The sequence below is a fragment of the Bacillus sp. CECT 9360 genome (assembly GCF_918741275.1).
GTDB lineage: Bacteria > Bacillota > Bacilli > Bacillales > DSM-1321 > Peribacillus.
Genome location: NZ_CAKKNA010000018.1, coordinates 1 through 57,671, shown reverse-complemented (window position 1 = coordinate 57,671; position 57,671 = coordinate 1). Strand labels below are relative to the sequence as shown.

Genomic DNA, 57,671 nt, shown 5'->3' with positions numbered 1-57,671 from the left:
GAAAACCAAATACGATATCGGCGATCGTTGGGAGGAGCTGATCAAAGCGAGATCGGGCGAGCTGGGCGCTGCTGCAAAGGAAATGCAGGGCGATGAATCAAAGCTCGAACAAATGGAAGAGCGCCTTCTAAGGATGGAAGAAAATCTTAATAGGCTAGTTGCCCATCTGCAACAGCCAGACGATAAGAATGGGTTCATTAATAAGGGAACATCCGTCAATCAAGCAGAAATAAGCAAGCTATCTAAAAAAAAGCTCATTTATTAATTTCATTTTATACCTTGATTTCATAAAAAAAGCCATATGGGGCATTTGCCCCCAGGCTTTAACATTTTCTTATATTAGACCTTGGCGAATCGCCATAGCAATAGCGTGGGCCCGGTTTTGTGCATCCAGCTTTTTCATTGTTTCAGAGATATAATCTCTTACTGTATATTTACTTAGAAACAACAGATCAGCTGCTTCATCGATTGTTTTCCCATCGGCCATTAAACGCAGTATCTCTATTTCCCTATCTTTGAGTGCTGTTTTTTTAGGGGATGACCACGTCTTTTCAAGATTGCTGGAATATTTGGACAGAATTTCACCGGCATGCTGGCCGAATTTTGTGATTACAGATAGAACTGAATCGGATACCTCGAATGTATTTCCTTCCCCTTGATCCAAGAATACACCGCCCCATATTTGGTTGTTGGAAGCACTGTAAATTGGGGCAAGGACGAGTGATTTTAATTCAAATTGTTTTACGAATTTCTCTGGCAGAATCACTTCCGCATTTGATACATAAATCGGCTGCACATGTGTCATCTTCTTTTTGATCGTAGGGAGATTGTTTAAGTTTTCATTAATTCTCCTAATATCATTCGTATTAATTTTATGGCCCATCACACCGATGCCGATCTCCTCACCATTTTCCGTTTCCGTGTAGTAAAATAAAGCAGCCCGTTTAAACGGCAAGTAATTTACGAAACCGTTTACAACTTTGTCTACGGCTTCCTCAAAATTCCTCGCAAGCATAATCCATTCATCAAAAAGGATGAGTGAATCCTTCCATTCGTTAGTCATCTGCATATTTTGAAATACATCTTCATTTTGCTGCAAAAGCTGCAGAGACAGTGAAAAAAAGGGCTTTATATGCTCCCCATCGCTTTTATGGATGCAAAATAAATAAGTATCCGTGCCCGCGGTTAACGGAAAGACCTCCAGCTCGTTAACAGGAGTTGAGCAGTTAAGCAGACGGAGTATCGCATCGGATAGAAGCGTGAGTGATGGACCTTGCAGCGTCATGATCATATTTTTCCATGTGTCATCTATGATAAGCTTTTGATGAGAAGTGAAGCTGACAATTCGGAAACCAATCTCATCGCTTACGATTTTAGCAGCCCAAAGGAAATGATTTTCTTTTTGTTGAAACAAATGCGAGACGAAATAATCTACATTTATCATTTCTGTTTTTGTCTTTGAAAGAAAAGATTGAACGGTCAATGAAAACAGATGTTGGATGGATTGATGAACATGAAATTCAAACGTGTTATTTTTACCGATGACCTTGTGAATGGCATTTTCCAGCATGGTAAAAATCAAAATGAGCTTTTGAGAGTTGAATGGATGTTCGTTATGATTGGACCATTCCGCTTGCAACTGTCTGAAAACAGGATCGGCGTCATTTGTACAAAGGCTCGGAAGATGCTTCCAAAATAATTCAGGGATACGTTTGAGCTGTTCCCGGCCATTGGGTTCGGGGTCAATCAGCTGTTGATTTTGGTTGATGCGATAAAAAACATAATCCCATTCCTTTTGAATATCGCCTTGATGGGAGTTTATGATGGAAGCAGCTTGCCGTATCAGTTGATCCATTTGTTTTTTCATGGAAATGACCAAACGACCATCCTCCTTTAATGCATCATTAAAGATATATAAATATATTCAGAATTTTCCATTATTAATAAGCATAGTACCAGAATATTATCCCGTCAAGTAATATGGTGGTTCTTGTTTCAAGAGTGATATTATAGTAAAATTCTTATGATATACGTTTGAAATGAGGGGATACGGGATGCCTACACCGAGTATGGAAGACTACATAGAACAAATATATTTACTAATAGAAGAAAAAGGGTATGCGCGTGTTTCCGATATTGCGGAAAACCTGTCCGTACATCCATCCTCCGTAACGAAAATGGTTCAAAAGCTTGACCAGGAAAAGTACTTGGTCTATGAAAAATACCGCGGTCTCGTATTGACCCCAAACGGAAAAAAGATCGGCAAACGGCTTGTATACCGCCACGATTTACTGGAACAGATGTTACGGTTAATCGGGGTGAAGGAAGAGAATATATACCGGGATGTTGAAGGAATTGAACATCATTTAAGCTGGGATGCCATTGACAGGATAGGCGATCTCGTCCAATTTTTCGAAGAATCCCCGAAAAGAATGGAAGAGTTAAGAACGATCCAAAAACTGAATGAAACCGAAGACGAAGAGTAAGCCGAAAAACCGGCTTATTTTTGTCGCCGGGATTTGGCGCAGCTACACATATGCAGATAGAGAAAGTTTATCCTTTCCTTCTGCAAGTAAAGGAGAGGGGACAATGAATAAAAACGGCTGGCATCAAGAGGCCGAAAGAAAATGGGATTCTTTCGCCGGCAAGTGGGCAAGTAACTCCCGTGAAATGTGGGACAATGGAAGCCGCAAGAAAATCATTCCGTTTTTTTCTAAGTACGTTCCTGAAGGTGGGAAAGTAAGCGATCTCGGATGTGGTGACGGTTATGGTTCTCTGTTGCTTGCCAAAAGGGGTTACGAAGTCATCGGACTGGATATCTCCAGTGAAATGATTGATGCGGCCAATCAAAGAGCCGCTGACAACAGCCGTTTATCCTTCATTCGGGGAGACCTCGCTAAACTGCCATTCCCGAATGAAGAGTTTGATGGGGTGATGGCCATCAATTCAATAGAATGGACAGAGTCCCCGCTTCAAGCCTTAAACGAAATCAAACGAATTGTAAAGCCAGGGGGATACGCCTGCTTCGGGATTCTGGGCCCGACCGCCGCACCAAGAGTAAATAACAGTTACCAAAGATTGTATGGTGAAAAGGTCATCATCAATTCGATGCAGTCTTGGGAGTTTGAACAGCTTGCGATAGAAAATGGCTGGGAGCTGTTTGCCGATACCGGTGTGGAAAAACGAGGCGTCGATGTTGATAAACTTGCCGACCTACCGAAGGAATTGCTGCAGGCTGTATCATTTATGTGGTTGTTTATTTTTAAGAAAAAAGCAGCGAACGAGCAACCGAATCAGAGCTAATACAAAAAAACATCCCTGCCGATTTAATGATTGGCGGGGATGTTTTGCTCGATGATCTGGATTTATGCTCGATGATCCGGATTTGGGCTCGATAGATTTATTGTTAAAATACTTTGGAAGATGTCTAGCTACGACATACAGGACGTGCAAGTGCCGACGAAGACATACGATGTAGCGGTCTTCGTCGTTCTTCCTTACTTGCAGGGCGCTTTCGCTTTTCGATTAGTCCCATTCAAATGGCGTTTCTTGATATACATAATAATTGAGCCAATTCGAGAATAGTAAGCTTGCGTGGCTTTTCCAGCGATAAACTGGTTTTTTATCTGGATCATTATCAGGAAAATAGTTTTCCGGTAATTGAATAGGCACTCCTTTTTGAAGATCGCGATAGTATTCAACGGAAAGTGTATCCACATCATATTCAGGATGCCCGGTAATCATGATTTGTTTGCCATCTTTTGATGATAGTAGAAATATCCCAGCCTGTGGAGATTTAGACACAATCAGCAGATTGTCATGGTTTTCAAGCTTCTCGGTGTCGATGTCGGTATGCCTTGAATGCGGAGCCAGAAAGGTTTCATCAAAGCCCCTTACAAGCTTGGTGTTCGGCAGAAGGACGTCATGCTCGAAAATGCCAAAGCATTTTTGTGGAAGGGCATGTTTGCCTATGCCAAAATGATGGAACAATGCTGCCTGGGCCCCCCAGCATAAATGCAAAGTTGATGTCACATTCCCTTTTGTCCAGTCCATGATCTCTTTAAGTTCATCCCAATAGTCTACTTCTTCGAACTCCAGCTTTTCAACCGGGGCACCGGTGATGACCATGCCATCGAATTTCTTATCCTTCACATCCGCAAATGTATTATAAAATTGATCCAAATGCAGCCTGCTCGTATTCTTCGATTCATGGGAGGATAACCGCATAAAAGAAATATTGACCTGGATCGGTGTGTTTCCCAAAAAGCGGAGGATTTGAGCCTCTGCCTTTTCTTTTTCAGGCATTAAATTTAAGATTATGATATTTAAAGGACGAATATCCTGCTTACTTGCGCGTTCTTCATCCATCACGAAAATATTCTCGTTTTCCAATATTTCTTTCGCAGGCAGCTGACTAGGAATTTTAATCGGCATGTATGTACCCCCTGTTCCGAAAATTCAAAATTGCATTATGTCCATTATATATAAATTAGTGCGCTACCGCACCAATTTAGAAAAAATATTAGTATTTCCTTTTAGAATCAGCGTAAAGTGATAAAATGTTAATAGTTTAGTCGAGAGGCGGAGAAATGGTCAATGAAGTCAAAGGCAGTTTTCAAGAGCGACATTGAAATCGCTCTGAGTTCTGAAATGAAAAACATCCAGAAAATAGCAGCTGAAATCGGGATTGGTGAAGAAGAAATCGAGCTATACGGAAAATATAAAGCAAAGCTTTCTTTTGATATGCTGAAGAAGCTTAAGACGAAAGAAGACGGTAAACTCATACTGGTAACCTCGATAAATCCGACAAAAGCGGGTGAAGGAAAGTCTACCGTGACCGTAGGGCTTGGGGATGCTTTAAATAAAATCGGCAAAAAAGCGATGATTGCCATGCGAGAGCCTTCGCTCGGACCTGTTATGGGATTGAAAGGCGGAGCGACCGGCGGAGGGTATGCCCAAGTTCTCCCAATGGATGAAATCAATTTGCATTTTACCGGCGACATCCACGCAATTACGACGGCCAATAATGCGTTAGCCGCATTGATTGATAACCATGTCCAGCAAGGAAATGATCTGAAAATCGACCCGCGCAGAATCGTTTGGAAACGTGTGCTTGATATGAACGACCGTGCCCTGAGAAACGTGGTGGTCGGTCTTGGAGGCCCCGCGCATGGGACTCCGAGAGAAGATGGATTCGATATTACTGTCGCCTCAGAAATCATGGCCATCTTATGTCTGGCGGATGATCTGGCCGATTTGAAGGTTCGTTTGGCAAAAATGGTGATCGCTTATGATTACGGGCAAAACCCGGTGACTGTCGGAGATTTGCAGATAGAGGGTGCGTTGACACTGCTGCTAAAGGATGCGATAAAGCCAAATCTGGTCCAGACGATCGAACATACACCAGCCCTGATTCACGGGGGCCCCTTCGCAAACATTGCCCATGGCTGCAACAGTGTAATCGCGACAAAGGCGGCTTTAAAGCTTGCTGATTATGTCGTGACTGAGGCTGGTTTTGGAGCGGACCTCGGCGCAGAGAAATTTTTGCATATCAAAGCAAGAAGTGCCGAGATTAAACCCGAAGCGGTCGTAATTGTAGCGACGCTTAGAGCTTTAAAAATGCACGGGGGATTAAACAAAGAAGAGCTGGTCAATGAGGATGTATCCGCACTTCAAAACGGCTTTGAAAATTTAAAGAAGCATGTTGAGACAATCAACGAATTCGGTCTACCTTTTGTCGTAGCCTTAAACCGGTTCAGCACTGATAGCACCAGAGAAATCTCGCTGTTTGAAAAGCTGTGCAAAGAGAGTGGTATCCCTTTTGCGATGACAGAGGTATGGGAAAAAGGCGGAAATGGTGGAGTCGAACTGGCAAACACACTGCTCGGTGTGATTAAGAATAATCAAAAGACTTTTAAACCACTATACAACCTTTCTGACTCTTTAGAACAGAAGATCAGGACCATCGCCCAGAAGGTTTATGGCGCTTCCGATGTGGAGTTCAGTTTGGATGCAAGAAAACAGATGCTTCAATTTGAGAAAGAAGGCTGGTCGGATTTGCCTGTCTGCATGGCGAAAACGCAGTATTCCCTTTCAGATAATCCGCTCAAGCTTGGGCGCCCTAAAGATTTTGTCATAACGGTTCGCTCTTTAAAACCGTCGATTGGCGCTGGTTTCATCGTCGCATTGACCGGAGATATCATGACCATGCCAGGCCTGCCGAAAAAGCCGGCCGCGATGAATATGAATGTCGATGAGTCCGGAAACGCACTGGGGCTATTTTAAGTGCTAAACGGTAATTTTTTCAGAAGGAGGTGAAGCGGACATGTTTGATCCGACCGCATTTGAAAACATGAAAGTCGTATTGGAGGGCGCCATCTACGATAAAGAATTGGACGGCAAAGCTATTGTCACAAATAGAAAGGATCTCGTAAATCTTTCTACCCTCTCCAGACAATATGAAATTGAAATCAGTCTTCCGGATCATCATGCCTGTAGGTCTTGCATTCTGCTGGAGGCTACTATAGAAAACCTGGCATCCGAGCTTCTGGAAAAGGAATCGGATTCGCAATCAGGAAGTGTGGTGACCGTCCGTTTCACATTGCCCTGTGGAATGGACGAAAAGGAAGCGGTACAATTGATCGGTTCTCTCGAAACCATCTGGGGTAAAGACAGAATCATAGACGTAAGCAGTACTGTGCAATTTTCGAAAGCCGGCGGAAGCCATACCTCCTATTCCGTTGCTTCCGTTTCCTTCGGCAGATTGGTAAAAGAAGAACAAATGGACGACCTGCTGACGATGGCTGATTATATGGTAGATTCATTGGTGATGCTGGAAAGTCACTATGGAGAGTTTTAAAATTGCTTTCAATGCATGTAAAGGGTAATATAACGATACAAAATAACGGGGAGTGAGATGAACGATGTCAGTTTATGAATTTGAGGCTAAAAAAATAGATGGTGAAGAAATTCCATTGAGCCAATATAAAGACGAAGTACTTCTGATTGTAAACACAGCGAGCAAATGCGGTTTTACTCCTCAATATGAAGAGCTCCAAACCTTATATGAAAATTATAAGGACAAAGGGTTTTCCGTGCTTGGATTTCCGTGTAATCAGTTTCTCGCCCAGGAACCTGGTGACGAGCTAGAAATTGACTCGTTTTGTAAGCTGAATTATGGTGTAAAGTTCCCAATGTTTGCAAAGGTCGATGTGAATGGAAAGGATGCCCATCCACTATTTAACTATCTGACGGAAAACGCCCCCGGGGTGATGGGTTCAAAAGCAGTAAAATGGAACTTTACGAAATTCCTGATTGACCGCAATGGAAACGTCGTAGAAAGATATGCACCGCAAACCAAGCCGCTTGAAATCGAAAGCGATATAAAGAAGCAGCTTTAAAATGGTGGACCCCCATTCCTGACTAAACGGAAGGGGGGCCCCTTTTCTCTTTTTTGGCAGAATCGATACTTTTCTATGAAAATTGAAAATCCGTTCCAAAATTCGAAAACCTGCTACGATTACACCAACCCTTGATGTGAAATTCAAACCCTTATTTGGTTCATTTTTTTCAAGTAAAGGAATACAAATGCCTTACATCGAAATATAATGAATCAGGATTGGGGAGGGATGCGCATGCAACAAAAAACAGCATGGATCACCGACAGCACTGGTTTTCTTGATGAGGAGCTCAAGAAAAACCCCGATGTTTACGTCGTTCCGATGGTAGTGATTATAAACGGAAAAGAATATGAAGACGGCAAAAATATAATGCCTGAAGAGCTATTTAAGCTGATGAAGGAAGAAAAGATAGTCCCGACTACATCACAGCCATCTGTCGGCACCTTTCTGGAGCTGTATCAGAAACTGGCGCGTGATTATGACCGTATTATTTCGGTTCATGTTTCAAGCAAGCTGAGCGGAACGGTAGCATCAAGCATACAGGCAGCTGATATGGTGTCAATTCCTGTCCATGTACTGGACTCTTTGCTCATATCCTTCCCGATGACCATTCTACTAAAAAAGATCATGAGTGATATTGAAAATGGTAGCTCCGTGTCGGAAGCTTTGAATAGAGCGGAAAGTTATCGAGACAGAAACGAGACCTATGTAATGATTGGCAGCCTTGAGCAGTTGCATCGGAGCGGCAGGCTGTCGGGCACCCATTATTTATTGGGGAGCGTTCTGAATGTAAAACCGGTCGTAACCATTGAAAATGGAGCCTTGGAAATAAAAACGAAAGTCAGGAGTGAAAAGAGGGCAGAACAATTACTCATCGATCATTTCTCAGTGTCTTGCACTAAAGGAACGGTAAAGGAATGCTGCATTTTGTACGGCTCCTCGCCTCAGCAGGCAGACAGCCTGAAAAAAACACTCCTTGAAACAAATCCAGATCTGACCCTCCACATTTATCCATTGGGCACTGCAATCGGTGTCCATGCAGGAGACCGCACGATTGGCCTAAGCTGGTTTCAAGATTGATTAACAGCAAAAAGAGATTTTTACACCCGTTAAGCCATCCTCTTTGTTAGCAGAAGGGAAAGCATAAACTTTCCTTTCTGACTACGTCTAATCTCCGCCTTTAGGCTCGTCAATCGACGAGTTTTCTTTATTTCTGATTATCAACCCAATTTCCTTTTCATTGGCGATACTCATGATAAAATAGTACCGATAACCCAAAAGGAGAATGATATGAATCAATCTTATATACAGAAAGCTGAGGAGTTCGTAAAAAACCAGCTTGGCAGTGATGCGAGTGGCCATGACTGGTTTCATATTGATCGGGTACGAAAGCTTTCTTTGCATATAGCAAGCTCGGAGGCTACTGGGGATTTATTCGTCGTCGAAATGGCGGCGCTTTTGCATGATATTCCCGATGGTAAGTTACATGAAAATGAAGAGGCTGGTTGGGATATTCTCCTGAACTGGTTCAAAGAGATAAATTTGTCTGAAGATCGGGAAAAAGCGATCATCAAGATTATTTCCACGATTTCCTTTAGCGCAGGGATTTCCGATCTTCCATCGATTGAAGCAAAGATTGTCCAGGATGCGGACCGGCTTGACGCGATAGGAGCGATCGGAATCGCCAGGACCTTTGCTTACGGCGGAAAAAAGGGACAGCCAATGTATGATCCTTCTATTCAAGTCAGGGAGAATATGACGAAACAGGAATACCGTTCAGGCAATAGTACTTCCGTTCATCATTTTTACGAGAAGCTGCTATTATTAAAAGAAATGCTGCATACGAGCACGGCAAAAAAGATTGCAGCCGAACGCCATGATGTTATGCATCTTTTTTTACAGCAATTTTATAAAGAATGGGATGTTAGATTATGAAAGTGTTCAGTATGGAGAATCTTGAAAAAATGCAAGGGGAGAAACAAATTTTCAAGGATATCTCCTTTTCCATAACGGAAGGCGACAAAATTGGGATTATCGGCGTGAATGGCACGGGGAAGTCCACGTTATTGAATATTATTTCCGGATTGGACGAAAGCGACGGAGGAACAAAGGATCATCCAAAGGACTACACGATCTCCTATTTATCACAAGCCCCGGTCTTTGACGAAGAACTGACAGTGTTTGAATATTTATTTGCCGCTGATACTCCGGTCTTCTCCTTGATAAAGAATTATGAAAAAACATTGCTGCTTTTACAAAGCAATCCTGAAAATACGAACACACAGGAACGGCTATTAAAGCTGCAACAGTCCATGGACGAAACCAATGCATGGGACACGAGTGCCGACGCCAAATCAATCCTGACTAAACTCGGTCTATATGATTTCTCCAAAAAGCTTTCTGAAATGTCAGGCGGGCAAAAGAAAAGGGCAGCGCTTGCCAGGACATTGATTGAAAACCCGGATTTACTTATTCTCGATGAGCCTACTAACCACTTAGATTTTGATAGCATTACCTGGCTGGAAGACTATCTGGGCAATTACCAACAATCTGTTTTATTCGTGACCCACGACCGCTACTTCCTTAATCGGGTTTCCAGCAAAATTTGGGAGATTTCTCAAGGGGATTTATATGAATATAAAGGTAGCTATGCCGACTTCCTTGAGAGCAAAGTGATCCGCGAAGAAAATGAGTCCCTAAAGCGGTCTAAGAAGGAAAGCTTGTTCAAAAAAGAACTGGCCTGGATTCGAACCGGTGCAAAAGCCAGGTCAACGAAACAAAAGGCAAGAATTCAACGGTTTGAAACATTAGATGATGACTTAAAGAATAAAAAATCGAAGGAAAACCTCGAAATTGAATTGAGTGGTTCAAGACTTGGGAAAAAGGTGCTGGAACTGAAAGAAATATCAAAATCGTTCGGAAGCATGCCGATTTTGAATCGATTTTCTTTTTTGTTCAAGCCGGGTGACCGGATTGGGATTGTCGGCAGTAACGGTACCGGAAAGTCGACCCTGTTAAATATTCTATCAGGAACACAGACGATCGATAATGGGGAAATCGAGATCGGGCAAACCGTTAAGCTCGGCTATTATTCTCAGGAAAATGAAGGCTTGGATGAAAACCAGCGGATGATTGAATATATCCGAAAAACGGCAGAATCGATTTCGCTTAAAGACGGAAGCTACATTTCTGCGGCGACGATGCTCGAGCGATTCCTTTTCCCAATGAATACCCATGGAACGCTGATCCGAAAGCTTTCCGGCGGCGAAAAGAGGCGGCTTTATTTATTGAAAATCCTGATGTCAGCTCCAAATGTACTGCTGCTGGACGAGCCGACAAATGACCTCGATACCCAAACCCTCACAGTGTTAGAGGATTATTTAGAATCGTTTGCAGGCGTAGTCATCACGGTTTCGCATGATCGCTATTTTCTTGATAAGACGTGCAGCCAGCTGTTTGTTTTTAAGGGCGAGGGGGTTGTCGATTTATATTATGGACAATTTTCCGAGTTTCTTGAGGAATCGAAAGCAGCCACGGCCGCTGTCAGTGTAAAGCTAACTTCTGTAACAACTGCGCCGGTGAATGAGAATACAAAGAAGAAGAAGCTCACTTTTAAAGAAGCGAAGGAATGGGAAGAAATCGAGGACAATATGCAAGAGATTGAAGAAAGGTTAAACGCAATTTCCAAAGAAATGGCCTCCGCTGGCAGTGATTATGGGAAAGTAAAGGATCTTTCGGACGAAGAGAATGAACTGAACGAAAAGCTTGAAAATATGATGGAGCGCTGGGAGTATCTTGCGGAAAAAGTGGAAGAATGAAAGGCATAGGCTATTAGGCAGCCTATGCCTATGTATTAATCCGAGGATCCGCAGAACTGATATTAACCGGGTACTATGATAAAATTTGTGTTAAAGTCCTTGATTCATTAAAAAAGGAGAGAGCATTCTTGCAAATAAAATCAATTGAACCAACACCAAGCCCTAATACAATGAAAATAAATTTAACCGAAGAGCTTGTTTCCGGAAAAAGCAATAACTACAAGAAAGAACAGGCGGATTCCGCGCCTGCAGTCATAAAAGAAATTCTCCAAATAGACGGGGTGAAAGGGGTCTATCATGTTGCAGACTTTCTTGCCGTGGAACGAAATCCTAAATTCGACTGGAAGGAAATCCTGATTAAAGTCCGTCAATGCTTTGGAGAGGATACTGGCAAAGAAAAAGGCGAGAATACGATGCTTGACCACTATGGTGAGGTATATGTGCTCATTCAGCAATTCAAAGGGATTCCGATGCAAATAAAAATGAATGACGGCACGACAGAAAAAAGATTCGCACTTCCCGACTATTTCGTAAAAGCGGTAGGAGACGCCCAGCTTCCTGATGACAATGTCGTGATCCTTCGAAAATGGAAGGACTACGGTGTCCGCTACGGTGAGATGGACGCAATCGGCACGGAGGTGACAGAAGAACTCATCGCCGCTTATCCGAAGGAAAGATTGCAAACGCTCGTGAAGGCCGCCCAAAGTAGCGATGAGAAAAAAGATACAGTCGTTAAAAGGAATAAAATCAAACTCACGGAAGAAATGCTTGCCGAAGATGATTGGGAAAAGCGCTATCAGGCACTTGATCAAATGGATGATCCAACGGTAGAGGATATTCCGCTGCTTGAAAAGGCATTGGATGACAGCAAGGTATCTATCAGAAGGCTGGCTGTTGTCTACTTAGGGATGATAGAAGATAAAACAGTCCTGCCGGCACTTTATAAAGGGTTGCATGATAAAAGTTCGCCCGTCCGCCGAACAGCGGGAGACTGCCTGTCAGATCTCGGCTTTGAAGAGGCAATGGATGAAATGGCGAAGGCGCTTTCAGATAAAAATAAACTCGTCAGATGGAGAGCCGCGATGTTTTTATATGAATCCGGTAATACCACAGTACTGGCGGCACTGAAGAACGCGGAAAATGATCCGGAGTTCGAAGTGGCGATGCAAGCGAAGATGGCAATCGAACGGATCGAAACTGGAGAAGAAGCAAAAGGTTCGGTTTGGAAGCAGATGACCGAATCCAGACAGCAATAAGTAGCAGAATATATGGCTTTGAGAATGAAAAAGTAAAATCATTCCCAAAGCCATTTTTTTCGCAAAAAGTCCAACAATAAATCTTCAAAAGATAATATTTTTAAAATTATGAGAAAATTGTTGAAATTATCTTCAAAGTTTTCTATATTGATAAGAAAACAAATGGAGGTTTTATGATGGCAAAAGATCTAAGAATCCGCAGCAAAGTCATCAGCGAGGGAGAGACTCGGGTTCCTAACCGTGCGATGCTCCGGGCTGTTGGCTTTACCGATGAAGATTTTAAAAAACCGATGATTGGCATTGCAAGTACGTGGAGCGAAGTAACTCCATGCAATATACATATCGATGAACTGGCAAGAAAAGCAAAATCCGGTGCTAAAGAAGCCGGTGGAGCACCGATGATTTTTAATACGATTACTGTATCAGACGGTATTTCCATGGGTACGGAAGGCATGCGTTATTCTTTGCCGAGCCGTGACTTGATCGCAGATTCCATTGAAACGGTTGTTGGCGGGGAAAGCCTGGATGGCTTTGTCGCAATCGGGGGCTGTGATAAAAATATGCCGGGCTGTATGATGGCGATTGCCCGGATGAATCTGCCGGCCGTTTTTGTGTATGGCGGTACAATCAAACCAGGAAAATTAAAAGGAAATGATGTGGATATCGTATCGGCATTTGAAGGGGTAGGTCAGTATAATGCAGGAACGATCGACAGGGATGACCTGCACCAAATAGAATGCCATGTTTGCCCTGGCGCCGGATCATGCGGCGGCATGTACACCGCAAATACAATGGCAAGCGCGATCGAAGCACTTGGGATGAGCCTTCCAGGAAGCTCCTCCCATCCGGCAGAAACAGATGAAAAACATGATGACAGCTTCAAGGCAGGACAAGCCGTCTATAATCTGCTTGAAAAAGATATCTATCCTCGCGATATTTTAACGAAAAAGGCATTTGAAAATGCAATCACCGTTGTAATGGCATTGGGCGGTTCAACCAATGCAATCCTTCACTTAATGGCGATTGCTCACTCAGCTGAAGTCGATTTATCGCTGGATGATTTTAACCGCCTGCAAAAGAAAGTTCCTCATATTGCCGATCTTAAACCAAGCGGCAAATATGTTATGCAGGATTTGTTTAATGTCGGCGGTGTGCCTGCCGTTATGAAGCTTTTATTAAAAGGCGGCTTGCTTCACGGGGATTGTTTAACTGTGACAGGAAAAACACTTGCCGAAAATTTAGAAGCGTTTCCTGATCTTCTTGAAGGGCAAGAAGTCATTTACCCGCTTGACGCACCACTACGGGAAGATGGCCCGCTTGTGATCCTTAAAGGCAATCTGGCACCAGAGGGAGCCGTTGCCAAAGTTTCAGGTTTAAAAGTGAAAACTATGAGCGGTCCCGTAAAAGTATTCGACGATGAACCGAGTGCTACGGCAGCGGTCTTAAATGATCAAGTACAGGCGGGCGATGTTCTCGTCATTCGCTATGAAGGGCCAAAAGGAGGTCCGGGAATGCCTGAAATGCTTTCCATTTCCGGGATACTGGTCGGAAAAGGCCTCGGTGAATCTGTTGCCTTGCTGACCGATGGACGTTTTTCAGGAGGAACACATGGCCTTGTCATCGGACATATCGCCCCTGAGGCACAGGCAGGTGGTCCGATCGGGCTGATTCAAACAGGTGACATCGTAACGATTGATACAGAAAAGCAAGAGCTTGCTGTCCAGCTAACCGAAGAAGAGCTCAAAGAGCGTAAACTGCAATGGCAGGCTCCGCCTTTGGTCGTAAGAGGAACTCTAGCTAAATACGCAAGACTGGTCTCTTCAGCCTCCAAAGGTGCTGTGACGGATTTGTTTGAAGAAGAAACAGCAAAAGAACGTTCTGAAGTGAAGAGTTATTAATTGAGAACCAGGCCGGAAGCTTTTGCTTTCGGCCTGGTTTTTTAATCTGCAAAAAAATATGGTGAATATACGTTTCGTTTAAATGGGCTATGTTTTCGTTTGAATCATTAAGTTTCTCGTTTGAATGATAAAAGTCTCCAGTTTAATCGCCATATTTTGTAAAAAAATACCCCCTTACAGATAAAATACATGATGATTGGCCTGTTTCTGCCATTATCAAACTTTTATTTAAATAATAAGGAGCTCTTTACAATTTTTACTAAACAATGAGTTATCAAGACGCCTCCTTTGCACAATAATAAAAGGATGTAGTATGCTAAAACTACCACACGAAAATGTGATAACAGGAGGTTATATTATGTCAATGGCATATGAAGAATATATGAGACAAATGGTTGTACCAATGCGCCAGGAGCTTGTACAGGCAGGTTTTAACGAACTGAAAACAGAAGAAGAGGTCGAGAAGTATATGGATAATGCCGAGGGAACGACACTCGTCGTTGTAAACTCCGTTTGCGGTTGTGCAGCAGGGCTAGCCCGTCCGGCAGCTACACAAGCGGTTCTCGGTTCTGATAAAAAGCCAGATCATTTGGTGACGGTGTTTGCTGGACAAGATAAAGAGGCAACTGCGAAAATGAGGGAGTTTTTCAAAGGAATTGAACCTTCTTCTCCTTCAATGGCACTTTTGAAAGGAAAAGAAGTCGTCCACTTCATTCCGCGGCACGATATTGAAGACCATCCAATGGAAGCGGTTATGGAAAACCTCATGTCTGCTTTTGAAAAATTATCATAAGAAAAATGGAGAGAGTGTCAAAAGGCATTCTCTTTTCTATTGACAGGGAGATTTATTATGTTTGTTACTACCGGTGGACGCACCGATGATAAAACGATAGAAAAAGCGAAGCAAGCGGCGGAGTACTTGGATCTGCGATACGTTCCGCGGCTGAAACGTTCGGTGGCCTCGCTCCAAAGAATTCACGGTGGCGATTGTTTAGTTATTGGAAGACAAAGGCTTGAACTATATAAAGTGAATCAGGCAGAACCTTTTTTCTTTCATCCGAATGTCGCCATGCTAAGAATCAAAAGGCTGCTAAAAGGGAAACCAGATCCGTTTGTATATGCAGCCGGAATCCAAAATGGTTCAAGTGTCCTCGATTGTACGCTTGGATTAGGTGCGGACGCTATCGTTGCGAGCTTCGTAGCGGGGAAAAACGGGAACGTACAAGGGATTGAGGAAAACCCGCTGCTTTCGTTTGTGGTCGAAGAGGGACTTGAAGAATGGTCGTCGGGAAATGAAGCAATTGATCACGCTTTAAGGAGAGTGATCGTTAAGACATCCAACCATCTGGACGTATTACGGTCATGTTCAACCGGCAGCTTTGATGTCGTTTATTTTGATCCGATGTTTGAAGAAAACATTGCAGAGTCAGACGGGATTCGTTCGCTAACTTATTTTGCGGCCAGAGATGAACTGCTAGCGGAAACAATCGAAGAAGCCAAGCGGGTCGCAAAACAGAAAGTCGTGCTGAAAGACTATTTTCGTAGCGAAAGATTTGCCCGGTTTGGTTTTCAAGTCATTGTACGAAAAACCTCAAAGTTCCATTTTGGCTATATAGACGTGCAAGCAAATAAGTGAGCAGTTGATTTAAGCGGAAAAAATGAGGATTTAAGCGAAATAAGAGCCCATTTAAGTGAAAAATATGGCGATTTACGCGAAAATAGTGCTGATTCAAGCGAAAGTTCGCTCCATTTACGCGAAAGTACTGTTCGCCTTATAAGGAAAGAAAAATGGCAGACCGCACAACCCGCCTGCCATTTCTTATGCTAATTAAGATAATCCTCCTCAGTCAGCCCGGCAGCTTTTCCTTCCCGGCTGGAATCAGCTGCTCCAAATAAAGTCCCGTCATGAGGATCTATTTGGATGCCTTGGACATTGCCGATACTGTGGGAAACCTCATTGAAGGCAAAGCCCATGGACTCGAGGCGGCCTTTGCTGACCATGTCCATACCTTGCTCCCATTCGATATGCGGTCCCATTGGCGTGAAGATGCGCGGTTCCTCAATGGCGTCCTTTAAGTTCATATTAAAGTCTATGACATTGATAAGCGTTTGGGAAACAGAACTGAGAATGGTCGGGCCTCCCGGTGAGCCAAGTGTTAAGACAGGTTTGCCATCCTTAAAAATGATCGTGGGGCTTTTAAAGCTGACTGGCCGTTTTCCCGGCTCCACTTGATTCATGCCGCCCGGTATCGAATCGAAATCGGTAAGCTCATTATTCAGCATAAAACCATATTCAGGAACCATGATCCCGGAACCGAATGGGTGTTCAACTGTCGACGTGCAAGCGACGATATTTCCCCATCTGTCATGTACGGTAAAATGGGTTGTCTCACTCAAATCTGCATCATCAGGCTGCTGGACAATATCCCGTTGTTTTACCGTGTCGTACTGCCATGGGTTCCCAAAGTCGATTTCCGAATTCCTGCTTTCCCAATTAATCAGCTTTCTCCTTTGAGTCAGATAATCCTCATGAAGAAGCCCCTTCAATGGCAAGTCTGCAAATTCAGGATCTGCAAAGAATGCTTTTTTATCAGTAAACGTGAGGCGCATTGCTTCGGCGATTAAATAATACTTTTCCCAGGACCTTGCACCGTACTGTTCAAGTTGAAATCCTTCCAGAATCTTCAGCATTTGGATTAATGCGAATCCGCCTGCACTCGGTGCATACGAGGACGCGATTTTGTAGTCTTTATAGGTACCCCAGACAGGCTCGTCCACTGTGATTTTGTAATCGGCAAGATCGCTGAGCTCCATAAACCCACCAAGATTTCTTATAGCTTTGATGATTCCCTTTCCGATCTCTCCTTCATAAAAAGCCGAAATTCCTTCCTTCTGCAGAATCCGGTAGGTTTTTGCAAGATTTTCTTTTTTATAAATGTCACCTTCTTGTATCTTTTTCCCATTTGGTGAAAAGATGGTCTGGGCTTCATCTCCTAAACGGTAATGGAAATTCTCCAGGGCATCAGATAATACCCAGTTAACAGGCACCCCTTGTTCGGCATGCTCTATCGATGGTTCAATAAGCTCGGAAAGAGGTTTCGTCCCGTGTGCTTTACGTGCTTCCTCCATCGCTTTCAATATACCGGGAATGCCAACAGCGGTCGCACAAGTTGACCTTTTTTTAAATGGGATGACCTCTTTATTGTCATCGAGAAACATTTCAGGATGAGCGGCTTTTGGTGCCCTGACATGACCGTCATATATTTTTATTTCATTGACCTTTTTGTTATAAACCATCATAAATCCGCTGCCGCCGATACCAGTCATCATCGGTTCAACGACGTTTAACGCAAATTGGATCGCGATCGCCGCATCGACCGCGTTTCCGCCGTCTTTTAAAATTTTTTCGCCCACATCCGTTGCGACCGGATGGGCCGTGACGACCATCCCGGCTTTACCGGTTGCCGTTTCTCTTTCATGATAAGCCATGCTAATAAGCCCCCTTAAAATGTAAAAGATTAGTTATGAATTTAAAATAACGTAAAGTTCGTTATTGATTTTTCAGCTTGAAGGGTAAAAGAAAACCTTGTCAATTAAATGACAAGGACTTAAATAGTAGTATGTCTAATATTAATCAGTAAATGACAAGTAAACGAAATAAGTTAACATTAATAAGCTCAGAATAACGATTGCAATTGACCACTCCATGACGGGCCTCCCTTAGTTTATACATTAGTATGGCCTTCAGCTACTTATTATTATCCTTTTTTCGTCCTATTAAAACATTTTTGAATAAAGGTTAGAAATAAAGCGAAAAGGCATGTATACTAGAATCATATAAAAACGCATCCACAAAAACAAGAAGAAGTTCGAAAGGAGGGGTTGCCATGAAAGCGGCCAATTGGTTGAAAAAAAGTCTTGTTGTTTTAGTTTCTATTTTAACATTCGGGCTGGTTACCCCTTCCGACTTTCAGTGGTTAGCGCAAGCGGAGGATGGTAAGAGTCCGAAAAAGGATTCCGTACAAGAAGCTGATACACAATTCCTGCATAACGCGACTTCTTATAAAAGGGAATCCGTTAAGAGGGAACTGTTTGTCGAAGAAATGCTTAAGAAGGCGGAGAGAAATTCTTATATGAAATTTGGCGAAAAAATCAATGTGAAAATTGGAGATGAATTTAAAGAAGTTATTCTGCCGAAAATGGAGGAAACAATTGACCAAATTGCCCTGCAGTTTCCGGAGGAAGAACTTATCCAGCTGGCTATTTCGGAAAAACCGGCCACTGGAAGGGGAGAGAAGATTTTTCATATTTATAATGAAACGACAAATGAGGATATAATCCGTTTTCATGTGAGACAGGAAAATCCGCCCCAAAAAGGATATTGGTTTAATTTTCATTACCATACCTATCACGACCAGTTCATTACCCATTACGAGCTTGGTAAGCTTTATTGGGATAAAAATACCCCGCCTAAATGGGCGGATAACGCCTATCTATCTTAAAATTAGTCAGCATAAAAGAAGGACAGTCAGGAATTTGACTGTCCTTCTTTGTACGTGCTTCTGCACATGAATCGGAATAAAAGCGAAAAAAACGTGAAGAAGACAAAAGGTACGATAAAAACGGGCAAAAGTGAATTCATGTTCGGATAAAGGAAAAGGCCGAGAAATACAGAAAACAACAGTAAATCCAGGTATACGAATAACTCTAGGCTGAAAACGTCCAAAACATCTTCAGCAAGTTCAGGGTGCTGTTTTACTATTTCGTGTTTATGATAGTGTCTCATCCCAATCACCTTGTAAGTCTGAATACTATCTATATATGAGCGGGCCGCGCATAGCGTGACACATAATAAGCTGCTTTTTCCAATTATTAAACATTTGTCGCCGTACTATTTTTTTATTTTCATATGTTATAATTTTAATATATGTCAGAGCATCTTCATGATAATGATGCTGTCTGAACCAATTTGAGATTACATCAACAAAAAGAAGTTCTGCTACTTGAGCAGACTTTTTTCTTTAGAGAGGGATTATTATGAATATAAAGAAGCTGGCTTTTATCTTTGCTTTTCCGGCTGTTCTTTTAGGCGCTCTCTTTTCATTTGATTCTCTTCCTTCTGCATCTGAAGAAGGGATCACATGGGCCGAGTTACCGGAAAGTAACCCGTTGAAGCACAAAAAGCTAATCAAGGATAATCAAAACCTTCAACGCCTGTTTCTCTTTTCCAATTCAGTGTTTAATAATGAAGAGGCGTATTCTATTATAAAGACCATCAACAGTCTTCCGCCGTTCATGCTTGATCGATTAGTCGAGAACAATGTGCGGATTAAGTTGTTCACAGGCAGTTTGACCGATAACCGGTCAGCAAGGCATTTAAGAGGAGAAAAGCCGAGAGGCTACACAAATTCTGAACACACATGGGATGATGTGCCGGGAATGGGCGGAACTAGAAATGTTCTCATCAAGATAGGCGCGAGCGGAAAGGGAAGCGGTCATGGCTCAGTCAGCCTCGAGCTTCATGAGCTGGCGCATACATTGGATACGATCGTCTACGGGAATATCCGCGAAGATGAAGGGTTTCTCCGCATCTGGAAAGAGGAAGCGCCTGAGCTTTTTCCGGGACGGCCTTATTTTCTCACCCACCCTGAAGAATACTTCGCTGAATCCTTTGCGATGTATTATTATAAAAACGCTCGCGATAAAACGGAGTTACAAACGAAAGCACCGAAGACTTATTTTTTCATCAAACAACTGGACTGATATTCTGATAGAATAGAGAAGAAGATTTTTAAAAGGTGGGTTACGATGAAGCAATATTTGGACTTATGCAGACATGTCCTTGAAAACGGGACCGAGAAACAGGACCGGACAGGCACGGGGACGATTAGTACTTTCGGTTATCAGATGAGGTTTGACCTGGGAGAAGGTTTTCCGCTGCTGACAACCAAAAAACTGGCTCTTAAGGCCATTATCCATGAGCTGCTTTGGTTTTTGAAAGGTGATACGAATGCAAAGTATCTTCAGGAAAACGGCGTCCGCATTTGGAATGAATGGGCTGATGAAGACGGTGAACTAGGACCGGTATACGGCCATCAATGGCGTTCATGGGGAACAGCGGATGGAAGGCAGATCGACCAAATCTCGCAGGTAATCGAGCAAATTAAAAACAACCCGGATTCAAGGCGGCTGATCGTAAGTGCCTGGAATGTTGGTCAGTTGGAAGACATGGCGCTTCCACCGTGCCATGCGTTTTTCCAATTTTACGTTTCGGACGGAAAGCTTTCCTGCCAGCTATACCAGCGTTCTGCCGATGTTTTTCTCGGTGTGCCATTTAATATCGCTTCCTATGCATTATTAACAATGATGGTCGCCCAGGTTACCGGACTGAAGCCAGGCGAGTTTGTGCATACCTTCGGTGATGTACATATTTATTCGAACCATATGGAACAAGTCAACCTGCAGCTTACAAGGGAGCCGAAGAAGCTACCTGTCATGAAAATTAATCCGGAAGTGACGGACATTTTTGACTTTTCTTTTGAAGATTTTGTGCTCGAAGATTATGATGCACATCCGCATATTAAGGGAGTTGTCAGCGTATGATCTCGCTTATGCTCGCAATGGATGAGAACCGCTTGATCGGCAGGGACAACCAGCTGCCGTGGCACCTGCCTGCGGATTTGCAGTATTTTAAAAACGTGACAATGGGGCATCCAATTGTGATGGGACGCAAAACCTTTGAGTCAATCGGCCGTGTGCTGCCAGGAAGGGAAAACATTGTCGTGACCCGCAATGCTGAATTTGACGCCGAAGGAGTGACGATTCTGCACTCCATCGACGATGTCAAACAGCTGGCTGATTCTTCGGCCCAGGAGCTATTCGTGATCGGCGGGGCGGAAATCTTCAAAGAAATCCTTCCTGTCACAGACCGGCTTTATATTACTGAAATCCATCATGCCTTTGAGGGAGATACTTATTTTCCTGAAATCCAAGAAACAGAATGGGTGCAGCGATCATTAACACCAGGCACGGTTGATGAAAAAAACCGTTATCCGCACGACTTTATTATTTTGGAAAGAAAAAAATAATATCTAAGTCCGCCTCAGTCATTTGAGGCGGCTTTTTTGGTCCAAACTAAGGCATTTATTAACCGAACTCGGCATTACTATCCAAACTAGCGATTTATTATCCGACCTGAGGCATTTATTATCCAAACTCAAAATTGCGTTTGCCAAAGACTTCGTCGCAGGATGTGGTGTTTTTATTAGAGCCGGCATCGACGTAAGCATGAAGCTGCTAATTTTCTTATAAGAATTTTTAGAAAAATCTGTTGTTTTACCAAGCTAAAGTGTTATAATTTACAAATTAAATAACAGTGAAGAGAAAGAGGGATACAATGAATCAGACAACTTCTGAAACCAAGTTGCTTCACATTGAGGATATTCTAATCGCATATAAAGAGTTGAAAGATATCATTTACCATACTCCCTTGCAAAAGAACAACCGTTTGTCTGAAAAATACAATTGTAATGTTTATATAAAACGTGAAGACCTGCAGCATGTCAGATCATTTAAGCTACGCGGGGCTTACTATAAAATGAAAAGCTTGACTGAGATCGAGATAAAAAACGGAATTGTTTGCTCAAGCGCCGGCAACCACGCTCAAGGGGTCGCTTATGCATGCAGTGCCTTAGGAATTCATGGGAAGATTTTCATGCCGGCTACGACACCAAGACAAAAGGTGAACCAGGTAGAACTATTCGGAAAAGAAAGCATTGAAATCATCTTAACGGGCGACACATACGATGATGCTTACGAGCAGGCGTTACTTTGTGCCGAAAAGGAGAGCCGAGCCTTTATTCACCCGTTTGACGATGAACTGGTTATGGCAGGGCAAGGGACTGTGGCAGTAGAGATATTGAATGATTGTGATGAGAAAATTGATTTTGTTTTTGGAGGAATTGGTGGCGGAGGGTTAATGGCGGGTCTGTCTACTTATTTCAAGAGTATCTCACCTAAAACAAAGTGCATTGGCGTAGAGCCTGAGGGCGCAGCGTCCATGAGACATGCCATCAATCTAGGCAAGGTGGAAGGCCTCAAGACGATCGATACATTTGTTGATGGAGCGGCTGTCAAATGTGTGGGAACAAAGACATATCAGATTTGCAGTGAGCTTGTCGATGATATTGTCGTCGTTCCGGAAGGCAAGGTCTGCACAACGATTGTTGATTTATATAATGAACACGCGATTGTTGCGGAACCAGCAGGATCGCTTTCTATTGCGGCTCTTGATTTTTATCGCGAGCAGATTAAAGGGAAGACGATTGTTTGTGTGATTAGTGGCGGCAATAATGATATCGGGAGAATGCAGGAAATTAAAGAGAAGTCGATGCTCTATGAGGGATTGCTTTATTATTTTATCGTCAATTTCCCGCAGCGGGCCGGTGCCTTGCGTGAATTCCTTGATGAAGTGCTCGGACCTGACGATGATATTTCAAGATTTGAATATACGAAAAAAAATAATAAAGAAAACGGGCCGGCCCTGGTCGGAATCGAGTTAAAAAAACAAGGCGATTACCAAGGGCTGATTTCGCGGATGGAGCAGAAGGGCTTTCCTTTTGTGGAAGTTAATAAAAACAGTAATTTATTTCATTTATTAATCTAAAGCTGGAATATCCTTCAACCTTCAGGTAGAATAGTAGAGTATTTCCACGACACATCAACATGATTAAATTGTGAACGAACTATGAAGAATTTGCCATATGCTTTCAAATAGTAATAATAAATACTATACTAACAGTAGATTGTATTAAATACCTAAAGGGGATGTTTCCATGTTTTCAAATATTGGTGTTCCGGGCTTAATCTTAATTCTTGTACTCGCTTTGATCATCTTTGGTCCTAAGAAGCTGCCGGAAATCGGGAAAGCCTTTGGACAGACTCTGCGCGAATTCAAGAAATCGACTCGCGAACTGACGAGCGACACAATGGATGAAGATGAGAAGAAGAATGCGTCAAAATCATAGAAGGGCAATTGGTGTGAGATGAAGCTGTCTTACACCTTTTTATTCGGGAACAATGCAGATTCTTGCGTTCCAAGAGTTCCTTACCATAAAAGAAGGATGGATCAATTTTGGCAGACAAAGAATTAAACCTCGTCGACCATTTAGGTGAATTAAGAAAACGGCTGATCATCGTCGCGGTTTCCTTTTTGGTCTTTTTTATACTGGGATTCATATTCGTCGAAGATATCTATAAATGGCTGGTTGAGGATCTGGAAATGAAATTGTCCGTCTTAGGACCAAGTGACATTATCTGGGTGTATTTCATGATCTCATCCGTTATTGCAATCACAATTACGATTCCCGTATTCGCTTTCCAGCTTTGGCTATTTGTTAAACCTGCGTTGATGCCAAATGAAGTAAAAATCACTTTATCGTATATTCCGGCCTTATTCATTCTGTTTATCGGGGGGCTTGCGTTCGGATATTTTGTCATCTTCCCGACCGTATTAGACTTCCTGCTTGATTTAAGCGGCGATCTGTTTGTGACGAATTTTACCGCCGATAAATATTTTCGTTTCATTTTGACTATGACTTTGCCTTTTGCGATTTTATTCGAGCTGCCAGCGGTAACGATGTTCCTTACTTCCATTGGCGTCATTAATCCATACGTTCTGCAAAAGCTTAGAAAATACGCGTATTTTGTACTCGTATTGATTGCGATCACGATCACTCCCCCGGACTTCATGTCAGATTTCTTAGTGACGGTTCCTTTGCTGCTTTTGTATGAAATCAGCATTTCACTTTCTAAGATCGTCTTTAAAAGAAAGCAAAAAAAGGAAGCATTGCTTGAATCGGAATATGAAACAGAAGAATAAGTGCAATGATGTCTAATCATCCCTGCCTTAAAAGAATCGCTAAATGGCGTGTTTTCTTTACAATTTTGGAGATTTAGTGAAAATTCCTTCATTTTGCGTATAAATAGTTTGAATGGTAGGTGTGAATAGGTATAATACAAAGAGAATTGTAAATGTAGGGAAGTGAATTGATGGGTAAAGTGAAAATTGTAACGGATTCCACGGTGGATATGACTGTGGAAGAACTTAAGAAATACGAGATTGAAATGATACCGCTATCTATTTCGATTGATGGCGAGGTTTATTTAGATAAAATTGAAATTGAACAGAACGATTTCCTGGAGAAAATGAGAAATGCGAGAGAACTGCCGAAAAGCTCACAGCCGTCCACGGGTGCTTTTATTGATGTGTACAACAAGCTTGGAGCTGACGGAAGTGAAGTCATTTCCATTCATATGACCGGAGGCATGAGCGGTACGTTCCGTTCCGCTGAAAGCGCAGCCGGAATGACAGAAACAAAGGTGACGGTTATCGATTCTCAATTCATTTCAAAAGCACTGTCCTTTCAAGTAATTGAAGCTGCCAAAATGGCACAGGAAGGCAAGACTGCCGTTGAAATAACAGAACGATTGACTAAAATAAGAAATCAGACAAGCCTGATCATTGTCATTGACACCCTTGAAAATCTGGCAAAGGGAGGAAGAATCGGAAAGGTTTCTGCCTTCTTCGGTTCTTTATTAAACATTAAGCCTATCGCTATTCTTGAGGACGGTGTTTTACATCCCGTTTCAAAGGCACGCAGCCAGTCGCAGATCATCAAAAATCTGCTTAATCGGTTTGTAGATGATACAAAAGGCAAAGTTTTAAAGGGTGTTTCAATTGCCCATGCCAATGGCCTGGAACTATCCGAAAAAGTAAGAAAAGCTGTTCAAGAAGTATCAGGATTTGAAAACATCACCATTGAGGTAACGACACCTGTTATTAGCACGCATGCAGGTGAGGGAGCAATGGCCCTTATGTATTACTGGGACCCTGAGTAAGTTGATAAGAACATAAATGCAAAGGGGACCCCGATCCAGTTCCGGATCGGAGGTCCCTTTTAAAATCATTGGGGCTCATTAGGCTTCAGGCACCGGAGTCGGTGTTGGCTCGGGGAATCCTTTTTTATACTTATCATCAATATACTGCCGAATTTCCTTCATGCTTTTGCCCTCATTAAATTGATTAATAGACTCCGCTGCCGTTACAACACAAACGTCACATCTAGTGCCATGGTCATCCCAGACGATGGCGCCGTTTTTTTTGTTTTCATGAATGAAGCAATCATAATTATCACGGTGGCCGGCTGATTCACTGCAGCCGCAGTAGCATGGAATATGCTCCAGAAGGTCTTGGTATTTAGCGGCTTCTGCATAGATCGCGGTCAAATCTTCAGGTTTTCCATCTAAAAATTGAGGCATATCGTCGGCTGACTTTGTTTCTTCATGAATATCACCCTTATGTTGCTGATCTACAGAATGAGCATTCTCCTTACTTTCCGAATGTTCGGTAGGTTCGTTTCCGCACCCAGCTACGATTAGAAAAACTGAAAAAAACACTGAAGTGAAAATAGTATATTTCTTTTTCAAAACGATCACCTGCTTTTATATTTAATCGGGTACATCTTATCATATAATCATATGGGAAATACGATTATTCCTATTCGTTGCGAATTTAGCCACAATTCCTAAGCAGCATTTTCCTAAACACTAATTGGGATAAAATGTATATATAAAGAGTATATCGATTCAAGGCGGTGACTGTATTGGGAGAAAAAGTTTTATTTTTCGGTGATTTTGGAATAGACGATATTTTCGCTTTAATTTATTCTTATTATTCCAAACAGATTGATGTTGTCGGGATTGTCGCGGATTACGGGAATGTATCAAAAGAGAAAGCGGTTGCAAACGCAAGATTCCTTCAGCAGCTGTTTGATATTACAGACATCCCGATTGTCGGTGGTGCTTCGAAATCGCTAACGGGAAGTGAGCCTGAGTATTATCCGACGATACATGGTGAGGGAGGACTCGGACCGTTTGAAATCCCGGAAGAAATGGGATCAAATTTCGAGAATTTCCATGAAATCGTTCCACTCATTAACAAATACGGGGACGAATTAACGATTGTTTCGGTGGGGAGACTGACATCTCTTGCTACCGCGTTTATTTTTTTCTCAAACGTGATGAAAAAAATCAATAAGATTTATATTATGGGAGGCGCTTTCCACTATCCCGGCAACGTAACTCCTGTCGCAGAAGCGAACATATACGGAGATCCTTACGCGGCCAACATTGTTTTTACAAATTCTCCGGTCAAAATAAATGTCTTTCCTTTAAACGTGACACACCAAGCCATTGTTACTCCTCCTATTATCGAATACGTCCATTCCGTTATAAAACAAGTCGATCACCAGATGGCTGAAATCACGATGCAAATCTATACGTATTACTATCAGGCCTACAAAGAAATGATGCCTACGATTGCAGGGACTCCGCTTCATGATCTTTTGGTGATATGGGCGTTAGAAAAACCGGGTGATGTAAGGTTCAAGGAGGTTCCTGTAAAAATCATTACGAATAAAGGCGAAAGCTTTGGCCAAACAATCGGTGACTTTCGTGAAAGAAGGATCAAAGCAGACTATCCCAGCCATAAAGTTGCGGTTGACTTTAACTATGCCCGATATATTAATTCCTTTGTGGAAACATTTATTTCTAAGGCTAACCATAAACAATCGTTTTTATAAACCTGAACCATAACAATATTATTCTTCCATACCATTAGTTCGTCTGCTAGAATGAATAGATGACGAACCGATTACATAAAGGATGGTTAAGGAATGAAGAAGCTTCAATTGTTATTAGCAGTTGTTCTGGTGGCAGGTCTGGTTCTTTCCGGCTGCGGTTCAAACGGAGTACCTGACGCTAAAAACTGGGATGTGGAAAGCTTTACATTTACGGATCAAGAAGAGAAACCCTTTTCGAAGAGTGATCTGGACGGGCGCGTTTGGGTTGCTGATTTTATTTTTACAAGCTGTGAGGATGTTTGTCTTCCCATGACATCCAATATGGCACAGCTTCAACAACAATTAAACGATGAGGGGATTAAAGATGTTGAATTTGTTTCTTTTTCCGTTGATCCCGAAGTGGACTCACCACAGGTTTTAAAGGAATTTGGGGCAAGCTTCAATGCGGATTTTTCAAATTGGCATTTTCTGACGGGATACACCCAAAACGAAATTGAAGAGTTCGCAATGGACAATTTTAAGACGATTGTCCAAAAGCCTGAAGCCGAAGACCAGGTGATCCATGGAACCGATTTTTATTTAATCGATAAGGAAGGGAAGATCATCCGGTATTATACCGGTCTCAACAAGGACCCTTTTGAGGAAATCATTAAACACATTAAAATATTGCAAAATCAGTAAAACAGGTCGCATCCGGCCTGTTTTTTATGTTTGCCAAGTCGATGTTCTTTACTTGCAAGGCGCTTCCGCTTTTCTTTTGACCCGCACAGAATCATGTCTAGGCTAATACAATAAAATAAGATAGATGTCATTGCGGTATGACAGATAGTAAAATGAGATTGGTGATATAATATAGATAATTATGAAGGAAGGTGAGAGCAATGAAGACAAAAATCACCTATCTTTTCTTGTGTGCTATATTACTATCAGCTTGTTCCCACATGAGGCCAACTTATCTGGAAAGTATGGCGGGCCAATATAAAAGCACAAGTCTCGTTAAGAAAGAGGCAGTTCCGTTAGCGTTCTTTCCTGATCCGATCGAGATTGTTTCGATTGGAGATTCACTTACTCAAGGGGTAGGAGATAGCACGAAAGCTGGCGGATATTTGCCGTATTTAAGGAACCGGTTAGAGAAGGAACCACAGATAACTGCTGCCCATTTGATCAATCACGGCAAGCGGGGCAACAGGTCAGACCAACTGTTGAAAAGGCTTGACAGCAACCTGCTCCGGGAGGACATCGAAAAAGCGGATTCAGTGGTCATTACTATTGGCGGCAATGATATTATGAAGGTTGTGCGTGAAAACTTCTCGAATCTAACGATAGCTCAGTTTGAACAAGCAAAAATAGGGTATGAAGAAAGATTAACAAAGATAATTAACAAAGTCCGTTCATATAATGGCAATGCGCAAATATATCTTGTCGGCTTATATAATCCATTTTCCAAGTGGCTGACTTCATTTAAGGAATTGGATTTTATCATGAATGATTGGAATGAAAGCGGTAAAGAAATCATCACAGACTACGATGACGCCTATTTTATAGAGATAGGAGATATTTTTAGTAAGTCAAAAGAGGATTTGCTTTTTTCAGAAGATTATTTTCATCCTAATGACCGCGGATATGAATTGATTGCTGCACGGATTTATAAAAATATGGAAGTTAACAAATTCGGTGAGGATACACTGGAGGCTAGTGCGAAAGGGATTGGGGAATAACAATGAAAACACGAAAGTGGAAGTATTTATTTTTTGGCTTGCTTGTTTTAAATCTTTTGGCTTTCTTAACAATTTTCATCCTGGCTGTCTTACCTGCAGATGATCGGGAAATTAAACCGGGGATTTCAAGAGAAGATGACATTGAATTTCAAGTGAATACGAATAAAAGTGATCTGAACAGGCTGATAAACCGATATTTGGCTAAAGAAGGTATGACCGGGCCGATTCATTATGAAGTATATCTAAAGGATGATGTCGAGCTGTTCGGAACGCTTCCTGTATTTGGGGAAGATATGGAGCTTAAATTATCGTTTGAACCGGAAGCACTAGAAAATGGCGATCTCATTTTACGGCAAAAATCGATATCACTTGGGCAAATGAACCTGCCGGTGTCATATGTGTTGAATTTTGTCAATAATCGCTATAAAACACCTGAATGGGTTAGTATTCAACCGGATGATGAATTGATATATATATCCTTGCAGAATATGGAGTTGGATAGCGATGCCAGAATTAAAGCCAAGAAATTTGATTTAAAAAATGATGACATTTCGTTTTTGCTGACGGTTCCATCTAAAGAATAAGGTATAGCGACAAGGAGTGGTATCCAAAATGCCAGGCCTTAGCTATACCTTCTTAATTTTTACTCGCTAATCCTAATTTGTGACCGAGTAACTCAATTTGTGAATGCTAATTTGAATTTTCTGCTCGAATATCCACATTTGTGCTCGATAATTCGGGTTTCTGCTCGATTATTAGAATTTGTGCTCGATGATCGGAATTTGTGCTCGATGATCGGAATTTGTGCTCGATGATCCGGATTTGTGCTCGATGATCAGGATTTGTGCTCGATAATCGAAATTTGTGCTCGATGATCAGGATTTGTGCTCGATAATCGGAATTTGTGCTCGATGATCCGGATTTGTGCTCGATGATCGGAATTTGTGCTCGATAATCGGAATTTGTGCTCGATGATCAGGGTTTGTGCTCGATAATCGGAATTTGTGCTCGATGATCCGGATTTGTGCTCGATGATCGGAATTTGTGCTCGATGATCCGGATTTGTGCTCGATAATCGAAATTTGTGCTCGATGATCCGGATTTGTGCTCGATAATCGGAATTTGTGCTCGATGATCGGAATTTGTGCTCGATAATCAGAATTTGTGCTCGATGATCAGGATTTGTGCTCGATAATCGAAATTTGTGCTCGATGATCAGGATTTGTGCTCGATAATCAGAATTTGTGCTCGATGATCAGGATTTGTGCTCGATAATCGAAATTTGTGCTCGATGATCTGAATTTGTGCAATATACAAGAAGACTTATGGAGTAGCTCTGACTGCCTCTAATTCCGGTGATTTGCCTGCAAATCCTACCAGAAAAATAGTATAGGCAGTATCCGGGTCAAACTGTTGTCCTTGAAGCTCAAGAACCGTCTCGCTCGTGCCTGCTGCACGGACCTCAAAGTCGACAACCATTGGAGTCAATCCAAGATAACTCGTGCCTCTTCTAAAAGGTAAACCCCGAAATACGACATCACCATTTTTGGCAGCGATATCTACGGCTTGAGCATCGGATGATAAGTGGACAAACCTCACTTTGGATTCTCTTTCCGGTACAAAAGGATTGTCCTCAATGGTGGCCAGCCTTAAGTTATCCGCCGCACCCGCTGCAGCCAGTGTATAGAACGTTTCGCTTTTTATCTTTAATTTGTAACTTAATAAGGCAGAAATCATTTCTCCTGTCGGATAAATATCAATTTGGTAATTTCCTGCAGGAACTGATAAATAGTTGCTGAGTGTTTTGTAAGGGATATCCTTGAACGCACGCAGTTCATTTATAAAAATATCCACGTTCGGCCCGTCTGGGGATCCGTGTAGAAAACGAACCTTAGCAGCATTCTGATCAGGCTGGTATTGCCGTGTCTTTGGACTCATAGCTTTCTCCATGCTTTGCAAATGTTTTTGGTAATAGTGGACATGCAAATCGGGACGTGTGTATTTATAATAGTTGGCGAGCAAGTCATACTTCGCCGCTTTATGGAAATAATGATCGCTATTTTTGTTTGGCATCCGTTTCCCTCCTATTCATTTCTCATTTCCTAACAAAGTATGCACGTGGACGTGGGCAGGTGTCAGAAAAAACATATAGTCAAATTGGATATTGCAAATCATTTTACATCGTTAGTAAAAAACGATAAAATTCATTAGATAGATAAGGGTTTTAGCTGAAATGGAGGATGGTAGCAATGACAGTTGAAAAAGCAACTTTTGCCGGCGGCTGTTTCTGGTGCATGGTAAAACCGTTCCACGAACAGCCCGGAATTGAATCCGTCATATCCGGATATACCGGTGGCACAAAAGCAAACCCAACCTATGAAGAGGTCTGCTCTGACACAACCGGTCATTTTGAAGCAGTTCAAATAACGTTTGATCCTGAAGTGTATCCATACGAAAAACTTGTTGAATTGTTTTGGCAGCAAATTGACCCTACTGATGAAGGCGGCCAATTTGGTGATCGGGGAAGTTCGTATCAGACTGCGATTTTCTATCATAGCCAAGAGCAAAAACAAATCGCCGAGCAATCGAAGGCTAACTTGCAAGAGAGCGGTCGTTTTTCCCGCCCAATTGTAACACCGATCTTACCGGTGAAAGAGTTTTATCCAGCTGAGGAATATCATCAGGACTACTACAAAAAACGGTCGGCACATTATAACGCTTACCGCGTTGGTTCGGGCCGGGCTGGGTTTATTGACAAACATTGGGGTGAATCGAATGAGTAAATTTGATAAAGAAGAATTAAAGCAAAAACTGAATCCATTACAATATGAAGTAACGCAAAATAACGGGACGGAGCCACCTTTTCGTAATGAATTTTGGAATCATAAAGAAGAGGGATTGTATGTCGACATCGTTTCCGGAAATCCTTTGTTTACCTCAAAGGATAAATTTGATTCCGATTGTGGATGGCCGAGCTTTACAAAACCGATAGAAGAGGAAGAAGTGACCGAAAAAACGGATTTAACCTTTGGAATGAGACGCACGGAGGTACGCAGCAAAACAGCTGACTCCCATTTAGGGCATGTTTTTAATGACGGGCCGGGACCGACGGGGTTACGCTATTGCATCAATTCCGCAGCATTAAAGTTTATCCCTGTAGAAGACCTCGAAAAAGAAGGGTACGGGGAATACACAAAGTTATTTAATTAACAATAATTGCAACAGAATAATATCGGCAATCTATCATTAAAGGTTGGTGTAAGGTTTGTTTAAAAAATTGTTCGGCAAGAAGGCGGAAGAGGAAATCGTGACTGCCCCTTTAACGGGGAAGCTTGTACAGCTTGAAGACGTACCGGATCCTGTTTTTGCAGAGAAAATGATGGGTGATGGGCTGGCGATTGAACCAACAGAAGGCGTCGTGGTAGCACCGCTCGACGCAAAGGTGGTGCAGGTTTTTCCAACCAAGCATGCGGTCGGCCTAGTGACGGCAGGTGGCATCGAAATATTGATCCATATCGGTTTAGAAACAGTCTCCTTAAACGGTGAAGGCTTCGAGAGCTTCGTCAAAGAAGGCGACAAAGTTAAAAAAGGCGATAAACTGATTACATTCGATCTTGGAAACATCAAGGAAAAAGCAAGCAGTACGCTAACACCGATCATCATTACGAATGGAGATGCCGTTGAAAGTATCGAAAAGACAACGGAGACTCAATTGCAAAGAGGAGAAACACCACTTCTGACAATCAAGGCGAAATAACAATGAAAAAACTCCGGCCCTTTACAGGGGATTGGAGTTTTTTGTTGTTCTTAATTTACGATTATCGATGCAACCTGGATGATAGAGTTCTCGGATACATTGTTTCGAGATTTTCCACCTGACACTTCAAGGCGGACAGTATGCGGGCCATCTGATAAACCGCTTGCGATATATAGATAACGTTCACGCTCGAATGGCCACCAAGTGCTGATCGCTGTTACGAATTTCCTGTCAATATATACGTTTATTTCTCCGCCGTCAGGACTTCTTAAAAGCTTCACCCCTAGGACCTCGCCATGGAATTCAGATTCAAGAGAACTTCCCTTTTGGCTGCTCGTTAAATAGCCATTTTTCATCGTAAAACCTTGGTTCTCTTTAAAGGAAGAAATCGTCCTAAATTTCTCAAATGTTTGGTCGTTTAGCGATTCGAATATAGCAGTGATTTCTTTGTTCTGTTCTGCATCGTGTGTCAACTGACGATAGATTGCGTCTGCGTATAATTGGTATCCGCGTCCATTTGGATGGACGAGATCCTTAGTTAATTCTTTAGCAGGAATGCCAGTTTCCTGAAAGACTGACCGCATATCAAGGTGAGAGGCATGGTAATGAGCGGAGAGCTTTTCAATTTCTGCGGCAAAGCTGTCATATGTCAAAGAACTTTCCGTAATGGTCATGATTTCAGCATTAGGAAACACAGCCTTAGCCTTTCGAATCAATGATTCATAAAGTACACTGAAATCGTTGGCCTCCATATACTTTCGGTCATTCTCGCCGAAGACGATGAAAACAAGATCTGACTTACCTGCATTTTTAAACTGAGAAAGCTTGTATAATCCCTCGAAAGCAGTTGCTCCACTTTGGACGCTATATTCACCGGACATTCTTATACCCTGTTCGGCATACATCTTGCTCTCCAATACTTTGAACCATCTTTGTTCGGGTGCTTCTGCACCGGAACCACGGCCAATACTGTCACCAATCACCGTATATCTTATAGGCTTCTTCTCCGAAATTTTTTCATAAACGGTTAAGGTCTCATCAAACCCATAAGTGGCTTGGTGTTTTTGAAACGCAAAAAAACAAATCAATAGGACCAATAATGATGCAGCAGCATAAGGTGCAATTAAGCGGCCTTTCTTTTTCAATACATTTCCCCCGGCAAATCAATTTAATTTATAGAATTATTTCTATCTTTTTTCAAATTATACTTCAATATGTAATAGTCTGAAATAGAAAAAATAAAAAAAATTAATATTTGTAAAATAGGGCTAGAGCACAGACAAGGGCGGGCTGTTAGACATATTGTAAGGATGTAATGAGAATGCAAAAATCCAAAGGAGTGAATTCTGTGTACGGATGTGGATGCGACCATGGATATGGCCATGGGTATGACGGGCATGACGGGTATGACAAAGGATTTGGCGGCGGCTTTGCGCTAATAGTAGTATTGTTTATTTTGTTGATAATTATTGGTGCTTCTTTCGGGCATTAATATTAATGAAAAGCCGACCTCTTGGTCGGTTTTTTTTCGTCAAAAAAGGGACAAGTTTAGAGGGAAGGTAAAAATCCATTAGGGAAAAAGCAATATTTACGAATATTAAATAAAATTATTTTAGAAATGTTCGTATTTCAATTGACCTGTTTTGCATGCTTTGTTATAGTTGCATAGGAAAGATTATTAATTGTTTTTAACCGGGAGGAATTATGATGAAATCCCAATATGATGTAATTGTTGTCGGCGCGGGTCCGGCTGGAATTTTTACCTGTTACGAGCTAACGTTGAAGATGCCGGAAGCTAGCATCTTATTGATCGATAAAGGCCACGATATATACCGAAGAAATTGTCCAATCCTGGAACGGAAGATTGAGAAATGTCCTCCGGCAATAGGCAGGAAGGAATTTGCGGGTTGCCTGCCAGCCTGCTCGATTACCAATGGCTTCGGCGGGGCGGGTGCTTATTCAGATGGAAAGTTTAATATCACCAGTGAATTTGGCGGCTGGATGACCGATTATCTGCCGGATTCCCAGGTGATTGATTTAATTAAATATGTCGATGAAATCAATTTGAGTCACGGTGCAACCGATACAATCACAGACCCAATGACGGATAAAGTCAGGGAGATTGAACACAGGGGTTATGCAGCGGGATTGAAGCTGCTTCGTGCGCAGGTTCGTCATTTAGGTACAGAGCAAAACTTAATGATCATGCAAAGCATTTATGAATACTTAACAGAGAAAATAGATATGGCTTTCAAGCAGGAAGTGGAAGACCTTGTTACCGAAAAGGGTGCGGACGGCCATCAGGCCCGGGGAATTTTGTTGAAAAACGGTGAAACGATATTGGCAGACAAGGTCGTCATCTCACCGGGACGGGATGGATCTAAATGGTTGAGCGCCCTTCTGAAGAAAAGGCGGCTTAAGATGTTGAATAATCAAGTCGATATCGGCGTGAGGGTCGAGACTTCCAATATTGTCATGGAAGAAATCAATGAGCATTTATATGAAGGAAAATTCATTTTTAATACTTCGGTCGGTACAAAAGTTAGGACATTTTGCAGCAATCCTTCAGGTCATGTCGTGGTCGAGAATCATTCGGGAATCATGCTTGCAAACGGACATGCATACAAAGATCCGAAACTCGGAAGCAATAACACCAATTTCGCGTTGCTTGTATCCCATACATTTGCCGAGCCGTTTGATAAGCCGAATGAATATGCACACGAAGTATCAAAACTGGCAAATGCGCTGTCCAACGGCGGGCTGATTGTCCAGAAATATGGTGATATTTTAAAAGGGCGCCGTTCAACAGATAAAAGAATCAAAGAGGGTTTCCTTGAACCGACATTGAAGGAAGCGGTTCCGGGAGACTTAGGTCTTGCCTTGCCGTATAATACGCTGAAAAGCCTGATTGAAATGACAGAAGCGTTAGATAAGGTTTCTCCAGGGATAGCCTCGGAGCACACATTATTTTACGGGGTTGAAGCGAAATTCTATTCAGCGCGTCCCAAGCTGAACGACCGCTTTGAAACGGAAATCTCCGGTCTCTATGTCGGAGGCGACGGAGCGGGAATCACGCGCGGGCTAGCCCAGGCAAGTGCCTGCGGTGTCTGGATTGCACGCGATATTGTGGAAAAATCGACAGGGAAACCTGCCCGGCATAAAGAAGCTTTACCCGTATAAGGCGTTTGACTCCTTGGCATCCAGTGCCAGGGAGTTTTTTAATTAAAGTAGAACTTTTTTATTAAATGTCCAGCTAACGCGGGGGGTCATTATAATTATGTGCCATAAAGGCGGCTGGTTATAGTCAAAGTCCTTTATTTACAAGGGGTTGCTTTTCTTATGCAACTTAAAACCACTTTTGATAAAATGGTTTAAATGGAGAGGAGTGGGAAAATGGTGCCTTCTACATTAAAGGCGGGGGATGAGATCCGGATTATCGCCCCATCAAGAAGCATGGCGATCATAAAGGGAGAACAAAGAGAGATAGCGGAAGACCGATTGAAACAGCTTGGATTTAACGTTACATATGGAAAAAATATTAATGATCACGACGAGTTTTTCTCGAACTCGATTGAAGCCCGTGTCGAGGATTTGCACGAGGCATTCGCGGACAGAAACGTGAAAGGGATTCTTACGGTAATCGGCGGGTATAATGCCAACCAGCTGCTGCGGTCAATCGATTATGAATTGATCAGGAGAAATCCTAAGGTGTTTTGTGGGTACAGCGATATCACCGGGCTGAACCTCGCGATTCTCCAAAAGGCAGGGCTTGTTTCCTATTCCGGCCCCCATTTTTCTACCTTTGGCGTGAAAGCGGGATTTGAGTATACGCAGGATTATTTCCTAAAGGCGGTAACAGAAGCAAAAGAATACACGATCGAAGCGAGTGAAACGTGGAGTGATGATGCCTGGTTTCTTGACCAGCATAACCGGACGTTTCATAAGAACGAAGGCTACCGGATTCTCCAGGAGGGTGCAGCCGAAGGGACGATTATCGGCGGAAACCTTTGACCGTGACCTTCAATCAGTCCTTCATCTGCCTGAAGGAGTCAGGGATGACGGATTATGCGCTGGAGCAAATCATCGCTTCCAAAAAAGAATTAAACGGGATCCCGGTCATTGCAAATGCGAACTTTGGCCATGTTCATCCGTTTGCGGCTGTACCGATTGGCGGCAGGGCCAGGATTGCCGCCAAAGGCAGCAAGGCCGAAATCAAAATCTTAAACAACAATTGATAGTTACCCCCCTCGAAGCTGAAACCAGGGGGGTAGCTTTTTTTGGCAGAAAGGAAAGTTTAAACTTTCCTTTGCATAAGTCACCTACGTCTCTGTCTTTGCCTTAAGAGGCTCGTCAACCGACAAGTTTTCTTTACATGCAACAGGGTTCAAAATGAAATAGGATGAAAGATTAAACCTGATCCATCATACACTTTACTATATTGTCATTTTGCTTGCGGCAAAAGGAGAGTGCGGCAGATTATGAAGCAATCATCATTGATTAAACCCGTCCTGGATGGAGATTATCCAATCATCAGCTTTGGTGAAGGTGTTTATTTATATGATACGGAAGGAAAGGAATACCTTGATGCCTCATCCGGGGCTGTTACTGCCAATATTGGACATGGTGTAAAAGAAATCGCAGAAGCGATGTCTGAACAGGCAAAAAGAGTTTCGTTTGTATACCGGTCTCAATTCACAAGCGAAGCGGCTGAATCACTCGCGTCCAAAATCGCATGTCTGACCAATGATCGATTTACCTGGAGTTTTTTTGTGAATAGCGGCTCGGAGGCAACCGAAACAGCCCTAAAGATTGCGATCCAGCATTGGCAGGAAAAAGGGCAGCCGAAAAAAAATCAAATCATCTCCAGATGGATGAGCTATCATGGAATCACTCTTGGCGCTTTGTCGATGTCAGGGCACCCGCAGCGCAGGGAACGGTTTGCGGCCATGCTCGAATCGTACCCGGCCATTTCCGCACCATACTGTTATCGCTGTCCATATAGCCTTGAGCCTGACAGCTGCGGCATGGCCTGTGCTTCGGAACTGGAGTCGGCCATTCGCCGGATCGGTCCTGGAAACGTTGCCGCCTTTATCGCCGAGCCGGTCATCGGAGCCGCCGGAGCCGCCATCTCCCCGCCGGACGGATATTTCCAGAAGCTTAAGCGAATCTGTGAAAAATATGACGTTCTTTTTATTGCGGATGAAGTAATGACCGGCTTTGGACGGACCGGCAAAATGATTGCTTCCGATCACTGGGATGTGGAGCCTGACATCATTGCGTTCGGCAAAGGAATGAGCGGCGGTTACACGCCGATTGCCGCTGCCGTTATGACCGATAAAGTCATGGAACCGATCTTGAACGGTTCAAAATCAATCATGGCCGGGCATACCTTCAGCGCCAATCCCCAATCTTGTGCAATCTCCCTGGCAGTCCTTGAATATTTAGAGAAGAATAATCTTGTTGTTAAAACTGTGGAAGCAGGTGTGTATTTGCGAAATTTGCTCGAAAAGCTTGCGTGCAGGTATTCATTCATTGGCGACATCCGCGGTAAAGGCCTCCTGCTCGGGGTGGAGTTTGCTCAGGACAAAGAAACGAAGGAACCGTTTCCGGTAAAGCTCGACATTACTAATAAATTTGTTTCCTTAGCGGCAAAAAACGGTCTGCTTGTATATCCGGCTTCCGCCGGTCCAGATGGAGTGACAGGTGCAGCCATCATCATTGCGCCGCCTTTAACGATAACGAAAAGGGAAATCGAAGAACTGATCCGGAGATTTAAAAAAACCTTGAATCAATTTGCAGAAATGTTGCCTCATCATTCATAACCAGGATAGAGGGAAGTGAAAACCTTGATAGAAGACACTTTTCATAAAATTTGTGGATTTGCTGATATTAGGCATTTATTCAGGGATGGAATGAGCATCATGTTTGGCGGCTTTGGCGGCATTGGCACACCACCGGGCCTGGTGAATCTCATTTTGGATTCAGGGATAAAGGATTTGACATTGATTGGAAATGATACAGGGTTCCCTGATATTGGGATAGGCAAAGTCGTGAGTGATAAACGCGCAAAAAAAATCATAGTCTCACATATCGGCTCCAACCCGAATGCCGGAAAGTATATGACCGAGGGCGAGCTGGACGTGGAATTTTCCCCGCAGGGAACGCTTGTTGAAAGGATGAGAGCCGGCGGAATGGGTCTTGGCGGCATCCTTACAGACATAGGATTGGAAGAAGAGATTGTAAAGGGAGATAAACAAACGATTACCATAGAGGGAAAAGCCTTTTTAGTTGAAACCGCTCTAACCGCTGACATATCCATTGTGTATGCCAAAAAAGCAGATCCATATGGGAACCTTGTTTTTGACAAAAGTGCCCGTAATACAAATCCCCTCGCTGCCATGGCCGGGACGGTCACGATTGTGGAAACGGCGGAAATCGTGCCGCTCGGTGCCCTTCACCCGGAAGAGATTATTACTCCCGGCGCTTTTGTCAACCATATCGTTAAATCGGAAGGAGTGGATTGGCAATGGGTTTGGGAAGACAAAAAATCGCAAGGCGTGCAGCTGAAGAGCTAAAGGATGGGATGCTTGTGAACCTGGGGATCGGTATCCCTTCACTCGTTCCCGATTTTTTGCCGGCAGACCACACGATCATCTTCCATGCGGAAAACGGAATCGTTGGAATGGAAAAATCACCGGAAGAAGGCATGGAGGACGCTCATTTATGCAATGCAGGCGGATACCCGGTCACTATACGGAATGGTGCTTCGTACTGTGACAGTACGGTTGCGTTCGGAATGATTAGAAAGGGGCTTGTCGATGTAACGATCCTTGGGGCGCTTCAGGTAAGCGAACGGGGCGACCTTGCCAACTGGATCGTGCCGGGTAAAAGGGTACCAGGGATGGGAGGGGCCATGGAGCTTGCTGCCAAGGCTAAAAAGGTGATTGTGCTTATGAATCATCGAGACAAAAAAGGTATGTCGAAACTGGTAAAAAGCTGCACCTTGCCGCTGACCGCAAAAAAGTGTGTACATATGGTCATAACGGAAATGGGTGTATTTTCTGTTTTGGCTGACGTGTTACTTTTAACGGATTTATTTGTGCCGTTTACAATCGATGAAATTAAAACATATACAAAGGCGCCATTTCAGGTTTCAGATAGACTTACGGTTTATGGGGAGTAGACAGGAGGGGTATTGATGGCTCGCGAAAAGGAAATCCATAATTGGTTGAAGCAACATGGAATAAGTGGAGTGAAACTTTTACAGAGGCTTGTTCAGGAACCTAGCAGGAGGGAACAGGAAGGTAAGGCCCAGGCGATTATTGTAGAGAAATGCAGGGAGCTCGGATTGGAAATAGACTTATGGGAAATTGGAGACGATGCCTTGCGTAAGCACCGGCATTTTTATTGTGACCGGAGGGATTTTAGTGGTAATCCCAACCTTGTCGCTGTTAGGAAAGGAAAAGGCAATGGTAAGTCACTGATCTTAAATGGTCACATTGATGTGGTCCCGGAGGGCAATCCTGGCGATTGGGAAGAAGAACCATATAGCGGAATGGTGAAGGATGGGAAGGTGTATGGACGCGGAACGACCGATATGAAGGGTGGGACGGTCTCTCTGCTTTTGGCTCTCGAAGCCATCATTTCTTTGGGAATTGAATTAAAAGGCGATGTGATTTTTCAAAGTGTCATCGAAGAAGAGAGCGGCGGCGCCGGGACATTGGCTGCCGTGTTAAGAGGTTATCGTGCTGACGGGGCCATCATCCCGGAGCCTACCAATCTGAAGCTGTTTCCACTTCAACAGGGATCGATGTGGTTCAGACTGACGATAAAAGGCAAATCTGCTCATGGAGGCACAAGATATGAAGGGGTAAACGCCATTGAGCTTGCTATGGAGGTAATCAACGAAATTAAGAAACTAGAAAAAGAACGGAATGAGGCTTTGAATCATCCACTTTATCAAGACATCCCAATCCCGATCCCGATTAATATAGGAAAAATCTCAAGCGGGGAGTGGCCTTCATCGGTACCGGATACGGCTATTATGGAAGGCAGGTTCGGCATTGCGCCTACTGAAAAAATGGAAGAGGCCCAAAAAGCGCTTGAGAACTGCATAGCCGGTTTAAATGCGACAAATGAATGGTTCTGCGCAAAACCGATCGAATTGGAATGGTTCGGTGCCAGATGGCTTCCATCGAATTTAGAGTTAAACCATCCGTTATTGCAAACCATTTCCGACAGCTTTGTTGAAGTCAAGGGTGAACAGCCTTCGATCGAAGCGTCGCCCTGGGGTACGGATGGCGGATATCTTTCAAATGTAGGGAAAATACCGGTCGTTGTTTTTGGACCGGGAAAGACCGAATTGGCCCATGATGCCAATGAATATATAGAAACAGATAGAATGATGGAAGTGGCGGAAATTATTGCGCTTACCATCATTAACTGGTGCGGCATTGAAGAAACGGCCGTCGATCAAGGGGAAACAAAAAGTGAAACAGTTTGAAACGTTCGTGCTTGACTAAGAAGTCGCAGCGTCCAGTTAAGGGCGAGGGAGGAAAAAGGTGGATAATCCATTACAGCAAAAGCTGATAAAAAAACAGGGATATACGTTAAACATTACAATTGACCGTTTTAACCGCAGGGTAAGAGTCGATGACTACCTCGGGAATTTCAATGGATGCATGACGGAAGCTATTCATCTCGCAGCCGATAGCGATGCGGAAAAACTGATCGTTAAGGCAAGGCATGAAAATTTCCAGGAACTAATCAGCCGGGGGTTTCTCTATGAGGGATCTGTAGACAAATATTTTTTAGGAAGCGACTGTTTTTTCTTTGCGAAATATTTTCAGTCAAACAGGAGAAACAGTGATAAATGGACAGAAGCGGATAACATCCTTGATGGCGTACTTTCACTGCCAAAGAAAGCCTCAATCGCCCCGCCTCAAGGCTATCAAGTACGGAAAGCAAGCGAAGAAGATGCCTCAGGGCTGGCTGACCTATACGGTCATGTCTTCAAAATTTATCCGGTACCGATGAATCAGCCGGAATATGTAAAAAAATGCATGCAGTCTGGAACTGTTTTTTACATATATGAATATGAAGGTCATATCGTCAGCGCCGCTTCTGCGGAAGTGAATGAAACATATCATAATGCCGAAATTACTGACTGTGCGACCCTGCCGGAGCATCGGCAGTTTGGCTTAATGAAGCTGTTGATTGCCAAATTGGAAGAATACTTGGCTGATCACGAAATATATTGTGTGTATTCGATTGCACGAGCGCTCTCCTACGGGATGAACGCGGTGTTTTTTCAGCTTGGATATGGATACAGGGGGCGGCTCGCTAACAATTGCTACATTTTCGATAAAATAGAAGATATGAATCTTTGGGTGAAGAATTGACGAATTTTCAGCACAAAACGGCAAGTATTTGGCACTTCCTCATATATATGGTAGTAAGCAAACCTCCACGTCAGGGGAAATGCAAGCTATAAGGAGTGAGAAGGTGTCAGCTGAACTTTATAACACCCGAGAACTATTAGAAGCGATATTAACAAGTATTGATGAAGGAATCCATGTCATTGATACGAAGGGGATTACGATTTTTTATAATGCAGTGGCAGCGGTACATGACGGATTGGAAATTACAGAGGTGTTGGGAAGGCCTTTGTTGGAGGCATTCCCCTCTTTGACCAGGCACTCTTCCACACTGCTGAAAGTCATCGAGACAGGAAAGCCGATTACATACAAAGGTCAATCCTACGTGAATCTTCATGGAAAGATGATCGAAACGATGAACACAACATTGCCTATATTCGTGGAAGGAAGTCTGATTGGAGCGGTGGAGATAGCGAAGGATGTCTCCAGGCTAAGGGTGCTGTCTGAACGATTATTGGACCTCGAAAGCACGATAACCAAGCAGAAAAAAAAGCCGACGAACCATAATGGCGCCAAGTATTCATTTTCGGATATTTTAACAGACAGTCCTCTGTTTCGGCAGATTATCGAACAAGGAAAAAAAGCGGCATATTCATCTTCGTCCGTGTTGGTTTATGGGGAAAGCGGCGTTGGCAAGGAACTATTCGTCCAAAGTATTCATAATGCTTCCAAGAGGTGGAATGGCCCGTTCATCGCCCAAAATTGTGCAGCGCTCCCCGATACGCTGCTCGAAAGTCTGTTGTTCGGAACGACCAAGGGCAGCTATACAGGAGCGATGGACAGACAGGGGCTGTTTGAACTGGCTCATGAAGGAACGCTTTTTCTTGATGAGCTGCAGTCGATGCCGATAGAACTGCAGGCAAAGCTGTTAAGGGTGTTGGAGGACGGACTCGTAAGAAGGATAGGCGGCACGAAAAGCACCTCCGTTGATGTAAGAGTGATTGCCGCAATGAATATCCATCCTGAAGAAGCACTTAAGATAAATAACCTTCGCGCCGACTTGTTTTACCGGCTGAATGTCATGAGCTACAGACTTCCTCCTTTAGTAGAAAGAAAAGAGGATATCGTATTGCTATCCAATCATTTCATGTCGTTGTTCAACCAAAACCTTGGCAAAACAGTAAAAGGATTGAATCAAAAGGTGAAAAGTGCCTTTTTACATTATCATTGGCCGGGAAATGTCCGGGAATTAAAGCATACGATCGAATATATGATGAACGTTACAGAAGAAGATGTTTTAACGGAAAATGAGCTCCCGATATTATTCAACGGTTTCTCAGGAATCAATACACATTTGCTGCCGCTAAGGGAAGCAATCAAAAAAACGGAAGAAGAACTGATACGGATGGCCCTAGTTCAGACGAATGGCAATGTCTATCAGGCTTCTAAAATTCTCGAAGTCCCGCGACAAACGCTGCAATATAAAATCAAAAAGCACGAGATTCTGAACGAGTGAATGAACAAAAATGAAATGTTACTGCAAAAATAAATGGATGTTGCATACTTTTAAGAGGCCCATGCTAACAGATGGGCTCTTTTTTTTTGAAGTGAATCTGTTTTTTATACATTTTGGCATGCTTCTTGCATCAATTATTAGTAACCACAAACAAGGAGGCAATGCCATGATTCATAATTTATACAAACCAAAACGCCATTGGCAGGACATTGAGCTATGGAAAGACGTGCCAGAGGAAAAATGGAATGATTGGATTTGGCAGTTAACGAACACAATCAGAACGCTGGAGGATTTAAAAAAGGTCATTAATCTAACTCCTGATGAAGAAGAAGGCGTCAGGATTTCTACGAAAACAATTCCTTTAAATATTACACCTTACTACGCTTCCCTGATGGATCCCGATGACACAAGATGTCCGGTCAGAATGCAGTCAGTCCCGATCTCACAAGAAATGCACAAAACGAAATATGATATGGAAGACCCGCTTGCGGAGGACGAGGATTCACCGGTTCCGGGATTAACACACAGATATCCTGACCGAGTACTGTTTTTGGTGACAAACCAATGCTCCATGTACTGCCGTTATTGTACGCGCCGCAGATTTTCAGGACAAATTGGGATGGGTGTGCCGAAAAAACAGCTGGACGGGGCCATCAGCTATATCCGGGAAACGCCGGCAGTCCGGGACGTCCTCATTTCAGGCGGGGACGGTCTGCTAATTAATGACACCATTTTAGAATATATTTTAAAAAACCTGCGCGAGATCCCGCACCTTGAAATCATCCGAATTGGTACGCGGGCACCGGTTGTATTCCCGCAGCGAATCACCGAAAACCTGTGTGAAATATTAAAGAAATATCATCCGGTTTGGCTGAATACCCATTTCAATACATCGATTGAAATAACCGAAGAGTCAAAAAAAGCGTGTGAAATGCTTGTTAATGCGGGTGTCCCGGTCGGTAACCAGGCTGTTATTCTGGCCGGTATTAATGACAGCGTGGCGATCATGAAAAAACTGGTCCATGACCTTGTCAAAATCAGAGTGCGTCCATATTATATGTACCAATGTGATCTATCCGAAGGAATCGGTCATTTCCGCGCACCGATTTCAAAAGGACTCGAAATCATCGAGGGACTTCGTGGCCACACCTCGGGCTATGCGGTGCCGACCTTTGTCGTCGACGCACCTGGAGGAGGCGGAAAAGTTACCCTTCAGCCTAACTATATTCTTTCGCAATCACCGGCCAAAACCATTCTTCGCAATTTTGAAGGGGTCATCTCCAGTTACCCGGAGCCGGAGAACTACACGCCCGGCAGAGCAGATGATTATTTCAAGCATATCTATCCTGATATGGAAGAGAAGGGCTCAGATACCGGCATTGCCGGTTTAATGAACGATAAACAGTTCAATCTTGTACCGGAAGGATTGAAGCGAATGGACAGACGAAAGGATTATGAATTGAATCCAAGTCATGCATCGCTAAAAGACCAGCGTGAAAAAAGAGACACCTTAAAAGAAAAAAAATTTAAAGCGCAACTGGCGAAGGACAGTGAACAAGAAAAGGAAAAAGGATGATCAAAGTGGAGATATGCGAGTGGTGCAACGAAGGCAGCCTTTCTGATGTTACGGCCCCGGTCTATTGGGAGTTGCCGGATGGCACAAAAGCGATTGAAATTACAGCAACCCCTTCCAAACGATGTGATGCCTGCGGTGCCTGTTATCAGGTGGACAGCATCGTTAAGCAAATTGAAGATCAGCTCTTTTTGATAAACACAGCCCAGCTGGATAAATCAATTCCATTCGAAGCGTTAATGAAGGTGCCAAGGCTTTTGAAAAGGAATTATTTTGATTTTTCCTGATGGCGGGAGCCGGTCAAACTGCTTCAAAATGGATTATTTGGTTTTAATTAAGGTTAACCGCAGCAAACAGTAGACGAGAAAGAAGAGCAGCATAAATAGTATACACGGAGGAACTCACCGGAGTGGTGAGTTTTCTTTATTGTTTAACAATTCTTAAGAATATTTTTTGCATATAAATCCATGGTTATTTTTAGCTTACAAAGGATTCATAATAAGAGGAGAAACGTACATAGCCGAATGAACGTTAAACTAGACCGCGGTGATTTCATCCGCTATAGTAATATCGAAATAAAGTCTATTATTAACTAATTAAAAAGGGGATTGTAATGAAATCTTTTTATCATTTTCTTATGAAGTACAGACAGCCGAAAAACATTGATGAGATTACGGCATTTGCTAATCAAGCATATGAAGATCATGGTTTTCCAAAGCAATCATCCGATTATCATGAAATCAGCACCTATCTTGAAATGAACGGTCACTATCTGGATAGTATGACCGTTTTTGATCAAGCATGGGAGTTGTATATTCAGACTGAAGGCTGAACACTTTTCCATTAACCCGAATATTTCCCCCTGCATATACTATTTTAATTAAACTTGAGGGCGATGCTTGAGGGGATGTCACTAATGGGGAAAAGGAAAGAGCCGAAGTTCAAGAAGGGTGATACGGTGGTCATTACGATGTACGGGACAGTCGGGAACGTCACGGATTTTAACTTTCTATTATTATTGGTCATGTGTTATGATTTTATTTTGACACATTAGGGGGATAAGAAATGGCATTGGCTGCGATTTATTTACGATTATCAAGGAATGAGGAACAATTAGATATTGAGGAAATTTTAACACATCATCGAAATGCTCTTGTCAAACTTGCAAAGCAACATAACTTGACTTATGACGTTTATCAAGAAATTTCTAGTGGTATCAATACTCAAAGAGCTCAATTAACTCAATTGCTAAATAAATTAGATGAATACGATTATCTTTTGGTTATGGATATTGATCGGATTTCCCGTGACAATGCCTATGCAGAACAAATTAAAACCATGCTAATAGCAAATGACATAAAAATTTTGACACCCCAAGGGGCAATTGATCTTACTCAGGAAAGTAATGAGATGTTATATTCGTTCCAGGCAATGTTGGCAAATTTTGAGTATAAGCAAATCAAAAAACGTCTAAGTCGAGGTCGATTAGCTGCTGCAGAACAAGGTAGATGGACAAACAGTAATAAGGCACCCTTGGGATATGAAAAGGACAAAAATCAAAGATTGGTCATTGTTGAAGAAGAAGCAAAAATAATTAGGTACATATTCCAAAAGACATTAGAAAGAGTTAGTGCGAATGAAATAGCCAAACAATTAGATACGCTAGGTTGGAGAAGTAGAATTGGAAAAGTCTTAACTTCCTCCCATATATCATCATTAAGAAGAAATGTTGTTTACTATGGTGTAGTTCAAGCATGTAGAAGGGTAAACGGTAGAGTTGTTGATGAGGTTTTCGTTGAAAATGCACACGAACCGATCATTGAAAAGCAACAATGGTTAGAGGTGCAAAAAATACTTGAAGAAAACACAGCAGGAAAATTTTTCAACAAAAAGAAAGCAACACGAAAACTACAAAACCTAATTTATTGTAATTGCTGTGAAAGAAAAAGATATATCCAAATAGATGGAAACGAAACGGATTATATCAAATCTTGTAGTTATAAAATAAGCAATAATACTTGCAGAGATAGGGGGCATAAATATCTTCCGGTGGAAGATTATGTGATTAATAAGGTCAAAGAAAAGAAGGTAGACTTTGAAAAGGCAATTCAGAAATTAAAATCTCTTGATACTTCGGATGAAGAAAATAAATTAAAAAATCAAGTCGATTCCTTAGGAAAGCAATTAGAAAAATTTGAAAAGAGACAAAAAAATTTAACAATAATGAGAGCAGACGGCGAAATTAGTAAGAGTGATTTTCTTGTAATGAGTGAGGAGAATGAGAGACAAATTAAACAGGTAAAGCAACAGCTGGAATTAGTGGATATTCAAATAAAAAACTTAAAAAACACTGAAAAAGAACAAAGAAGGTTAGAAAAAATTATTGATGTAATAGATAGGATAGAGATGCTTGACCCAGAGGAGTGTAATGCTTTCCTAAAAACGTTCATTAAAAAAATTTGGTTTTCAACAAATGCGATTGCAAATCATAATACTAAAACAGAGGTTCCTGAAGTAACAATTGAAATTGAGTGGCTATAAACAGCATGTTATGTACTTTTAAGTCTAGGTTAAATATTTACCTAGGCTTTTTCATTAGAAAAAAATGCTACTCATAGGAACGTATGTTTGTTATGGTGTTAATGAGGTGATTTCATGCCATATCACATTATGTTGACAAAAAAGGTTTTTGATATAAAAGGTCAATCACAAATACAAGTCCAGGTGATGGATACAGCCGCTCCACAAATAATCTACTTTACACTGGATGAGCTAACAGAAGAACTAAAGGAATACATAAGGGTATTCTGCCTCAAATTAAGGCAGGTAGGTGGAGTTATGGATGGTAAGAATGAGAGTAATAAAAGGATTCAGACATTTACTGAATCCTTTTTTCATTGTTATTTTCTTTTAAGTGAAGAAACTACCATTAGATCAGTAATTGGTTTATCCGTTACAATAAATGATCTTTGGTATAGAGGATATTTTTCTACTATTTCTTGATAAGTTCCTGTATCTTTTATAAATTCACGTTTGTATATAAAACATTTTACATGCAGTATCTGCGTAAACATGGTGTCAGTGTAGACTTTATCATTTCTCTTAAAAGGTTTCCTACATGCCATACATGAGGTTGAACTTTTTCCCTTCCCATAAAACACCCCCTTCCTGTCTTAAACATACACATTGTAAGGTAAGAATACTTGGAAAATCGGAAAAATTCATTTATCTTCACATGTCGATCCAAAAATTGTGAAGGATTGCACTTAAACAAACGGAGCCGGTTAGTGAAACAAGAGGGAGAAAAATCTACATGTCTTTTTACGTCGTATTTGAACCAAAATTCGAAATAAAGAGGAGCATTATAACCTCTTCTTCACCTAGCGACAAGATTTATAGATCTTCTGACCAGATGAAAAAAATAAAAACGTCCACCCCTAAAGGATGGACAGCACATCAAATATTTACCAAGCGACACTAGGAACGTGGCATGGATTTATTCTGTACATTAATTACAAAATAATACAATGGTTTACGTAAGATGATATGGAACCCATATTATGTATTGAACCAACAGGCGACCAAAAAAACTTTTATTTAAAGGGAAAAGTCGAGAGCATCAATCCCTCAACCACTAATAAGTATAGTGCTTCAAAGTAACGAATGTAATGGTAAAAACATCCAATAAATATTTATGTAAACGGGCACAATATTCCAGATACTCTTTTCCATTTTAATCCGGGAGGAAATCTGAAATATTGTGCTATTTTTTTCACTATATTTCGGAATTTGCAAAATCTTTTTCAATTAATTTCAGCTTAATTTCAGGAAAAGAAAACCCCTAAAAAGGGGCATGAACTGTTATATAATCCTGTCTTTTTATCCGAATTTTATACACCTCGTGAGTGTGGAGCACGAACCTTACTTCACTTTCAAGAGTTATGAACCAATCAAAGTCCTTCTGCAAGTTTGCCTTTAAATACCTGGTTTGGATTCGCAGTTCAAATGAATGGCCTTGCTCTACCCAAAAAGACTGTTGTCCTAACCATGCTCTCCATTCTTGCTGATAATGGTCAAATACTAATATCCCTCGCTTCATGACAAGCCATTATCCTCTATAGCTAATCTAACAATTTCCTCATCAATCTGATCTTTATTTAGCTGGGATCCAAATAATAAACTATTAATCGTTAATGTATTAATAACCCGAGGCCAGCCCTGAGATCGTAATGCAATGGCTTCTATGGCGGTTTCTGTAAAAATGGGCATTTTCGATCCTGCTAGTTTCATATGATGATGAATATAATTGGAAACTTCCTCTCTCGATAATGGCTGAATCTCATATTTCATAATCATTCTCTGTGATAGTGGACGATGATGATTTAATGCTAATCGAGTCTTTAAATGCGGTAAGCCAGCTAAAACCAGGATAAAAGGATTGGTTGAGTCCATATGAAAGTTAAATAACAGCGCTATATCCTGCAAAAAAGCATCTTTTGCCATATGCATTTCATCTAAAATGAAAACAGGTGTGATTTTACGTTCCCCAGCCATTCGCTCGATACCATGTTGAATTTGCCTAAAAAGATCAACTTTACGGAACTTCGGTTCCTCCCCTAAGCCGTATACTAACCCACGGTAAAAATCCATGACGCCACCAGTTGAAAGGGGAAAATAAATTACATGATATAAAGAAGGGTTTAATGACTCCTTGAAGGACCGTAAGGTAAACGTTTTTCCTGCGCCTGGATCCCCAATAAGGAGACCCATTCCCTTTGATTTTTGTAAATAATTTAATGCATTTAAAGCCTCTTGATAGTCAATGGAAGGAAATGCCTCCGAAGGGCGTATATCTTTCGAAAATGGTGCTTGAGCTAAAGAGTAAAAAGATTTATACATGATCTTGTTTCCCTTTCACTTCAGCTGTTTGAGACAATGAAAATGGTGAGCGAGCCCGTTTTACATGCGCATTATCCTTCATGGATACAGGAATTGCTTCAGCCACTTTCTTATCATCCTCAAAGATATAGACCCCATTTTCGTCTAGTCTAACATCAATAGAATGACCGATAAAACGGGAAGGCACTTCGTAGAGCTCTTTATTTAACGTAATCGTCCCATCAGCCTTTACTTTACGTTGTTCTCGTTTTAAGAAGATCGTCTCAAGAATAGACAAATCCTCCAAAAATGTTATATCCTTTAGTTGAGATTGAAACACTTCATGAGGCGTTTTATCATCTAAAGAGGCATGAACTCTTCGGTGATAATCTTTCTCTAACCAGCTCCAAAATCGTTCATTTAACTCTTCTAGTGAATGAACTGGTTCCACTTGTAATAGCGGATAAAACCTTGTTTGAATCGTTTTAAATAGCCTTTCTATTTTCCCCTTAGCACGGGGATCATACGGCTGCGTGTGGGCTAATGTAATTCCAAGCTGTGCACAGGCATACTGAAGCGTTTCAGATCGATAGATCTTACCGTTATCCGCATAAATGATTGTGGGTTTCCCTCTACGAGTTAAAGCCTCTTTCGTGACTACTCTTAATCCATCAAACTTCTCTGACGAGTAGAACTGCGCATACGGCACAAGACGAGAACAGTCATCAATGTAGGCAATTAAAAATGTCTTTGTCTTTTTTCCGTTAACGGGTACATAAGGTCCATGGGATAAATCAGCCTGCCACAACACATTCACCTTTTCATGAGCGAACCGTTTTCTTTCTGGTGTCGCCACAATTTGTTTCCCTACAAGGTTGTGTTTTTTTAATAATGGAATTATAGTAGAGTAAGATATTTGATTTTTTTGTATCTCTCCACGCTCGATTAGTTGTTCATAGAAAACACTAACCGGCATATGGGGAGATTTTTTTCGTATTTCAAGGACAAGATCTTGGTCATCAGGGGATAGCCTTCGAGAATTCCCTCGATCCATGCGCTTCTTGGGCTTTAAAGCTTCAAATCCATTTCTTCGATAATGCAGAAGCCACTCTTTCATTGTTTTCTCTGCAATTTTTCTTTCTCCATAATGGGGGATAGAATGAACCTTTCCCTCCAATCCCTTTAAATATTCTTTCGGATCAACTTGCCCATTCAAGAGAGGGGCTATTAGGCCATACCGAAATAAGGCCACTTGTTCACGCTCTTTTTCATTCATGGAATCTTCCTCCTTTTTCATAGAAGGACGACCGGTCATCCATGGTTATTATTCTACTTTTTTCGATATTTTCTGACTATGAAAAAGGTATGTGGGACAAACAATATTTTTAAATTCACCTAAATATGATAGAATTAATTTGCCATAAAGTATTTTGATAAATGACCCCAGGACCTTCGTAAGAAGGGTGATTCGCCAAAATCAAGGATCATTTTCATATATTTTGTGGCCTCTTTTTTTATATCCTCTGACATGCCACTAATCTTTCCTAAGTTGATAAAGAAGCTATGAATCCAATTTATACATTTTAAGTAACGATTTAGATAAAACCTCAATAACTGACGGCTGCCTTTTGCTTTTTTCCTTTGAAGAATTTTCTTCACTCGTTCTAAAACTGTATGGATAGTATGTTGAAAATAAGGGATAAGAAAGTCTGGAAGGATTGAGATATTTACTTCACATTGTAAACATCTTAGGCGACAAATAGGGATACGTAGGGTTGTCTCATCAGTTATTCCATAACGCCAGTAATAGCCGTTACGATGAAGATTCCCATGGGAATGACATTTGCAGTTAGGACATTCATCAAACAAAGGAAATTCATTCTTTTTTCCTCTTTCTCCATACTCCACTAAGCTAATACCAAAATCATGAAATTTGATCATAAAAGAACTCCCCCTTCTAATATGCAAAAAACTTAGCACATTATTCCAGAGAAGTATATTAACTATTCCGGAGGAATTTGAAAATTCCAACGGTATTTGAGAGGATATAAAGTGACTGATTACAATATTTATATTAATGTTGGACAGTTTTTAGTTTCTATACTTTGAACGAGTAATAAATAATTGGAATCCGTAGATAACAAGAGCAAAACTAATGGCTGTATAAAAAATGTGTTTCGACTTGAAATTAACTAATTTGTATACTCTTAATTTCTGCATTAACCAATTAATTGGGTATGCCAAAAATAAATCCATAAGTGCATTAACCATGATGTACAGCCAAAATTTCCCGAAAGTAAATCGGAAAATCCAAATGGTCCCAATAAAGAACGGTCCTAAAATCAAACTCAAGTCATTAAAAACCTTATTCAAATTTCCGCCTTTGACGGTCCACCATTTAAAAGGAACAGATAACATACTTTCAATTACAACAAGTAATGCTGCGAAGCTTGCAACAGGAGTATATTTTTTAAACTCATTTTTTGGAATAAAGAAAGTAGTTAACCAAGGAATTAAAAAAAGACCAGTTCTAATTGACGCTACTAACATTTTCATACTCAGATGTTTTTCTTTATCATGCTTATTATAGGAAGAAAAATACACTTTTAAAAAAAATGTCGCAATTCGAGGAAAGTATAACATGACAAAAATTGCACAAAAGGAACACCCAAAAGAAGGGGAGTCAGTTTGGGTGTTCTTACGACAAAATTGACTCTAGAATTCGGAGGAAATTCCGAGGCAGCGTCAATCCTATTATGAACAATTTTTAACCACGTAATCCGTAAGGTAGTCAATATTTAGTAAACTTTATCTCTGCCACAATCTTACTAAATTAAGTGGAACAATTTCTTTACCATTTATTTGTTTATGGATTATTGGATATTTGAAAGGATCATGAATTAGATCGTCTTCATTAAGATTAAGATAACGAGCTCGCACATCAACACCAAGAATACTTTTAATTTTATTACTATAAGTCAATTTTAATCATCTCCTAAATATTAACTTTAAATTATTATTTTTCTTGGGATTAAAAAAAATGCACTAAATATTTATTCATAATCAAGTACGTAGTTCGAGGATATTGTGAAGCAATGTACTTAAGCTAAAGAAGCAGCGCGACAAGTTTTGTCATAAGCGCTAATGTGTGAAACGACAAGGGGTTTCTTCGGAAATCCTAACTTTATAACTGAGGATAGGAATGATAAAACCACGTATTTTGAAACTATCCCATTGATACTCCTGCATGCGTCATAATAGACAGATTATGGGGTCTGGAGCTCAGGTGAAGTCGGCAGAACAAAGGCTGAAGCCATTCCTACCGGAAAAGGTATGCCAATGGATATGCCGGATGGCTGAAAAACTAAATATGGTGAGAATTTTCTTGTGGAAAGAACAGACGAACTTCCGAAGGTACGGGTCTAGAGTTACGAGCAATAGGAAACTATTGTCCCATCTTACGATGGGGTGAGTGATGTGGAGTAAAAATTGCTTCTCTGAAACACATTATACCGAACAATGGCGGTATCCAGCTCACAGGCTTACAGGAAGCACCTAAGTTTAGAATAGATAGCTAGGTTAATAAGGTACTTGGAAAGTAAGGAACGTTGATTGAAGGGCTGTCACCCGAAACGGTTGCTATAAGTTGTATAGCGAAATGCATTTATCCTTATGAGGGTAGGGGTACGACTAATGAAGCCTCTGTAATGGAGGTGGAGGAACAGCCCCAAGTCTAGCGATAGTTAATGATTATTTTTCAAACGTGAATTGCACCGGTCGGGTAAGAACGTGGGAACATCACTTCATAGAGGAATGATGCCACAGTGCAAGCTCTACGGTATTGGGATTATTACAACATGACCGACACCTTTACAGACTTACATCAACGAGCCAAAGATAAAGAAAAATTCCATTATCTTTACGACATCATCACGTCTAGGAATAATATTTTATTAGCGTATCGTACAATCAAGTCAAATAAAGGGTCGAAGACCCCAGGTACAGATGGGAAAACCATCTTGGATATTGAGAAGAGAACCGAGAACGAATTAATAGAAGAAATACAAAAACAGCTCAAGAATTATCGCCCGAAGAAAGTAAGACGGAAACTGATAGAAAAAGATAATGGCAAAATGCGACCACTAGGCATTCCATGTATACTCGACAGAATTATTCAACAGTGTTTTAAACAAGTGCTAGAGCCAATTGCGGAAGCTCACTTTTACAATCATAGTTACGGTTTTAGACCTCTACGGTCTACCCATCATGCAATGGCAAGAGTTCAATTTCTCGTTAACCATTCGAAACTTCATTACATTGTAGATATTGATATTAAAGGTTTTTTTGACAATATCAATCATACGTTGCTGATTAAACAACTATGGAATCTAGGCATTAGAGACAGACAAGTAATTGCTTGTATATCAAAAATGTTGAAAGCCGAGGTAGATGGAGAAGGCATTCCGACAAAAGGGTCGCCGCAAGGTGGCTTACTTTCACCGTTACTTTCGAACATTACGCTAAATGAATTGGACCAATGGGTGGCGAATCAATGGGAACTATTCCCCCTTCATAAACCATTCAAGACTAGGGAAGGTGAACTTCTCGCAAAAAAACGTACTCAACTAAAAGAAGGTTATTTAGTACGCTACGCAGATGACTTTAAAATACTTTGTCGAGATTGGAAAACAGCCGAGAAATGGTATCACGCAGTAAAGCTATTTCTAAAAGAACGTCTAAAACTTGATATTTCACAAGAAAAATCGAAGATTATTAATCTACGTAAACATGAATCTGCCTTTCTTGGCTTCACCATATGCGCAAATCGTAAAGGTAAAAAACGAGTGGCTCATACTTTCGTTCGTGCCGAGAAAATTCAGAAAATAAAAGCTGAAGCGAAAAAACGGATCGAAATACTCCGTTCCTCACCAACAGCCCAAAATGCCTTACGTTTCAATAGTTTTGTCTTAGGGTTACATAATTACTTTAACAGAGCGACACATGTCAACTTAGCGTTCTCACGTATTGCCTATGAAACAGGTGCAATGATGTACAATCGTCTTAAGCCTATCGGGAAGTATGCTCATCCAACAAATCCACCCCCAACCTATAAGAAATTTTATAGTCTGGGATTCAGGACATTTAAAATTGCTGGTATTCACCTTTTTCCCCTTGCGAATGTTCAGACAAAGAACGTTATTAGCTTCACACAAAGTCTAACACCATTCACTGTGAAAGGTAGAGCGCAGATTCATAAGAATTTGCACAAGAATATCAAGCGAGAATTAGCCCTATTGATGGAATCGAACATCCCGACACGCAGTGTCGAATATATGGATAATCGAATTAGCCGATACAGTATGAAAAAAGGAAACTGTGAAATCACAGGTCTATTTCTCCAAGCGCAAGATGTGCACTGTCATCACTATATTCCTATACAACTCGGTGGAAGCGACAAGTTTCATAACCTACGCATCCTACATAAAGATTTACATAAACTTATCCATATGACAGATACAGTTAAGATGAATACACTCATGGGGAACTTGGGAATCACAGAACCGATGATACAGAAAATTAATAAATATCGTGAAAAATGTGAGTTAATACAAATCAAATAACCCAAGTCAACAAGAGTAACTTGAAACTTATAATTAACAAAACCATCGCTAGATGGACCGCGGAATGCTTGGAAACTGGCACGTTCCGTGCGGAGCAGGGGAAAAGCCGGAGATAACCTCAAACGCTTACCTATTGCAAACGTTTTGTTCAATAGGAAATCTTGTTTCCAAATAAATACATCAGAACGTACATTCGTGTTATAATTTCATTATAAAGTTATCTAGGAGGAGAATAATGAAATTAAATAACATCAAAATTGAAGAACGAATGGAACATTATAATGTAAACGGTTTAAGTATTGCATTGTTCGAAGAAGGTAAAATCAGCGGAACAGAAAACTATCGTTTACTTGAAGTTAATAGTGATAGAAAAGTAAATGATGATTCTATTTTTAGTGCTTGTTCAATTAGTAAATTCTTAACTGGAATGTTAGCAATAAAGTTACTAGAAGAAGGGCATCTTAATTTAGATGAAAATGTAAATGAAAGACTTGTTACTTGGAAAGTGCCTGAAAATGAATATACAAAAAATAAAAAAGTTACTTTAAGAAACTTGCTTAGTCATCAATCTGGAATCAAGGACCCTGAAGGTAGTTTTTTAGAACTAAATTCAGATATAGGTTTTCCTTCGATGGTTGAATTGTTAGAGGGAAAATCCCATTATTGTAAGGTTCCTATTGAAGTTCAATTCGAGCCAGAGAGTGAATTCCATTATTCAGATGCAGGCTATTGTATTATTCAGCAACTAATAGAAGATGTAACTAAAAAGCAGTTTTATCAAGTGGTAAATGAGTTCATATTTGAACTACTAGGAATGAAAAATAGCCAATTAAATACAACAATGTCGGAATTGGATAGAGATAACTTTTCTTGCGGTCATAACAAAAACGGGGAATTAGTAGATGGTAAACATCCTATATATCCTTATCCAGCAGCTTCTGGACTATGGACAACTTCTTTGGATTTAGCTGAATTAGTTCTTGAGTTAATGAATGCAGTAAAAGGAGAAAGTAAGCTGGGTATTTCGGAAAGTTTAGCAAAAGAAATGATAACCCCGCAAAGAGGTAAAAGCTGGACAGGATTAGGTGTGTTTCTTGAAGGCTCCGAAAAAGAACTAGAAATTACATCACTCGGTTGGGGAGTAGGTTTTCAATGTATGATGGTGGCACATCCACACTTGGAAAAAGGTGCCGTTATTATGACGAATGCAGAATTAGGCGTTCATCAATTGGAAGGGATTATTGGAGAGATATATAAATCTCTTCTATCTTAAAAAGCGTTAGTTTTATAAAAATGACCGTGTTAAGGAATTAAATATCTTATTGAACTCCCTCAGTTTGATACGAATATCTCTCGAATGCTCACTTATTCGCAGGATTTCATATCCCTTGAAAAAGGATTTACGGGTAATAGAAACGAGTTCGGGTCATTTTGGCTTAGTGAAGGCATAGTTAAATAAAGGAGTTAGCTAATACTCCATATTTTACCATATATAATGTACATCTCCACGCCGCCCCTGGAGGCTCTCCCTCCCATGTCTCAACGGGTCAAATGCCCTATCATTCCTTCGTCATGCCTATCCAAGGGGTGGAGGCCAGTTATGCTAACGGGATGGGTCACAGTGCCCTTTTGTTCAATAAACCTGGTACTCCGTACATATTTGAATTCCTACGAATAAGACAACATTCAATATTAAAGATAAAGATATAGACTAATATTTTGTTAGACCTTTAGTTCTGTTTTTCCTAAGCTGCTAAAGGGATTGTAGCTTGTACTTTATGTGGATTATAAGACTCGTTCCGTCGTGCTATTCCTACAAAAATCCTTGCTAATTTACCTATTAGTTTCATGATTGATTTCATTTTCTTTAATTTCTTTACCTTCACATTATGGGAATGGATTGCTTTAAACTCAGGGTTGTTCATCACAAGGCTCATAGTTGCTAAGTAGAGGAAGCGTCGAAGTCTTGACCTACCACGCTTCGAAATGACAATCTGACCTTTCCATTTCCCTGAACTTGCTTCAGCTAGGTGTAATCCTGCATGACGTAACAGAGAATTTCCATGAGAAAATCCAGATAGATCACCTGCTTGTAACTGCTAAACTAAATTGAACAGTTTCCGCCAGATAAGATTGAACACTTTTCTTCCATAATATAAACCTGCTAAGCTATAATATTTCTTTTGAATTATTGTTTAGCTGGGGGATTGAAAGGTGG

At 41.5% G+C, this 57,671-nt stretch carries 54 protein-coding genes and 2 pseudogenes (1 of these 56 running past the window's edge); 45 read left to right on the top strand and 11 right to left on the bottom strand.

Annotated features, from left to right (window positions below):
- Positions 1 to 265: the 3' portion of a hypothetical protein gene (locus LQ216_RS18170; protein WP_230130837.1), read on the top strand. It extends 221 nt beyond the left edge of the window; 265 of the gene's 486 nt are visible here — the last part of the coding sequence; its start codon lies off the left edge, out of view; it ends in the stop codon at positions 263 to 265.
- A gap of 69 nt (positions 266 to 334) precedes the next feature.
- On the opposite strand, the gene LQ216_RS18165 is transcribed toward LQ216_RS18170, so the two are convergent.
- Positions 335 to 1,879 (bottom strand): LuxR C-terminal-related transcriptional regulator, encoded by a 1,545-nt coding sequence (locus LQ216_RS18165; RefSeq protein ID WP_230130836.1) that lies wholly within the window; start codon positions 1,877 to 1,879, stop codon positions 335 to 337.
- A 175-nt stretch (positions 1,880 to 2,054) separates the two neighbouring features.
- On the opposite strand from LQ216_RS18165, the gene mntR reads away from it, so the two are divergent.
- Both mntR and LQ216_RS18155 read left to right on the top strand, forming a co-directional pair.
- Positions 2,055 to 2,486, top strand: a complete 432-nt coding sequence (gene mntR / locus LQ216_RS18160) for a transcriptional regulator MntR (RefSeq protein ID WP_230130835.1) — start codon at positions 2,055 to 2,057, stop codon at positions 2,484 to 2,486.
- A gap of 103 nt (positions 2,487 to 2,589) precedes the next feature.
- Positions 2,590 to 3,303, top strand: a complete 714-nt coding sequence (locus LQ216_RS18155; RefSeq protein ID WP_230130834.1) for a class I SAM-dependent methyltransferase — start codon at positions 2,590 to 2,592, stop codon at positions 3,301 to 3,303.
- A 222-nt stretch (positions 3,304 to 3,525) separates the two neighbouring features.
- Here LQ216_RS18155 and metA read toward each other — a convergent pair whose 3' ends face one another.
- Positions 3,526 to 4,434, bottom strand: coding sequence for a homoserine O-succinyltransferase (metA, locus tag LQ216_RS18150; RefSeq protein WP_230130833.1), 909 nt, complete (start codon positions 4,432 to 4,434; stop codon positions 3,526 to 3,528).
- Positions 4,435 to 4,596: 162 nt separating this feature from the next.
- On the opposite strand from metA, the gene LQ216_RS18145 reads away from it, so the two are divergent.
- The 10 genes from LQ216_RS18145 to LQ216_RS18100 all read left to right on the top strand — a co-directional run bounded on the left by LQ216_RS18145 (position 4,597) and on the right by LQ216_RS18100 (position 16,008).
- Positions 4,597 to 6,285: a formate--tetrahydrofolate ligase gene (locus LQ216_RS18145; RefSeq protein ID WP_230130832.1), complete on the top strand. Its 1,689-nt coding sequence runs from the start codon at positions 4,597 to 4,599 to the stop codon at positions 6,283 to 6,285.
- A gap of 40 nt (positions 6,286 to 6,325) precedes the next feature.
- Positions 6,326 to 6,859 (top strand): hypothetical protein, encoded by a 534-nt coding sequence (locus tag LQ216_RS18140; RefSeq protein ID WP_230130831.1) that lies wholly within the window; start codon positions 6,326 to 6,328, stop codon positions 6,857 to 6,859.
- A gap of 64 nt (positions 6,860 to 6,923) precedes the next feature.
- Positions 6,924 to 7,400: a glutathione peroxidase gene (locus LQ216_RS18135; RefSeq protein ID WP_230130830.1), complete on the top strand. Its 477-nt coding sequence runs from the start codon at positions 6,924 to 6,926 to the stop codon at positions 7,398 to 7,400.
- 234 nt (positions 7,401 to 7,634) lie between these two features.
- Positions 7,635 to 8,480 carry a DegV family protein gene (locus LQ216_RS18130; RefSeq protein ID WP_230130829.1) on the top strand — a complete coding sequence of 282 codons (846 nt, stop codon included), beginning with the start codon at positions 7,635 to 7,637 and terminating at the stop codon, positions 8,478 to 8,480.
- Between the two features lie 210 nt (positions 8,481 to 8,690).
- Positions 8,691 to 9,335, top strand: coding sequence for an HD domain-containing protein (locus LQ216_RS18125; RefSeq protein ID WP_230130828.1), 645 nt, complete (start codon positions 8,691 to 8,693; stop codon positions 9,333 to 9,335).
- The gene (locus tag LQ216_RS18120) at positions 9,332 to 11,218 is read left to right on the top strand and encodes an ABC-F family ATP-binding cassette domain-containing protein (protein ID WP_230130827.1); all 1,887 of its coding nucleotides are present in this window, start codon (positions 9,332 to 9,334) and stop codon (positions 11,216 to 11,218) included. The genes LQ216_RS18125 and LQ216_RS18120 overlap by 4 nt, the downstream gene beginning before the upstream one ends.
- 128 nt (positions 11,219 to 11,346) lie before the next feature.
- On the top strand, positions 11,347 to 12,474 hold the full coding sequence (locus LQ216_RS18115) for a conserved virulence factor C family protein (RefSeq protein ID WP_230130826.1): 1,128 nt from the start codon (positions 11,347 to 11,349) through the stop codon (positions 12,472 to 12,474).
- A gap of 176 nt (positions 12,475 to 12,650) precedes the next feature.
- Positions 12,651 to 14,372 carry a dihydroxy-acid dehydratase gene (gene ilvD / locus LQ216_RS18110; RefSeq protein ID WP_230130851.1) on the top strand — a complete coding sequence of 574 codons (1,722 nt, stop codon included), beginning with the start codon at positions 12,651 to 12,653 and terminating at the stop codon, positions 14,370 to 14,372.
- 358 nt (positions 14,373 to 14,730) lie between these two features.
- Positions 14,731 to 15,165, top strand: coding sequence for a BrxA/BrxB family bacilliredoxin (locus tag LQ216_RS18105; RefSeq protein WP_230130825.1), 435 nt, complete (start codon positions 14,731 to 14,733; stop codon positions 15,163 to 15,165).
- Positions 15,166 to 15,222: 57 nt separating this feature from the next.
- Positions 15,223 to 16,008, top strand: coding sequence for a class I SAM-dependent methyltransferase (locus tag LQ216_RS18100; RefSeq protein ID WP_230130824.1), 786 nt, complete (start codon positions 15,223 to 15,225; stop codon positions 16,006 to 16,008).
- 188 nt (positions 16,009 to 16,196) lie between these two features.
- Here the strand turns inward: LQ216_RS18100 and ggt are convergent, their stop codons facing one another.
- Positions 16,197 to 17,861, bottom strand: coding sequence for a gamma-glutamyltransferase (gene ggt, locus LQ216_RS18095; RefSeq protein ID WP_230130823.1), 1,665 nt, complete (start codon positions 17,859 to 17,861; stop codon positions 16,197 to 16,199).
- 398 nt (positions 17,862 to 18,259) lie between these two features.
- Here ggt and LQ216_RS18090 point away from each other — a divergent pair, with 398 nt between their 5' ends.
- From LQ216_RS18090 to LQ216_RS18055, 8 genes are all read left to right on the top strand, one after another.
- Entirely contained in the window at positions 18,260 to 18,874 is a 615-nt protein-coding gene (locus LQ216_RS18090) for a YpjP family protein (RefSeq protein WP_230130822.1), read from the top strand.
- Between the two features lie 535 nt (positions 18,875 to 19,409).
- The gene (locus LQ216_RS18085) at positions 19,410 to 20,135 is read left to right on the top strand and encodes a toxin (RefSeq protein ID WP_230130821.1); all 726 of its coding nucleotides are present in this window, start codon (positions 19,410 to 19,412) and stop codon (positions 20,133 to 20,135) included.
- Positions 20,136 to 20,180: 45 nt separating this feature from the next.
- Positions 20,181 to 20,975 (top strand): thymidylate synthase, encoded by a 795-nt coding sequence (locus tag LQ216_RS18080; protein WP_117308088.1) that lies wholly within the window; start codon positions 20,181 to 20,183, stop codon positions 20,973 to 20,975.
- On the top strand, positions 20,972 to 21,460 hold the full coding sequence (locus tag LQ216_RS18075) for a dihydrofolate reductase (RefSeq protein WP_230130820.1): 489 nt from the start codon (positions 20,972 to 20,974) through the stop codon (positions 21,458 to 21,460). Before LQ216_RS18080 ends, LQ216_RS18075 begins: the two co-directional genes overlap by 4 nt.
- 308 nt (positions 21,461 to 21,768) lie before the next feature.
- A complete protein-coding gene (ilvA, locus tag LQ216_RS18070) occupies positions 21,769 to 23,037 on the top strand; it encodes a threonine ammonia-lyase IlvA (protein WP_230130819.1) in 1,269 nt (422 codons plus the stop codon).
- 169 nt (positions 23,038 to 23,206) lie between these two features.
- Positions 23,207 to 23,398 carry a twin-arginine translocase TatA/TatE family subunit gene (locus LQ216_RS18065; RefSeq protein WP_117308091.1) on the top strand — a complete coding sequence of 64 codons (192 nt, stop codon included), beginning with the start codon at positions 23,207 to 23,209 and terminating at the stop codon, positions 23,396 to 23,398.
- 107 nt (positions 23,399 to 23,505) lie between these two features.
- Entirely contained in the window at positions 23,506 to 24,252 is a 747-nt protein-coding gene (gene tatC, locus LQ216_RS18060) for a twin-arginine translocase subunit TatC (RefSeq protein WP_117308092.1), read from the top strand.
- Between the two features lie 170 nt (positions 24,253 to 24,422).
- Positions 24,423 to 25,271, top strand: coding sequence for a DegV family protein (locus LQ216_RS18055; protein WP_230130818.1), 849 nt, complete (start codon positions 24,423 to 24,425; stop codon positions 25,269 to 25,271).
- 78 nt (positions 25,272 to 25,349) lie between these two features.
- Here LQ216_RS18055 and LQ216_RS18050 read toward each other — a convergent pair whose 3' ends face one another.
- A complete protein-coding gene (locus LQ216_RS18050) occupies positions 25,350 to 25,859 on the bottom strand; it encodes a PCYCGC domain-containing protein (protein WP_230130817.1) in 510 nt (169 codons plus the stop codon).
- A gap of 167 nt (positions 25,860 to 26,026) precedes the next feature.
- On the opposite strand from LQ216_RS18050, the gene LQ216_RS18045 reads away from it, so the two are divergent.
- From LQ216_RS18045 to LQ216_RS18030, 4 genes are all read left to right on the top strand, one after another.
- A complete protein-coding gene (locus tag LQ216_RS18045; RefSeq protein ID WP_230130816.1) occupies positions 26,027 to 27,013 on the top strand; it encodes a nucleoside hydrolase in 987 nt (328 codons plus the stop codon).
- 93 nt (positions 27,014 to 27,106) lie between these two features.
- The gene (locus LQ216_RS18040) at positions 27,107 to 27,694 is read left to right on the top strand and encodes an SCO family protein (protein WP_230130815.1); all 588 of its coding nucleotides are present in this window, start codon (positions 27,107 to 27,109) and stop codon (positions 27,692 to 27,694) included.
- A 200-nt stretch (positions 27,695 to 27,894) separates the two neighbouring features.
- Positions 27,895 to 28,731, top strand: a complete 837-nt coding sequence (locus tag LQ216_RS18035) for an SGNH/GDSL hydrolase family protein (RefSeq protein WP_230130814.1) — start codon at positions 27,895 to 27,897, stop codon at positions 28,729 to 28,731.
- A 2-nt stretch (positions 28,732 to 28,733) separates the two neighbouring features.
- Positions 28,734 to 29,315, top strand: coding sequence for a YpmS family protein (locus LQ216_RS18030; protein WP_230130813.1), 582 nt, complete (start codon positions 28,734 to 28,736; stop codon positions 29,313 to 29,315).
- A 739-nt stretch (positions 29,316 to 30,054) separates the two neighbouring features.
- Here LQ216_RS18030 and LQ216_RS18025 read toward each other — a convergent pair.
- Positions 30,055 to 30,804 (bottom strand): DUF4397 domain-containing protein, encoded by a 750-nt coding sequence (locus LQ216_RS18025; protein ID WP_230130812.1) that lies wholly within the window; start codon positions 30,802 to 30,804, stop codon positions 30,055 to 30,057.
- Between the two features lie 176 nt (positions 30,805 to 30,980).
- Between LQ216_RS18025 and msrA the strand changes: the two genes are divergently transcribed.
- From msrA to LQ216_RS18010, 3 genes are read left to right on the top strand one after another with little or no spacing between them, the layout of a single operon-like run.
- Positions 30,981 to 31,514 carry a peptide-methionine (S)-S-oxide reductase MsrA gene (msrA, locus tag LQ216_RS18020; protein ID WP_117308100.1) on the top strand — a complete coding sequence of 178 codons (534 nt, stop codon included), beginning with the start codon at positions 30,981 to 30,983 and terminating at the stop codon, positions 31,512 to 31,514.
- Positions 31,507 to 31,941, top strand: coding sequence for a peptide-methionine (R)-S-oxide reductase MsrB (msrB, locus tag LQ216_RS18015; protein WP_230130811.1), 435 nt, complete (start codon positions 31,507 to 31,509; stop codon positions 31,939 to 31,941). Before msrA ends, msrB begins: the two co-directional genes overlap by 8 nt.
- A 55-nt stretch (positions 31,942 to 31,996) precedes the next feature.
- The gene (locus LQ216_RS18010; RefSeq protein ID WP_230130810.1) at positions 31,997 to 32,488 is read left to right on the top strand and encodes a PTS glucose transporter subunit IIA; all 492 of its coding nucleotides are present in this window, start codon (positions 31,997 to 31,999) and stop codon (positions 32,486 to 32,488) included.
- A gap of 50 nt (positions 32,489 to 32,538) precedes the next feature.
- Here LQ216_RS18010 and LQ216_RS18005 read toward each other — a convergent pair whose 3' ends face one another.
- Entirely contained in the window at positions 32,539 to 33,633 is a 1,095-nt protein-coding gene (locus LQ216_RS18005) for an SGNH/GDSL hydrolase family protein (RefSeq protein ID WP_230130809.1), read from the bottom strand.
- Positions 33,634 to 33,809: 176 nt separating this feature from the next.
- On the opposite strand from LQ216_RS18005, the gene LQ216_RS18000 reads away from it, so the two are divergent.
- The 15 genes and pseudogenes from LQ216_RS18000 (at position 33,810) to LQ216_RS17930 (ending at position 47,957) form a co-directional block, all read left to right on the top strand.
- Positions 33,810 to 33,980: a YjcZ family sporulation protein gene (locus tag LQ216_RS18000; protein ID WP_117308104.1), complete on the top strand. Its 171-nt coding sequence runs from the start codon at positions 33,810 to 33,812 to the stop codon at positions 33,978 to 33,980.
- 215 nt (positions 33,981 to 34,195) lie between these two features.
- Positions 34,196 to 35,668, top strand: a complete 1,473-nt coding sequence (locus tag LQ216_RS17995; RefSeq protein ID WP_230130850.1) for an NAD(P)/FAD-dependent oxidoreductase — start codon at positions 34,196 to 34,198, stop codon at positions 35,666 to 35,668.
- A 213-nt stretch (positions 35,669 to 35,881) separates the two neighbouring features.
- A pseudogene (locus LQ216_RS17990) lies at positions 35,882 to 36,723 on the top strand (S66 peptidase family protein).
- A 243-nt stretch (positions 36,724 to 36,966) separates the two neighbouring features.
- Positions 36,967 to 38,310, top strand: coding sequence for an aspartate aminotransferase family protein (locus LQ216_RS17985; protein ID WP_230130808.1), 1,344 nt, complete (start codon positions 36,967 to 36,969; stop codon positions 38,308 to 38,310).
- 15 nt (positions 38,311 to 38,325) lie between these two features.
- Positions 38,326 to 39,063, top strand: a complete 738-nt coding sequence (locus LQ216_RS17980) for a CoA transferase subunit A (RefSeq protein ID WP_230130807.1) — start codon at positions 38,326 to 38,328, stop codon at positions 39,061 to 39,063.
- Complete coding sequence (locus LQ216_RS17975) at positions 39,015 to 39,671, top strand: 3-oxoacid CoA-transferase subunit B (RefSeq protein WP_230130806.1); 657 nt, start codon at positions 39,015 to 39,017, stop codon at positions 39,669 to 39,671. Before LQ216_RS17980 ends, LQ216_RS17975 begins: the two co-directional genes overlap by 49 nt.
- Before the next feature lie 12 nt (positions 39,672 to 39,683).
- Complete coding sequence (locus tag LQ216_RS17970) at positions 39,684 to 40,991, top strand: peptidase (RefSeq protein ID WP_253073864.1); 1,308 nt, start codon at positions 39,684 to 39,686, stop codon at positions 40,989 to 40,991.
- A 58-nt stretch (positions 40,992 to 41,049) separates the two neighbouring features.
- Positions 41,050 to 41,889 carry a putative beta-lysine N-acetyltransferase gene (gene ablB / locus LQ216_RS17965; protein WP_230130804.1) on the top strand — a complete coding sequence of 280 codons (840 nt, stop codon included), beginning with the start codon at positions 41,050 to 41,052 and terminating at the stop codon, positions 41,887 to 41,889.
- Between the two features lie 79 nt (positions 41,890 to 41,968).
- On the top strand, positions 41,969 to 43,381 hold the full coding sequence (locus LQ216_RS17960) for a sigma 54-interacting transcriptional regulator (RefSeq protein ID WP_230130803.1): 1,413 nt from the start codon (positions 41,969 to 41,971) through the stop codon (positions 43,379 to 43,381).
- A gap of 166 nt (positions 43,382 to 43,547) precedes the next feature.
- Entirely contained in the window at positions 43,548 to 44,957 is a 1,410-nt protein-coding gene (gene ablA, locus LQ216_RS17955; protein WP_230130802.1) for a lysine 2,3-aminomutase, read from the top strand.
- A complete protein-coding gene (locus LQ216_RS17950) occupies positions 44,954 to 45,241 on the top strand; it encodes a YokU family protein (RefSeq protein WP_230130801.1) in 288 nt (95 codons plus the stop codon). The genes ablA and LQ216_RS17950 overlap by 4 nt, the downstream gene beginning before the upstream one ends.
- A 326-nt stretch (positions 45,242 to 45,567) precedes the next feature.
- The gene (locus tag LQ216_RS17945) at positions 45,568 to 45,786 is read left to right on the top strand and encodes a YozE family protein (RefSeq protein ID WP_117308112.1); all 219 of its coding nucleotides are present in this window, start codon (positions 45,568 to 45,570) and stop codon (positions 45,784 to 45,786) included.
- A gap of 84 nt (positions 45,787 to 45,870) precedes the next feature.
- Positions 45,871 to 46,008, top strand: a complete 138-nt coding sequence (locus LQ216_RS17940; protein WP_230130800.1) for a hypothetical protein — start codon at positions 45,871 to 45,873, stop codon at positions 46,006 to 46,008.
- An 11-nt stretch (positions 46,009 to 46,019) separates the two neighbouring features.
- Complete coding sequence (locus LQ216_RS17935; protein ID WP_061786704.1) at positions 46,020 to 47,495, top strand: recombinase family protein; 1,476 nt, start codon at positions 46,020 to 46,022, stop codon at positions 47,493 to 47,495.
- Between the two features lie 114 nt (positions 47,496 to 47,609).
- Positions 47,610 to 47,957, top strand: coding sequence for a hypothetical protein (locus LQ216_RS17930; protein WP_230130799.1), 348 nt, complete (start codon positions 47,610 to 47,612; stop codon positions 47,955 to 47,957).
- A gap of 1,092 nt (positions 47,958 to 49,049) precedes the next feature.
- Here LQ216_RS17930 and LQ216_RS17925 read toward each other — a convergent pair.
- From LQ216_RS17925 to LQ216_RS17910, 4 genes are all read right to left on the bottom strand, one after another.
- Entirely contained in the window at positions 49,050 to 49,853 is an 804-nt protein-coding gene (locus tag LQ216_RS17925; RefSeq protein ID WP_230130798.1) for an AAA family ATPase, read from the bottom strand.
- Positions 49,846 to 51,108: a DDE-type integrase/transposase/recombinase gene (locus tag LQ216_RS17920; RefSeq protein ID WP_230130797.1), complete on the bottom strand. Its 1,263-nt coding sequence runs from the start codon at positions 51,106 to 51,108 to the stop codon at positions 49,846 to 49,848. The genes LQ216_RS17925 and LQ216_RS17920 overlap by 8 nt, the downstream gene beginning before the upstream one ends.
- Before the next feature lie 134 nt (positions 51,109 to 51,242).
- Positions 51,243 to 51,773, bottom strand: coding sequence for a DUF6431 domain-containing protein (locus LQ216_RS17915; RefSeq protein WP_230130796.1), 531 nt, complete (start codon positions 51,771 to 51,773; stop codon positions 51,243 to 51,245).
- Positions 51,774 to 51,923: 150 nt separating this feature from the next.
- Positions 51,924 to 52,388 carry a hypothetical protein gene (locus tag LQ216_RS17910; RefSeq protein WP_230130795.1) on the bottom strand — a complete coding sequence of 155 codons (465 nt, stop codon included), beginning with the start codon at positions 52,386 to 52,388 and terminating at the stop codon, positions 51,924 to 51,926.
- A gap of 1,301 nt (positions 52,389 to 53,689) precedes the next feature.
- Here LQ216_RS17910 and ltrA point away from each other — a divergent pair.
- Together ltrA and LQ216_RS17900 are read left to right on the top strand one after the other, a co-directional pair.
- Entirely contained in the window at positions 53,690 to 55,453 is a 1,764-nt protein-coding gene (ltrA, locus tag LQ216_RS17905) for a group II intron reverse transcriptase/maturase (RefSeq protein WP_230130794.1), read from the top strand.
- A 235-nt stretch (positions 55,454 to 55,688) separates the two neighbouring features.
- Positions 55,689 to 56,726, top strand: a complete 1,038-nt coding sequence (locus LQ216_RS17900; protein ID WP_230130793.1) for a serine hydrolase domain-containing protein — start codon at positions 55,689 to 55,691, stop codon at positions 56,724 to 56,726.
- Between the two features lie 472 nt (positions 56,727 to 57,198).
- On the opposite strand, the pseudogene LQ216_RS17895 reads toward LQ216_RS17900, so the two are convergent.
- Positions 57,199 to 57,546, bottom strand: a pseudogene (locus LQ216_RS17895) (transposase); the annotation flags it as partial.
- Positions 57,547 to 57,671 lie beyond the last annotated feature (125 nt).

Bases quoted from the DNA above. Each gene is read 5' to 3' on its own strand.
- LQ216_RS17975 (WP_230130806.1), top strand. From the start codon at position 39,015: ATGGGTTTGGGAAGACAAAAAATCGCAAGGCGTGCAGCTGAAGAGCTA.
- ilvA (WP_230130819.1), top strand. From the start codon at position 21,769: ATGAATCAGACAACTTCTGAAACCAAGTTGCTTCACATTGAGGATATT.
- ilvD (WP_230130851.1), top strand. From the start codon at position 12,651: ATGGCAAAAGATCTAAGAATCCGCAGCAAAGTCATCAGCGAGGGAGAG.
- LQ216_RS18120 (WP_230130827.1), top strand. From the start codon at position 9,332: ATGAAAGTGTTCAGTATGGAGAATCTTGAAAAAATGCAAGGGGAGAAA.
- LQ216_RS18135 (WP_230130830.1), top strand. From the start codon at position 6,924: ATGTCAGTTTATGAATTTGAGGCTAAAAAAATAGATGGTGAAGAAATT.
- LQ216_RS18145 (WP_230130832.1), top strand. From the start codon at position 4,597: ATGAAGTCAAAGGCAGTTTTCAAGAGCGACATTGAAATCGCTCTGAGT.
- LQ216_RS17920 (WP_230130797.1), bottom strand. From the start codon at position 51,108: ATGAATGAAAAAGAGCGTGAACAAGTGGCCTTATTTCGGTATGGCCTA.
- LQ216_RS17945 (WP_117308112.1), top strand. From the start codon at position 45,568: ATGAAATCTTTTTATCATTTTCTTATGAAGTACAGACAGCCGAAAAAC.
- ggt (WP_230130823.1), bottom strand. From the start codon at position 17,861: ATGGCTTATCATGAAAGAGAAACGGCAACCGGTAAAGCCGGGATGGTC.
- LQ216_RS17915 (WP_230130796.1), bottom strand. From the start codon at position 51,773: ATGATCAAATTTCATGATTTTGGTATTAGCTTAGTGGAGTATGGAGAA.
- LQ216_RS18030 (WP_230130813.1), top strand. From the start codon at position 28,734: ATGAAAACACGAAAGTGGAAGTATTTATTTTTTGGCTTGCTTGTTTTA.
- LQ216_RS18080 (WP_117308088.1), top strand. From the start codon at position 20,181: ATGAAGCAATATTTGGACTTATGCAGACATGTCCTTGAAAACGGGACC.
- LQ216_RS17925 (WP_230130798.1), bottom strand. From the start codon at position 49,853: ATGTATAAATCTTTTTACTCTTTAGCTCAAGCACCATTTTCGAAAGAT.
- LQ216_RS17935 (WP_061786704.1), top strand. From the start codon at position 46,020: ATGGCATTGGCTGCGATTTATTTACGATTATCAAGGAATGAGGAACAA.
- LQ216_RS18000 (WP_117308104.1), top strand. From the start codon at position 33,810: ATGCAAAAATCCAAAGGAGTGAATTCTGTGTACGGATGTGGATGCGAC.
- LQ216_RS17995 (WP_230130850.1), top strand. From the start codon at position 34,196: ATGAAATCCCAATATGATGTAATTGTTGTCGGCGCGGGTCCGGCTGGA.
- LQ216_RS17900 (WP_230130793.1), top strand. From the start codon at position 55,689: ATGAAATTAAATAACATCAAAATTGAAGAACGAATGGAACATTATAAT.
- ablA (WP_230130802.1), top strand. From the start codon at position 43,548: ATGATTCATAATTTATACAAACCAAAACGCCATTGGCAGGACATTGAG.
- mntR (WP_230130835.1), top strand. From the start codon at position 2,055: ATGCCTACACCGAGTATGGAAGACTACATAGAACAAATATATTTACTA.
- LQ216_RS18125 (WP_230130828.1), top strand. From the start codon at position 8,691: ATGAATCAATCTTATATACAGAAAGCTGAGGAGTTCGTAAAAAACCAG.
- LQ216_RS18105 (WP_230130825.1), top strand. From the start codon at position 14,731: ATGTCAATGGCATATGAAGAATATATGAGACAAATGGTTGTACCAATG.
- LQ216_RS18155 (WP_230130834.1), top strand. From the start codon at position 2,590: ATGAATAAAAACGGCTGGCATCAAGAGGCCGAAAGAAAATGGGATTCT.
- LQ216_RS18035 (WP_230130814.1), top strand. From the start codon at position 27,895: ATGAAGACAAAAATCACCTATCTTTTCTTGTGTGCTATATTACTATCA.
- LQ216_RS17960 (WP_230130803.1), top strand. From the start codon at position 41,969: ATGCAAGCTATAAGGAGTGAGAAGGTGTCAGCTGAACTTTATAACACC.
- LQ216_RS17930 (WP_230130799.1), top strand. From the start codon at position 47,610: ATGCCATATCACATTATGTTGACAAAAAAGGTTTTTGATATAAAAGGT.
- LQ216_RS18040 (WP_230130815.1), top strand. From the start codon at position 27,107: ATGAAGAAGCTTCAATTGTTATTAGCAGTTGTTCTGGTGGCAGGTCTG.
- LQ216_RS18025 (WP_230130812.1), bottom strand. From the start codon at position 30,804: ATGCCAAACAAAAATAGCGATCATTATTTCCATAAAGCGGCGAAGTAT.
- metA (WP_230130833.1), bottom strand. From the start codon at position 4,434: ATGCCGATTAAAATTCCTAGTCAGCTGCCTGCGAAAGAAATATTGGAA.
- LQ216_RS18065 (WP_117308091.1), top strand. From the start codon at position 23,207: ATGTTTTCAAATATTGGTGTTCCGGGCTTAATCTTAATTCTTGTACTC.
- LQ216_RS18130 (WP_230130829.1), top strand. From the start codon at position 7,635: ATGCAACAAAAAACAGCATGGATCACCGACAGCACTGGTTTTCTTGAT.
- LQ216_RS17985 (WP_230130808.1), top strand. From the start codon at position 36,967: ATGAAGCAATCATCATTGATTAAACCCGTCCTGGATGGAGATTATCCA.
- msrB (WP_230130811.1), top strand. From the start codon at position 31,507: ATGAGTAAATTTGATAAAGAAGAATTAAAGCAAAAACTGAATCCATTA.
- LQ216_RS18100 (WP_230130824.1), top strand. From the start codon at position 15,223: ATGTTTGTTACTACCGGTGGACGCACCGATGATAAAACGATAGAAAAA.
- LQ216_RS18055 (WP_230130818.1), top strand. From the start codon at position 24,423: ATGGGTAAAGTGAAAATTGTAACGGATTCCACGGTGGATATGACTGTG.
- LQ216_RS17950 (WP_230130801.1), top strand. From the start codon at position 44,954: ATGATCAAAGTGGAGATATGCGAGTGGTGCAACGAAGGCAGCCTTTCT.
- LQ216_RS18085 (WP_230130821.1), top strand. From the start codon at position 19,410: ATGAATATAAAGAAGCTGGCTTTTATCTTTGCTTTTCCGGCTGTTCTT.
- msrA (WP_117308100.1), top strand. From the start codon at position 30,981: ATGACAGTTGAAAAAGCAACTTTTGCCGGCGGCTGTTTCTGGTGCATG.
- LQ216_RS17910 (WP_230130795.1), bottom strand. From the start codon at position 52,388: ATGAAAATGTTAGTAGCGTCAATTAGAACTGGTCTTTTTTTAATTCCT.
- LQ216_RS17940 (WP_230130800.1), top strand. From the start codon at position 45,871: ATGGGGAAAAGGAAAGAGCCGAAGTTCAAGAAGGGTGATACGGTGGTC.
- LQ216_RS18075 (WP_230130820.1), top strand. From the start codon at position 20,972: ATGATCTCGCTTATGCTCGCAATGGATGAGAACCGCTTGATCGGCAGG.
- LQ216_RS18090 (WP_230130822.1), top strand. From the start codon at position 18,260: ATGAAAGCGGCCAATTGGTTGAAAAAAAGTCTTGTTGTTTTAGTTTCT.
- LQ216_RS18140 (WP_230130831.1), top strand. From the start codon at position 6,326: ATGTTTGATCCGACCGCATTTGAAAACATGAAAGTCGTATTGGAGGGC.
- ltrA (WP_230130794.1), top strand. From the start codon at position 53,690: ATGACCGACACCTTTACAGACTTACATCAACGAGCCAAAGATAAAGAA.